56 protein-coding genes (2 of these 56 only partly in view) are annotated in these 55,364 nt (G+C 65.5%); 35 read left to right on the top strand and 21 right to left on the bottom strand.

The genetic code is table 11. The annotated features are described in order from the left end of the window. A protein-coding gene (locus tag NX782_RS05605) for a transposase (RefSeq protein WP_258844427.1) crosses the window boundary here: on the bottom strand, window positions 1–480 show its 5' portion. Its footprint begins 138 nt before the window's first position; only the first 480 of its 618 coding nucleotides appear in the window; it begins with the start codon at window positions 478–480; its stop codon lies beyond the left edge, outside the window. A 227-nt stretch (window positions 481–707) separates the two neighbouring features. Here NX782_RS05605 and NX782_RS05600 point away from each other — a divergent pair, with 227 nt between their 5' ends. From NX782_RS05600 to NX782_RS05565, 8 genes are all read left to right on the top strand, one after another. Next, the gene (locus NX782_RS05600; protein ID WP_258844426.1) at window positions 708–2,378 is read left to right on the top strand and encodes an amidohydrolase; all 1,671 of its coding nucleotides are present in this window, start codon (window positions 708–710) and stop codon (window positions 2,376–2,378) included. A gap of 75 nt (window positions 2,379–2,453) precedes the next feature. After that, window positions 2,454–4,172: a urocanate hydratase gene (hutU, locus tag NX782_RS05595; protein WP_258844425.1), complete on the top strand. Its 1,719-nt coding sequence runs from the start codon at window positions 2,454–2,456 to the stop codon at window positions 4,170–4,172. 5 nt (window positions 4,173–4,177) lie between these two features. Beyond that, window positions 4,178–5,728: a histidine ammonia-lyase gene (hutH, locus tag NX782_RS05590; RefSeq protein ID WP_258844424.1), complete on the top strand. Its 1,551-nt coding sequence runs from the start codon at window positions 4,178–4,180 to the stop codon at window positions 5,726–5,728. Between the two features lie 33 nt (window positions 5,729–5,761). After that, window positions 5,762–6,550, top strand: coding sequence for an N-formylglutamate deformylase (gene hutG / locus NX782_RS05585; RefSeq protein ID WP_258844423.1), 789 nt, complete (start codon window positions 5,762–5,764; stop codon window positions 6,548–6,550). Continuing rightward, the gene (locus NX782_RS05580) at window positions 6,547–7,920 is read left to right on the top strand and encodes a formimidoylglutamate deiminase (RefSeq protein WP_258844422.1); all 1,374 of its coding nucleotides are present in this window, start codon (window positions 6,547–6,549) and stop codon (window positions 7,918–7,920) included. Before hutG ends, NX782_RS05580 begins: the two co-directional genes overlap by 4 nt. A gap of 13 nt (window positions 7,921–7,933) precedes the next feature. After that, window positions 7,934–8,551, top strand: a complete 618-nt coding sequence (locus NX782_RS05575) for a HutD/Ves family protein (RefSeq protein WP_258844421.1) — start codon at window positions 7,934–7,936, stop codon at window positions 8,549–8,551. Further along, the gene (gene hutI, locus NX782_RS05570) at window positions 8,544–9,782 is read left to right on the top strand and encodes an imidazolonepropionase (protein ID WP_258844420.1); all 1,239 of its coding nucleotides are present in this window, start codon (window positions 8,544–8,546) and stop codon (window positions 9,780–9,782) included. The genes NX782_RS05575 and hutI overlap by 8 nt, the downstream gene beginning before the upstream one ends. A gap of 61 nt (window positions 9,783–9,843) precedes the next feature. After that, entirely contained in the window at window positions 9,844–11,319 is a 1,476-nt protein-coding gene (locus NX782_RS05565) for an ABC transporter permease/substrate-binding protein (RefSeq protein WP_258844419.1), read from the top strand. Here NX782_RS05565 and NX782_RS05560 read toward each other — a convergent pair. The 6 genes from NX782_RS05560 to NX782_RS05535 form a co-directional block, all read right to left on the bottom strand. Next, window positions 11,311–11,490: a hypothetical protein gene (locus NX782_RS05560; RefSeq protein WP_258844418.1), complete on the bottom strand. Its 180-nt coding sequence runs from the start codon at window positions 11,488–11,490 to the stop codon at window positions 11,311–11,313. The two genes, NX782_RS05565 and NX782_RS05560, sit on opposite strands and share 9 nt — an antisense overlap. A 255-nt stretch (window positions 11,491–11,745) precedes the next feature. Next, window positions 11,746–12,237 carry a GNAT family N-acetyltransferase gene (locus NX782_RS05555; protein WP_258844417.1) on the bottom strand — a complete coding sequence of 164 codons (492 nt, stop codon included), beginning with the start codon at window positions 12,235–12,237 and terminating at the stop codon, window positions 11,746–11,748. Beyond that, window positions 12,234–13,181: a DMT family transporter gene (locus NX782_RS05550; protein WP_258844416.1), complete on the bottom strand. Its 948-nt coding sequence runs from the start codon at window positions 13,179–13,181 to the stop codon at window positions 12,234–12,236. The genes NX782_RS05555 and NX782_RS05550 overlap by 4 nt, the downstream gene beginning before the upstream one ends. A 56-nt stretch (window positions 13,182–13,237) precedes the next feature. Further along, window positions 13,238–13,684 (bottom strand): outer membrane lipoprotein, encoded by a 447-nt coding sequence (locus NX782_RS05545; RefSeq protein ID WP_258844415.1) that lies wholly within the window; start codon window positions 13,682–13,684, stop codon window positions 13,238–13,240. Window positions 13,685–13,772: 88 nt separating this feature from the next. Further along, window positions 13,773–14,201 carry an Mpo1 family 2-hydroxy fatty acid dioxygenase gene (locus tag NX782_RS05540; RefSeq protein ID WP_258844414.1) on the bottom strand — a complete coding sequence of 143 codons (429 nt, stop codon included), beginning with the start codon at window positions 14,199–14,201 and terminating at the stop codon, window positions 13,773–13,775. A 17-nt stretch (window positions 14,202–14,218) separates the two neighbouring features. After that, the gene (locus tag NX782_RS05535; protein ID WP_258844413.1) at window positions 14,219–15,220 is read right to left on the bottom strand and encodes a LysR family transcriptional regulator; all 1,002 of its coding nucleotides are present in this window, start codon (window positions 15,218–15,220) and stop codon (window positions 14,219–14,221) included. A gap of 121 nt (window positions 15,221–15,341) precedes the next feature. On the opposite strand from NX782_RS05535, the gene NX782_RS05530 reads away from it, so the two are divergent. The 8 genes from NX782_RS05530 (at window position 15,342) to infA (NX782_RS05495) (ending at window position 24,415) form a co-directional block, all read left to right on the top strand. Then, window positions 15,342–15,506 carry a hypothetical protein gene (locus NX782_RS05530; RefSeq protein WP_258844412.1) on the top strand — a complete coding sequence of 55 codons (165 nt, stop codon included), beginning with the start codon at window positions 15,342–15,344 and terminating at the stop codon, window positions 15,504–15,506. Next, complete coding sequence (locus NX782_RS05525) at window positions 15,503–16,375, top strand: alpha/beta hydrolase (protein WP_258844411.1); 873 nt, start codon at window positions 15,503–15,505, stop codon at window positions 16,373–16,375. The genes NX782_RS05530 and NX782_RS05525 overlap by 4 nt, the downstream gene beginning before the upstream one ends. A gap of 193 nt (window positions 16,376–16,568) precedes the next feature. Further along, entirely contained in the window at window positions 16,569–17,795 is a 1,227-nt protein-coding gene (locus NX782_RS05520; RefSeq protein ID WP_258844410.1) for an efflux RND transporter periplasmic adaptor subunit, read from the top strand. A gap of 15 nt (window positions 17,796–17,810) precedes the next feature. Continuing rightward, the gene (locus NX782_RS05515) at window positions 17,811–21,005 is read left to right on the top strand and encodes an efflux RND transporter permease subunit (RefSeq protein WP_258844409.1); all 3,195 of its coding nucleotides are present in this window, start codon (window positions 17,811–17,813) and stop codon (window positions 21,003–21,005) included. Window positions 21,006–21,118: 113 nt separating this feature from the next. Then, window positions 21,119–22,657, top strand: a complete 1,539-nt coding sequence (locus NX782_RS05510; RefSeq protein ID WP_370661767.1) for an efflux transporter outer membrane subunit — start codon at window positions 21,119–21,121, stop codon at window positions 22,655–22,657. A 176-nt stretch (window positions 22,658–22,833) separates the two neighbouring features. Continuing rightward, window positions 22,834–23,373 (top strand): DNA-deoxyinosine glycosylase, encoded by a 540-nt coding sequence (locus NX782_RS05505; protein ID WP_258844407.1) that lies wholly within the window; start codon window positions 22,834–22,836, stop codon window positions 23,371–23,373. A gap of 318 nt (window positions 23,374–23,691) precedes the next feature. Next, complete coding sequence (infA, locus tag NX782_RS05500; protein ID WP_258844406.1) at window positions 23,692–23,958, top strand: translation initiation factor IF-1; 267 nt, start codon at window positions 23,692–23,694, stop codon at window positions 23,956–23,958. A 196-nt stretch (window positions 23,959–24,154) separates the two neighbouring features. After that, complete coding sequence (gene infA / locus NX782_RS05495) at window positions 24,155–24,415, top strand: translation initiation factor IF-1 (protein ID WP_258844405.1); 261 nt, start codon at window positions 24,155–24,157, stop codon at window positions 24,413–24,415. Between the two features lie 22 nt (window positions 24,416–24,437). Here infA (NX782_RS05495) and NX782_RS05490 read toward each other — a convergent pair whose 3' ends face one another. Both NX782_RS05490 and NX782_RS05485 read right to left on the bottom strand, forming a co-directional pair. Further along, on the bottom strand, window positions 24,438–25,595 hold the full coding sequence (locus NX782_RS05490; protein WP_258844404.1) for a tetratricopeptide repeat protein: 1,158 nt from the start codon (window positions 25,593–25,595) through the stop codon (window positions 24,438–24,440). An 83-nt stretch (window positions 25,596–25,678) separates the two neighbouring features. Beyond that, on the bottom strand, window positions 25,679–26,548 hold the full coding sequence (locus tag NX782_RS05485; protein ID WP_258844403.1) for an HDOD domain-containing protein: 870 nt from the start codon (window positions 26,546–26,548) through the stop codon (window positions 25,679–25,681). A gap of 177 nt (window positions 26,549–26,725) precedes the next feature. On the opposite strand from NX782_RS05485, the gene NX782_RS05480 reads away from it, so the two are divergent. Next, window positions 26,726–27,295: a DNA-3-methyladenine glycosylase gene (locus NX782_RS05480; protein WP_258844402.1), complete on the top strand. Its 570-nt coding sequence runs from the start codon at window positions 26,726–26,728 to the stop codon at window positions 27,293–27,295. Window positions 27,296–27,312: 17 nt separating this feature from the next. Here NX782_RS05480 and NX782_RS05475 read toward each other — a convergent pair whose 3' ends face one another. Then, on the bottom strand, window positions 27,313–27,768 hold the full coding sequence (locus NX782_RS05475) for a cache domain-containing protein (RefSeq protein ID WP_258844401.1): 456 nt from the start codon (window positions 27,766–27,768) through the stop codon (window positions 27,313–27,315). Between the two features lie 279 nt (window positions 27,769–28,047). On the opposite strand from NX782_RS05475, the gene NX782_RS05470 reads away from it, so the two are divergent. Both NX782_RS05470 and NX782_RS05465 read left to right on the top strand, forming a co-directional pair. Next, entirely contained in the window at window positions 28,048–30,069 is a 2,022-nt protein-coding gene (locus NX782_RS05470; RefSeq protein WP_258844400.1) for an FAD/NAD(P)-binding protein, read from the top strand. 4 nt (window positions 30,070–30,073) lie between these two features. Continuing rightward, a complete protein-coding gene (locus NX782_RS05465) occupies window positions 30,074–31,291 on the top strand; it encodes a YbfB/YjiJ family MFS transporter (RefSeq protein ID WP_258844399.1) in 1,218 nt (405 codons plus the stop codon). 64 nt (window positions 31,292–31,355) lie between these two features. Here NX782_RS05465 and NX782_RS05460 read toward each other — a convergent pair whose 3' ends face one another. Next, window positions 31,356–33,092, bottom strand: coding sequence for a methyl-accepting chemotaxis protein (locus tag NX782_RS05460; RefSeq protein ID WP_258844398.1), 1,737 nt, complete (start codon window positions 33,090–33,092; stop codon window positions 31,356–31,358). 26 nt (window positions 33,093–33,118) lie between these two features. After that, window positions 33,119–33,568, bottom strand: a complete 450-nt coding sequence (locus NX782_RS05455; RefSeq protein ID WP_258844397.1) for a cache domain-containing protein — start codon at window positions 33,566–33,568, stop codon at window positions 33,119–33,121. A 174-nt stretch (window positions 33,569–33,742) separates the two neighbouring features. On the opposite strand from NX782_RS05455, the gene NX782_RS05450 reads away from it, so the two are divergent. Next, a complete protein-coding gene (locus NX782_RS05450; protein ID WP_258844396.1) occupies window positions 33,743–34,591 on the top strand; it encodes a fumarylacetoacetate hydrolase family protein in 849 nt (282 codons plus the stop codon). A 56-nt stretch (window positions 34,592–34,647) separates the two neighbouring features. On the opposite strand, the gene NX782_RS05445 is transcribed toward NX782_RS05450, so the two are convergent. Further along, entirely contained in the window at window positions 34,648–35,949 is a 1,302-nt protein-coding gene (locus NX782_RS05445) for an aspartate aminotransferase family protein (protein WP_258844479.1), read from the bottom strand. A gap of 86 nt (window positions 35,950–36,035) precedes the next feature. Here NX782_RS05445 and NX782_RS05440 point away from each other — a divergent pair, with 86 nt between their 5' ends. The 5 genes from NX782_RS05440 (at window position 36,036) to NX782_RS05420 (ending at window position 39,453) form a co-directional block, all read left to right on the top strand. Further along, entirely contained in the window at window positions 36,036–36,590 is a 555-nt protein-coding gene (locus NX782_RS05440; RefSeq protein ID WP_258844395.1) for a carboxymuconolactone decarboxylase family protein, read from the top strand. 122 nt (window positions 36,591–36,712) lie between these two features. Next, the gene (locus NX782_RS05435) at window positions 36,713–37,276 is read left to right on the top strand and encodes a transcriptional regulator (protein WP_258844394.1); all 564 of its coding nucleotides are present in this window, start codon (window positions 36,713–36,715) and stop codon (window positions 37,274–37,276) included. 7 nt (window positions 37,277–37,283) lie between these two features. Further along, entirely contained in the window at window positions 37,284–37,850 is a 567-nt protein-coding gene (locus NX782_RS05430; protein WP_258844393.1) for a transcriptional regulator, read from the top strand. After that, window positions 37,847–38,725: a sensor histidine kinase gene (locus NX782_RS05425; RefSeq protein WP_258844392.1), complete on the top strand. Its 879-nt coding sequence runs from the start codon at window positions 37,847–37,849 to the stop codon at window positions 38,723–38,725. Before NX782_RS05430 ends, NX782_RS05425 begins: the two co-directional genes overlap by 4 nt. Then, the gene (locus NX782_RS05420) at window positions 38,722–39,453 is read left to right on the top strand and encodes a LytR/AlgR family response regulator transcription factor (protein ID WP_258844391.1); all 732 of its coding nucleotides are present in this window, start codon (window positions 38,722–38,724) and stop codon (window positions 39,451–39,453) included. The genes NX782_RS05425 and NX782_RS05420 overlap by 4 nt, the downstream gene beginning before the upstream one ends. On the opposite strand, the gene NX782_RS05415 is transcribed toward NX782_RS05420, so the two are convergent. The 4 genes from NX782_RS05415 to yjgA are packed head-to-tail and all read right to left on the bottom strand — an operon-like array spanning window position 39,454 to window position 41,519. Beyond that, the gene (locus tag NX782_RS05415; protein WP_258844390.1) at window positions 39,454–39,651 is read right to left on the bottom strand and encodes a hypothetical protein; all 198 of its coding nucleotides are present in this window, start codon (window positions 39,649–39,651) and stop codon (window positions 39,454–39,456) included. 3 nt (window positions 39,652–39,654) lie between these two features. Beyond that, window positions 39,655–40,323: an alpha/beta hydrolase gene (locus NX782_RS05410; RefSeq protein WP_258844389.1), complete on the bottom strand. Its 669-nt coding sequence runs from the start codon at window positions 40,321–40,323 to the stop codon at window positions 39,655–39,657. A 10-nt stretch (window positions 40,324–40,333) separates the two neighbouring features. After that, window positions 40,334–40,933 (bottom strand): molybdopterin adenylyltransferase, encoded by a 600-nt coding sequence (gene mog / locus NX782_RS05405; protein WP_258844388.1) that lies wholly within the window; start codon window positions 40,931–40,933, stop codon window positions 40,334–40,336. After that, complete coding sequence (yjgA, locus tag NX782_RS05400) at window positions 40,917–41,519, bottom strand: ribosome biogenesis factor YjgA (protein ID WP_258844387.1); 603 nt, start codon at window positions 41,517–41,519, stop codon at window positions 40,917–40,919. The genes mog and yjgA overlap by 17 nt, the downstream gene beginning before the upstream one ends. A gap of 93 nt (window positions 41,520–41,612) precedes the next feature. On the opposite strand from yjgA, the gene pmbA reads away from it, so the two are divergent. After that, window positions 41,613–42,965 (top strand): metalloprotease PmbA, encoded by a 1,353-nt coding sequence (gene pmbA / locus NX782_RS05395; protein ID WP_258844386.1) that lies wholly within the window; start codon window positions 41,613–41,615, stop codon window positions 42,963–42,965. A gap of 63 nt (window positions 42,966–43,028) precedes the next feature. Here pmbA and NX782_RS05390 read toward each other — a convergent pair whose 3' ends face one another. Both NX782_RS05390 and NX782_RS05385 read right to left on the bottom strand, forming a co-directional pair. Then, window positions 43,029–44,105, bottom strand: coding sequence for a porin (locus tag NX782_RS05390; RefSeq protein WP_258844385.1), 1,077 nt, complete (start codon window positions 44,103–44,105; stop codon window positions 43,029–43,031). 168 nt (window positions 44,106–44,273) lie between these two features. After that, window positions 44,274–45,083, bottom strand: coding sequence for a hypothetical protein (locus NX782_RS05385; RefSeq protein WP_258844384.1), 810 nt, complete (start codon window positions 45,081–45,083; stop codon window positions 44,274–44,276). Between the two features lie 149 nt (window positions 45,084–45,232). On the opposite strand from NX782_RS05385, the gene NX782_RS05380 reads away from it, so the two are divergent. Continuing rightward, window positions 45,233–46,960 (top strand): asparagine synthase-related protein, encoded by a 1,728-nt coding sequence (locus NX782_RS05380; RefSeq protein ID WP_258844383.1) that lies wholly within the window; start codon window positions 45,233–45,235, stop codon window positions 46,958–46,960. Window positions 46,961–47,018: 58 nt separating this feature from the next. Here the strand turns inward: NX782_RS05380 and NX782_RS05375 are convergent, their stop codons facing one another. Further along, on the bottom strand, window positions 47,019–48,158 hold the full coding sequence (locus tag NX782_RS05375) for a M14 family metallopeptidase (RefSeq protein ID WP_258844382.1): 1,140 nt from the start codon (window positions 48,156–48,158) through the stop codon (window positions 47,019–47,021). Between the two features lie 150 nt (window positions 48,159–48,308). Between NX782_RS05375 and NX782_RS05370 the strand changes: the two genes are divergently transcribed. Continuing rightward, window positions 48,309–48,572 carry a DUF2442 domain-containing protein gene (locus NX782_RS05370; protein WP_258844381.1) on the top strand — a complete coding sequence of 88 codons (264 nt, stop codon included), beginning with the start codon at window positions 48,309–48,311 and terminating at the stop codon, window positions 48,570–48,572. On the opposite strand, the gene paaX is transcribed toward NX782_RS05370, so the two are convergent. After that, window positions 48,545–49,471, bottom strand: a complete 927-nt coding sequence (gene paaX, locus NX782_RS05365; RefSeq protein WP_258844380.1) for a phenylacetic acid degradation operon negative regulatory protein PaaX — start codon at window positions 49,469–49,471, stop codon at window positions 48,545–48,547. The two genes, NX782_RS05370 and paaX, sit on opposite strands and share 28 nt — an antisense overlap. A 133-nt stretch (window positions 49,472–49,604) precedes the next feature. Here paaX and paaA point away from each other — a divergent pair, with 133 nt between their 5' ends. From paaA to paaH, 7 genes are all read left to right on the top strand, one after another. Next, window positions 49,605–50,594, top strand: a complete 990-nt coding sequence (gene paaA / locus NX782_RS05360; protein ID WP_258844379.1) for a 1,2-phenylacetyl-CoA epoxidase subunit PaaA — start codon at window positions 49,605–49,607, stop codon at window positions 50,592–50,594. A gap of 113 nt (window positions 50,595–50,707) precedes the next feature. Further along, on the top strand, window positions 50,708–50,992 hold the full coding sequence (paaB, locus tag NX782_RS05355; protein ID WP_047821541.1) for a 1,2-phenylacetyl-CoA epoxidase subunit PaaB: 285 nt from the start codon (window positions 50,708–50,710) through the stop codon (window positions 50,990–50,992). An 8-nt stretch (window positions 50,993–51,000) separates the two neighbouring features. Further along, window positions 51,001–51,762: a 1,2-phenylacetyl-CoA epoxidase subunit PaaC gene (gene paaC, locus NX782_RS05350; RefSeq protein ID WP_258844378.1), complete on the top strand. Its 762-nt coding sequence runs from the start codon at window positions 51,001–51,003 to the stop codon at window positions 51,760–51,762. 17 nt (window positions 51,763–51,779) lie between these two features. Then, entirely contained in the window at window positions 51,780–52,289 is a 510-nt protein-coding gene (gene paaD, locus NX782_RS05345; protein ID WP_258844377.1) for a 1,2-phenylacetyl-CoA epoxidase subunit PaaD, read from the top strand. Window positions 52,290–52,303: 14 nt separating this feature from the next. Beyond that, window positions 52,304–53,380 carry a 1,2-phenylacetyl-CoA epoxidase subunit PaaE gene (paaE, locus tag NX782_RS05340; RefSeq protein ID WP_258844376.1) on the top strand — a complete coding sequence of 359 codons (1,077 nt, stop codon included), beginning with the start codon at window positions 52,304–52,306 and terminating at the stop codon, window positions 53,378–53,380. 133 nt (window positions 53,381–53,513) lie between these two features. Then, a complete protein-coding gene (gene paaG, locus NX782_RS05335; protein WP_258844375.1) occupies window positions 53,514–54,305 on the top strand; it encodes a 2-(1,2-epoxy-1,2-dihydrophenyl)acetyl-CoA isomerase PaaG in 792 nt (263 codons plus the stop codon). A 2-nt stretch (window positions 54,306–54,307) separates the two neighbouring features. Further along, window positions 54,308–55,364, top strand: the 5' portion of a protein-coding gene (gene paaH, locus NX782_RS05330) for a 3-hydroxyacyl-CoA dehydrogenase PaaH (protein WP_258844374.1). Its footprint extends 536 nt past the window's final position; only the first 1,057 of its 1,593 coding nucleotides appear in the window; it begins with the start codon at window positions 54,308–54,310; its stop codon lies beyond the right edge, outside the window.

Raw genomic sequence — 55,364 nt, 5'->3', positions numbered from 1 at the left:
ATACACGGGATGCGGCGTGATCAGGGGGCTCTCCTGGCCGAAAGCATTCGTTCTGTAACTGGACCATGGATAGTCAGCAGGCGTATCCACCATATTTGCTCGCACGGGATTGAGTTCAATGTAGCGTTGGCAGATCAGGAAATAGCGCTCATCCAGTATCGGACTCGAGCGAAAGCGGCCTTCCCATAAGGTGCCCGTGCGGACATGCCGGCGATTGAAATATTGCACATAGCGTTGGCCCAGCCGTTGCATCATCGTGCTCGCACTGTCGGCCGTGTCCGGCGAGAGAAGGAGATGGACATGGTTGCTCATGAGTACATACGCATGTAAAGCACAACCAGCGTCGAACGCGCATTCGCGCAGCATGTCGAGGTAAATCAAGTAGTCATTCTGCACTTGGAAGCACGGCGCCCGATTATTGCCTCGTTGGATAAGGTGCAATGGGATCGAAGGGGAAATGACGCGGCGAGGACGTGGCATGGTAAAGGCGGAATTTGACCGAAGCATGATCGTAGATGTGTCTGCCGCTGGACCTCGAATCGGCATCAATCGTACGCAAGACTGTTGAGAATGCCTGTTCCTTGAGGTTCAAGGACTTCTGCTGAGTAATTGCCAAAAATCGGGCTCTGACCCCGGTTTGATGCAGATTGACCGTTGCGCAATTTTCTATACACTCTGCTTCTTTAAAGAATATTGGAGAGCCCTCGATGCGCCTGAAACCCCTGCAGTCCGCCCTGTTCGCACTTATTGCCGGCGGCGTCCTGGCCGCGGCCCATGCCGACACCGTGATCGACAACGCCAACGGCTACACGCTCAACGCCAAGGGTGACGTGGTCCAGTTCGCATCGATGGCCTTCGACGACCAGGGCAGGATCATCGCAGTGGGGGCGGCCAGGGACGTGGCGGCCAAGGCGCCGAACGCGAAGCACGTCGACCTCCAGGGGCGCACGGTGCTGCCGGGCCTGATCGACGCCCACGGCCACGTGTTCGGCCTGGGCGCGATGCTGACCCAGCTCGACCTCTCCACCTCGACCTCGCTGGAGGGCGCCCTGAAGTCCATCGCCGACTACGCGCGCCCCAATCCGCAACAGGCCTGGCTGCGCGGGCGCGGCTGGAACCAGGAGATCTGGAAGCTGGGCCGCTTCCCGACCGCGAAGGAACTCGATAGCGCCGTGGCCGATCGTCCGGTCTGGCTCGAGCGCGTCGACGGCCACGCCGGCTGGGCCAACAGCCGCGTGCTGGCGCTGGCCGGTATCACGAATGCGACCCCGGACCCGGTCGGCGGCAAGATCGTGCGCGACGAGAACGGCGTCGCCACCGGCGTGCTGGTCGATGCGGCGCAGGCCCTGGTGACGAAAGTGCTGCCGCAGCAGAGCGAGCAGGAAGGCCGCGTGATGCTGGACCAGGCGCTGCAGAACATGGCCAGCGTGGGCTTGACCGCCGTGCACGATGCCGGCATCACCGCCGGCGAGGACAAGCTGTACCGCGACTACGCCGACCACGGCAAGCTGACCGCACGCATCTACGCGATGATCGGCGGCACCGGCCCGGATTTTGACCAGTTGGCAAAAAATGGTCCGCTGAACAGCTATGGCAAGGACATGTACGCGCTGCGCGCCGTGAAGCTGTATGCCGATGGCGCCCTGGGCAGCCGCGGTGCGGCCCTGCTGGCGCCCTACAGCGACGATCCGCATTCGCACGGCCTGCTGTTCCACACGAACAAGGAGATCGACGCGATGATCACCAAGGCCATCCGCAAGGGCTACCAGGTGAACGTGCACGCGATCGGCGACGCCGGCAACAAGCAGATCCTCGACACCTTCGCCAAAGAGATCCCGGCGAATAAAGCGCTGGACAAGCGCCACCGCATCGAGCACGCCCAGGTCGTGACCCTGACCGACATCCCGCGCTTCAAGCGCATCGGCATCATCCCGTCGATGCAGCCGACCCACGCGACCTCGGACAAGAACATGGCCGAGACCCGCATCGGTGCGGAGCGCATGAAGGGCGCCTACGCCTGGCGCAGTTTCCTGGCGCAGGGCTCGCGCATCGCCTGCGGCTCCGACTTCCCGGTCGAGGCGCCGAATCCCTTCTTCGGCATCCACGCCGCCGTCACCCGCCAGGACCACACCGGCCAGCCGATCGCCGGCTGGTATCCGGAGCAGGAGATGTCGCTGAAGGAAGCCTTCCGCTGCTTCACGCTGGATGCCGCGTATGCCGGCCACCAGGAAAAGACGCTGGGCTCGCTCGAAGCCGGCAAGTACGCCGACTTCATCGTGATCGACCGCGACCTGTTCAAGATGTCGCCCTACGACATCTATAAAACCACCGTGCTGGAAACCTGGGTCGCTGGCCGCCAGGTCTACCAGAAGAAGTAACAAACCGGCGAAGCGGAGGGCTTGACGAGGTTGTATAGACAACCTAGACTTTCCTGACATTCCAAGGAGCCTGCCATGACCAACGCTTCGCCCGCACTCGATCCGCACTTCGACCAAAGGTTTGACCCTTCGCGTCACATCCGCGCCCCGCGCGGCAGCCAGCTCAGTTGCAAAAGCTGGCTGACCGAAGCGGCCTACCGCATGCTGCAGAACAACCTGGATGCCGAGGTCGCGGAAAACCCGCAGCGCCTCGTCGTCTACGGCGGCATCGGCCGCGCCGCGCGCGACTGGGCCTGTTTCGACCAGATCCTGGCCTCGCTGCGCGAACTCGAGGACGACCAGACCCTGCTGATCCAGTCCGGCAAGCCGGTGGGCGTGTTCCAGACCCACCCGGATGCGCCGCGCGTGCTGCTGGCGAACTCGAACCTGGTGCCGAAGTGGGCCAACTGGGAGCACTTCAACGAGCTCGATCGCAAGGGCCTGTTCATGTACGGCCAGATGACGGCCGGCAGCTGGATCTACATCGGCACCCAGGGCATCGTGCAGGGCACTTACGAAACCTTTGCCGAAGCAGGGCGCCAGCACTTCGGCGGCGACATGGCCGGCCGCTGGATCCTGACCGCGGGCCTGGGCGGCATGGGCGGCGCGCAGCCGCTGGCCGCGACCTTCGCCGGCGCGGTCTCGCTGACCGTCGAGTGCCAGCAAAGCAGCATCGACTTCCGCCTGCGTACCCGCTACCTGGACAAGCAGGCCTTCAGCATCGATGAAGCGCTGGCCATGATCCGCCAGCACAAGGACAACAAGGAAGCCATCTCGATCGGTCTGCTCGGCAATGCCGCCGACGTGTTGCCCGAGCTGGTGCGCCGGGCAAAGGAGGGCGGCCTGGTGCCGGACCTGGTCACCGACCAGACCTCGGCCCACGACCTGATCAACGGCTACCTGCCGCGCGGCTGGACCGTCGAGCAGTGGAAGGCCGCGCAGCAGGATCCTGCGCAGCACGCGCACCTGCAGCAGGCAGCAAGCGAATCCGCCGCCGCCCACGTCCAGGCCATCCTCGATTTCCAGGCACTGGGCGCCAAGGCCGTCGACTACGGCAACAACATCCGCCAGGCCGCGTTCGACGAAGGTGTGAAAAACGCCTTCGATTTCCCGGGCTTCGTGCCGGCTTATATCCGCCCGCAGTTCTGCGAAGGGCGCGGCCCGTTCCGCTGGGTGGCGCTGTCCGGCGACCCCGAAGACATTTATAAAACCGACGCGAAAATCAAGGAGCTGTTCCCGCAGCACGCGCGCGTGCACCGCTGGCTCGACATGGCGCGCGAGCGCATCGCCTTCCAGGGCCTGCCGGCGCGCATCTGCTGGCTGGGACTCGGCGAACGCCACATCGCCGGCCTGGCCTTCAACGAGATGGTGCGCACGGGCGAACTGAAAGCGCCGATCGTGATCGGCCGCGACCACCTCGATACCGGCTCGGTCGCCAGCCCGAACCGCGAAACGGAAGCCATGCGCGACGGCACCGACGCCGTCTCCGACTGGCCGCTGCTGAACGCCATGCTGAACACGGCCGGCGGCGCGACCTGGGTCTCGCTGCACCACGGCGGCGGGGTCGGCATGGGCTACTCGCAGCATTCCGGCGTGGTGATCGTTGCCGACGGCACCGAAGCCGCCGATAAACGCCTGGCGCGTGTGCTGGTCAACGATTGCGCCTCCGGCGTGATGCGCCACGCCGACGCCGGCTATGAACTCGCGATCGAAGCCGCCAAGCGCTTCGGTTTGAAACTCCCCATGATCAAATAAGCACCATGAACCACCTGACTCTAGAACCCGGCGCCCTTACCCTGAACGACCTGCGCGCCGTCTGGCAGTCCGCCGGCCGCATTGCGCTGGCACCCGCCGCCTACGCAGCCATCGAAGCCTCGGCCGCCACCGTGCAGGCCATCGTCGCCAAGGGCGATCCGGCGTACGGCATCAACACCGGCTTTGGCATCCTGGCCAAGCGCCACATCCCGCAGGCCCAGCTTGAGCAGCTGCAGCAGAACCTGATCCTGTCGCATGCGGTGGGCACCGGCGAGCTGCTGCCTGACCACGTCGTGCGGCTGATCCTGCTGACCAAGATCGGCAGCCTGGCGCGCGGCTTTTCTGGCGTGCGCCCGCTGATCGTGGATACGCTCATCGCCCTGTACAACGCCGGCATCATGCCGGCGATTCCGGCCCAGGGCTCGGTTGGCGCGTCCGGCGACCTGGCGCCGCTGGCCCACATGACCCTGGCGATGCTGGGCATCGGCCCGGTGCGCATGAAGGGCGAGATCATGGAGGCCCGCGCGGCGCTCGACGCGGCCGGCATCGCACCGGTGACGCTGGCGGCAAAGGAGGGACTGGCGCTGATCAACGGCACCCAGGTCTCGACCGCGCTGGCCCTGCACGGCCTGTTCATGGCCGAGCGCCTGCTGGAAGGGGCGATGGTGGCAGGCAGCATGTCGCTGGACGCCGCGCGCGGCAGCGATGCGCCTTTCGACCCGCGTGTGCACGCGGTGCGCGGCCAGCCGGGCCAGATCGCGGCGGCGAAGATCTACCGCGAGCTGGTGGCGGGCAGCGCGATCCGCGCTTCGCACCTGGTCGGCGACGAGCGCGTGCAGGACCCCTACAGCCTGCGCTGCCAGCCGCAGGTGATGGGCGCTGTGATGGACCTGATCGCCCAGGCCGGGCGCACGCTGCTGATCGAATCGAATGCCGTGACCGACAACCCCCTGATCTTTCCCGATGCGGACGCCAGCGGCGGCGCCACGATCGTCTCGGGCGGGAATTTCCATGCCGAGCCGGTCGCCTTCGCGGCCGACACCCTGGCCTTGGCCATCGCCGAGATCGGCGCGCTGGCCGAGCGCCGCATCGCGCTGCTGATCGATGCCACGCTGTCCGGGCTGCCGCCCTTCCTGGTCAAGGAGCCGGGCGTGAATTCGGGCTTCATGATCGCCCACGTGACCGCCGCCGCGCTGGCCTCGGAAAACAAGTCGCTGGCGCACCCGGCCAGCGTCGACAGCCTGCCGACCTCGGCCAACCAGGAAGACCACGTCAGCATGGCCACCTTCGCGGCGCGCCGTCTCGACCAGATGGCGCACAATACGGGTGTCATCGTCGGGATCGAACTGCTGGCGGCGGCGCAGGGGATCGAATTCCACCGTCCGCTGACCAGTTCAAGCCACCTGGAGCACGTGCACGCCCAGCTGCGCGCGCGCGTGGCGGCCTTTGACGAAGACCGCTTCTTCGCGCCCGACATCGAGGCTGCCAAGACGATGGTGATGAACGGCGAGCTGTCCGCTTCGTGCCGGGAACTGTTCGCCGTGTTGCATCCGTAATTGCATCCTTAATCTCTGCACACAGGAGACACGATGGATTTCAGGTTCAAGGCGGGCAAGCTGCCGCTGCTGATATCGATGCCCCACGCCGGCACCGACATTCCCGACGACGTGGCCGCAAATTTGATGCCCTGCGCGGCGGCACGTGCCGACACCGACTGGCACCTGCCCGAGCTGTATGGCTTCGCCGAAGAGATGGGGGCGTCGATGCTGTCGGCGCGCTGGTCGCGCTACCTGATCGACCTGAACCGTCCTCCCGAAAACACCAACCTGTACCCGGGCCAGGACACGACCGGCCTGTGCCCGGTCGACACCTTCGGCCGCGAGCGCTTGTATCGCGAGGGGATGGAGCCGGATGAGGCCGAGGTCCGGCGCCGCCTGGACCTGTATTGGCGGCCCTACCATGCGCAGTTGCGTGCGGAGCTGGACCGCCTGCTGGCCCTGCACGGCCGCGTGGTGCTGTGGGAGGCGCACTCGATTGCCTCGCAGGTGCCGCGCTTTTTCGAAGGCCGCCTGCCGGACCTGAACTTCGGCACCGCCGACGGCAAGTCCTGCTCGCTGGCCCTGGAGGGAAGCATGATCAAGCTGGCCCAGGCCCAGGACCAGTTCTCCTTCGTCTTCAATGGCCGCTTCAAGGGCGGCCACATCACGCGCTTCTACGGCAATCCGGCCGGTGGCGTGCACGCGATCCAGCTCGAAATGGTCCAATGCCTGTACATGAACGAGGCGGCGCCGTTCGACTACCGCCCGGACCTGGCAGGCCAGGTGCAGCCGCTGCTGCGCGAACTGCTTGGTGCCGCCGTGGAGTGGGTGCGCACATGAACGCTTTATTCGCACGCCACGCGCTGCTGCCGGAAGGCTGGCGCGCCGACGTGCTGCTGGAATGGGATGCACGCGGCGACCTGAGCGCCGTCCGTGCCGGCACCGACGCCCCCGCCGGCACCGAATGCGCCGACTACGTCCTGCCCGGCATGAGCAACCTGCATTCGCATGCCTTCCAGCGCGCGATGGCCGGCCTGGTGGAAAAGGCCGGCGACACCCGCGACAGCTTCTGGACCTGGCGCGAACTGATGTACCGCTTCGCCAGCCGCATCACGCCCGAGCAGATCGAAGCGGTGGCCGCGCAACTGCAGGTGGAGTGCCTGCGCCATGGCTATACCGGCATCTGCGAATTCCACTACCTGCAGCGCGACCCCGACGGCGAGCTGTATGCCAACCCGGCCGAGACCGCGCTGCGCATCGCCGCGGCGGCCAGCCAGTCCGGTATCGGCCTGACCCTGCTGCCGGTGATGTACAGCCATGCCGGCTTCAAGGAACAGCCTTTGCAGCCCACGCAAAAGCGCTTCCGCACCGATCCGGAGCTGGTGCTGCGCATCGTCGACCGGCTCGAAGGCCTGCGCGGGCCGCAGCTCGAAGTCGGCGCGGCACCGCATTCGCTGCGCGCGGCGTCCGGCAGCCAGCTGCGCGAACTGGTCGCCGGCATGCCGGCCGGGCGACCGCTGCACATCCACATCGCCGAGCAGCAGCTGGAGGTGCAGCAGTGCCTGGACGCGACCGGCATGCGTCCGGTCGACTGCCTGATGAACGCGGTCGAGGTCGGCGCGCGCTGGTGCCTGGTGCACGCAACCCACCTGTCCGAGGGCGAGACCGTTGCGCTGGCGGCCAGCGGCGCCGTGGCCGGCCTGTGCCCGACCACCGAGGCGAATCTGGGCGACGGCCTGTTCCCGCTCGCGCCGTATATCGGTGCCGGCGGCGTGTTCGGCATCGGCAGCGACAGCCACGTGTCCCAGAGCCCGGTCGAAGAGCTGCGCTGGCTGGAGTACGGCCAGCGCCTGGCGCGGCAGCAGCGCAACGTCGCCGTCGCTATCGAAGGCAACGACGCTTGCCGCGACGTCGGCACCTATCTGTGGCGGCAGGCCCTGCGCGGCGGCGCCCAGGCGTCCGGCCGCGCGGTCGGCAGCCTGGCGGCGGGACGGCGCGCCGATCTGCTGGTGCTGGACAGCGCGCACCCGAACCTCGACGGCCTCGCTGCCGACGAGGTGCTGGGCCGCTTCCTGTTCTGCGGTAACGACAACCTGGTGCGCGATGTGCTGGCCGGCGGGCGGTGGGTGGTACGCGACGGCCGCCACATTGACCAGGATGGGATCGCACGGCGATATACTCAGGCCGTCCGCGCCTTGCGCAGCATGTGATTAGGAGTAGCCCATGACGATGCTCATCCCCTATGCCGGCCTGAGTCCGGTGCCCTGGAAGAACGGCGGCGGCAGCACCACGCAGATCGCCGTGTTCCCGCCGGACGCCGGCTTCGAAGACTTCGACTGGCGCATCAGCCTGGCGACCATCGCCGAGGACGGCGCCTTCTCCGAATTCCCGGGCGTCGAGCGCACGCTGGCGCTGGTCGACGGCCACGGCATGACGCTCGAGATCGACGGTGAGGCCACGCTGCTGTCGAAGGCCGATCCGGTCGCGGTCTTCGACGGCGAATCGCGCGTGGTGGCCAAGCTCAATCGCGGCCCCAGCACCGACTTCAACGTGATGACGCGTACGGACCGCTGCTACCACCAGTTCGGCCGCCGTGTGCTGAGCGGCGAATCGCGCTTCGTCGCGCGGGCGCCGGTGACGGTACTGTTCCTGGCCGAAGGCGATGCGCTCGAAATCTGCAACGACGCGCAGCGCATCAGCATGGTCCGCTTCGACGCCGTGCTGCTCGACCAGGGCACGACCTGGACGCTGCAGGCGGGGCAGGGCACGATCTTCATCGCCGACATCCATTACTACGACAGCGAGGAAGACCTCGAAGAGGATGACGGCCTCTATGAGTGAGCATGCCGACGTTCTATTCACCAACGCCCGCCTGGCGACCATGGCCGATGGCGTCGGCGATGAAGGCTACGGCATCGTCGACGATGGCGCGGTGGCAGTGCGCGACGGCCGCATCGTCTGGGCCGGGCCCCGCCAGGAGGCGCCGGCGGCGGTGCGCGAGCACGATTGCGGCGGCCTGTGGCTCACGCCCGGCCTGGTCGACTGCCACACCCACATCGTCCATGCCGGCAACCGCAGCGACGAATGGGAAGCGCGCCTGAACGGCGCCAGCTACGAGGACATCGCGCGCCAGGGCGGCGGCATCATGTCGACCGTGCGCGCGACCCGCGCCGCCAGCGAAGAGGAACTGCTGCGCCAGAGCAGCCCGCGCATCGCGGCCCTGCTGGCCGAGGGCGTGACCACGCTGGAGATCAAGTCCGGCTACGGCCTGGACCTGGCCGCCGAAGCGAAGATGCTGCGCGTGGCGCGGCGCGTGGGCATGGTCTTCCCGGTGAACGTGGCGACCACCTTCCTCGGTGCGCATGCGCTGCCGCCGGAATTCGCCGGCCGCGCCGACGAGTACATCGTCGAACTCTGCGAGCGCATGCTGCCGGCGCTGGCACAAGAGGGATTGGTCGATGCCGTCGACGCCTTTTGCGAGCGCATCGGTTTTACGCATGCGCAGACGGCGATGGTGTTCGAAGCGGCGCGCCAGTTTGGACTGCCGGTCAAGCTGCATGCCGAGCAGCTGTCCGACCAGGGCGGGGCGGCGCTGGTGGCCGACTACGGCGGGCTGTCGGCCGACCACCTGGAATACCTGTCGCGGGAAGGCGCGGCGGCGATGGCGCGCGCCGGCACGGTGGCGGTGCTGCTGCCTGGCGCCTACTACTTCCTGCGCGAGACGACGCCGCCGCCTTTAGCGCTGCTGCGCGAGCTTGGGGTGCCGCTGGCGCTGGCCACCGACTGCAACCCCGGCACCTCGCCGATGACATCGCTGCTGCTGGCACTGAACATGGCCTGCACCCTGTGGCGCATGACGCCGCTGGAAGCGCTGCGCGGCGTCACCGTCAATGCGGCGCGCGCGCTGGGCCGCGCCGATATCGGCAGCATCGAGCCGGGCAAGCGCGCCGACCTGGCGCTGTGGGACATCGCGCGTCCGGCCGACCTGGCGTATGCGATCGGGGCCAATCCTTGCCGGCTGGTGGTCAACGGTGGCGTGCCACGTGCGCCGCGTGTCAGCCTGACCGTTTAATCCCGGCTATCATGCTCGTGGCCGGATGGACTCATCCGCCGGCATCACGACGTGGAGGCGTATGCGCAGGTTTGCCTTGCTGGTGTGGTTCTTCTGTTGCGTTGCGGGCAGCGCACGCGCGGACGAGGTATTGAAAGTCGGCTCCAAGCGCTTCACCGAATCCTATATCCTCGGCGAGATCCTCACGCAGACGGCCGCCCCGGTGGCTAGAAGCGAGCATCGCCAGGGCCTGGGCAATACCGCCATCGTGCTGAGTGCGCTGCGTTCCGGCGCGATCGACGTGTACCCGGAATACCTGGGCACCATCGACCTCGAGATCCTCAAGAATACGCAGCCGACCTCGCTGGAGGCGATGCGGGAACAACTGCGGCCGCTCGGCCTGGGCGTCGGCGTGCCGCTGGGCTTTTCGAACGGCTACGCACTGGCCACGCGCGGCGATGCCGGTTTCAAGACCCTGTCCGAGCTGGCGCGGCAGCCCGGCTTGACGCTGGGACTGTCCCACGAATTCATCGGCCGCGGCGACGGCTGGCCGGGCCTGGCCGCGCGCTATGGCTTGCCGCAGACGCCGCGCGGCATCGATCACGGCATCGCCTATGAAGCCTTGCAGCAGAAGCAGGTCGACGTCATCGACATCTATTCGACCGATGCGAAGATTCGCCAGTATGGTCTGCGCGTGCTGGACGACGACCGCCGCTACTTCCCGCGCTACGACGCCGTGCTGCTGTACCGGCTCGACCTGCCGCAGCGCTCGCCGCGGGCCTGGCGCGCGCTGCAGGGGCTGGAGGGGCGCATCACGACCGATGCGATGATTGCGATGAATGCGCAGGCGGAGCTGGAGGGCCAGCCATTCACCCGGATCGCGCATGACTGGCTCGCAGGGGGCAGCGCGCAGCCCGGCATGCAGCGCGACGGGCTGCTACAGAAAACCTTCGGCAACGGGTTTGCACAACTGGCGCGCCAGCACCTGCTGCTGGTCTTGACCGCGGTGCTGCTCGGCTGCGTGGCCGGGGTGCCGCTGGGCGTTCTGGCTGCCCTGGCGCCGCGCCTGCGCCAGCCGGTGCTGGCCGTGGCCGGCATGCTGCAGACCGTGCCGTCGCTGGCGCTGCTGGCGATCCTGATCCCGCTGCTGGGCCGCATCGGCATGGTGCCGGCGCTGGTGGCGCTGTGCGCCTATGCCTTGCTGCCCATCGTGCGCAATACCTGTACCGGCCTGCTGCAGGTGCCCGTCGGCTTGCGCAATGCCGCGCTGGCGCTGGGCTTGACGCGGCGCCAGGCGCTGCTGAAGGTCGAGCTGCCGCTGGCGGCGCCGGTGATCCTGGCCGGCGTAAAAACCGCTGCCGTGATGAGCGTGGGGACGGCGACCATCGCCGCCTTCATCGGCGCCGGCGGCTTCGGCGAACGCATCACCACCGGGCTGGCCTTGAACGACAACGACATGCTGCTGGCGGGTGCGATTCCCGCGGCGTTGCTGGCTTTGCTGACGCAGGCTGGTTTCGAGTTAGCGGAACGTGTAATAGCCCGTCGCCGCTTACAGTGACTGCAGTTTGGAACGGGTAGCGGAAATCGCGCGGTGCAGGATGCGCTCGGCGTGGAAATCGTTCTCGCGCTGCGCCGCGATGTTGTGCAGGCTGCGCGTGTAGTTGTCGAGCCGCGAGCGCAGCCAGGCCCGGTAGACCATCCTCATGATCGGTTGGAAAAGCTGTTTCATGTCCGTGTCCTCGTCTTGAGGCCACATTGTCTGGCACGCCGGTTTATTGCATTTGTGATCACTCAATCGGGCGCGACAGTGCGCTGTCAACCGCTGGAAGGGTGCTCTTAAGCCTAAGTTAAGCCGAGGTAAGCATTTGTAAAGGACAACCCTGATCGGCGGGTGGAGACGTATATTGAAACCGTTGGATTCAAGTCTCCCCTCCCATCTCATTGGGTTCACCCACGGCGCCACTGGCCCCGTGGGTTTTTTCTTTTACGAACCAGCCAGCGCCGTCAGCGGCGCGCCGGTCACGCGGCAGATACGCCAATCCGGCAGGATCTCGGCACCCATGGACTTGTAGAAATTGATCGCTGGCATATTCCAATCCAGCACCGACCACTCGAAGCGGCCGCACTGGCGCTCGACGGCGATGCGCGCCAGGTGCTTGAGCATGCGGCTGCCGTAGCCCTTGCCGCGGTGAACCTGGCGCACGTACAGGTCTTCCAAGTACAGGCCCTTCTTGGTCAGGAAGGTCGAGAAGTTATGGAAGAACAGGGCGAAGGTCACCACTTCGCCATCGGCCTCGCCGATGATCGCCTCGCAGGACGGCTTGGCGCCGAACAGGCCTTCGTGCAGCAGGTCTTCCGTCGCCACCACCATGTGTTCGAGCTTCTCGAACACGGCAAGCTCGACGATCATCGACATGATGTGCGTGACGTCGGCCGGGGTGGCGGGGCGGATGGTGAAAGTCTGTTCAGTGGTCATGGTGTTTCGAGAGGTGCGTCGAGCGCATCGGTCAGGTTGATGGTGGGTGCCTTGCGTTTAGGCGTGTACATGGCCCAGGCGACGCTGCCCAGGCAGACGGCCATCCCCAGCCATTCGATCAGGCCGGGGCGGTAGTGTTCGAGCTTGATCGACATGAGCACCGACAGCACCGGCGTGATGACGCCGATGTAGACGGCCTTGGCCGAGCCGATGCGGTTGATCAGCGTGAAATAGCAGATGAAGGCGACGACCGAGCCGAAGATGGCCAGGTGCAGCAGGCCCAATACATAAGGGGTCGTATGCGGCAGGATGAACTGCTGGCCGCTGGCCACGCACCACAGCGCGACCATGCAGGTGCCCCAGAACATCGACCAGCCGGTGGTCAAGATGAGGTTGGTCGATTGTTCGCGCACCTTGCCGACCACGATGCTGCCGGCCGCGCTGGCGATCGAGGCGCCGATGCCGAACACCAGGCCCAGCAGGAAGTGACCCTGGCCACCCTGCGAAATGTCGTGCAGCGCACCCTGGATCGAATGCCAGAACAGCAGCACCACGCCGGCGATCGCACCGACGCCGGCGGTCCAGGTCTTGCGCGGGATCGGCGTGCCGAACACGAGGCGCGACAGCAGCGGGGTCCAGAACACCATCAGCGCGAACAGCACGGCCACCAGGGCCGAGACCACGTATTGTTCGGAGTTGTAGGTACACACGTAGGAGAGGCCGAACGTGAAGAAACCTTGCAGCAAAGTCCACTTCTGTACGCGCCAGGGCAGGCGCAGTTTGTCGCCGCGCGCCAGGCACCAGATGAACAGCGCGCCGGAGGCCAGCGCGAAGCGGTAGACCACCGAGACGGCGGGCGGAATCTCGCCGAGCTGCAGGGTGATGGCCCAGAAAGTGGAACCCCAGATCAGGGACGCGATGGTGAAGAGGACGTAGGATGGCATCCGGAAAGTATACGTGCTTTCCGGGGTTCATTGGTGCAGCAGCACTGAAACTGTCGTCAGTGCGTCACGCGCGTGTTGTAGCCGTTGCTCAGCAGGCGCACGCGCTCGCCGGGGCGGAACATCTCGTCGGCCGGCTGGGTGACGGCGCGCAGTTCGCCGCTGTCGAGTTTCACGGTGATTTCGAAGCCGGCGCGGTTGCTGGCATTGCGCTCGACGCGTTGGCCGATCAGGCCGCCGGCCACGGCGCCGATCAGACCGGTGGCGATGGCACCCTTGCCGCCGCCGGCCTCGGAGCCGGCCAGCCCGCCCAGCGCCGCGCCGGACATGGTGCCGACGCCGGATTCCGGGCTGGCGATGGTGACATTGCGTACGGACTCCACGGTGCCCATGCGCACCACCTGTTCGTTCATGGTCTGGTAGCTGTTGTACACGCTGCCCGATTCGGGCGGGGTGGCACAGCCGGCCAGGATGCCGGCAAGGGCCAGGGCGGCGACTGTTCTCATGGTGGGCTCCTCATGCGGTAGGCAGGCGACGCTGCACTTGCAGCGACCTGTTTAGCCTACTCTTTTCATGAAAAGCTGGGCGGACCGCTCAATAAGCCAGGTGGAAGCGGCGGTACAGGAAGCCCAGCACGAACAGCGGGCCGATCAGCAGGAAGCGCAGGTCGTCGAAGAAAGACGGCTTCTTGCCTTCGATCTTGTGGCCGATGAACTGGCCGATCCAGGCCACCACGAAGATCGCGATCGACAGCGGCAGCACCGTCATCGGTGGCATCAGGGCCAATATCGCCAGCATCAGGGCGCTCATCAGGAGCATGCCGAAGGCGAAAGGGCGCGACAGCTTGAAGTAATAGACCAGCGCCGCCAGGCAGGCGACGACGGCGATGGCGGGATGGATGCTCCACAGGATGCCCAGCAGCGTGAACACGATCACCGGCACGCACACGAAATGGATCAGCTCATTGGTCGGGTTGCGATGGCTTTCGCTGTACTGTTCCAGCAGGGTGTCGATGGTGCGCATCTCTGGTCTCCTTGGTCTTATGGTGACATGGTAGCAGCCGCCGCGGCTGCCGTGATGGTTTCCATTGCCGCCAGCGGCAGCGCATTGGCCAGCACCGGTGGCGTCGCGCGCACATGCATGTAAGGGTGTTTCGCGAAGACCTCGGACACCCATTCGACGAACACGCGCACCTTGGCCGACAGGTGCCGGTTCTGCGGATACACCACGTGCACCGGCAGCGGATCGCTGGTCCAGTCGGGCAGCAGCTGCACCATGCGGCCGGCCGCCACGTGCTCGGTCAGCAGGTAGTCGGTCATCTGGATCACACCCAGGCCGGCCAGGCCCGCGTGCACGTAGGCGTTCGAATCGTTCAGCGCGATCACGCCGCGCATGGCGATGTCGATGCGCTCCTCGCCGCGGCGGAAATCCCAGTCGTAGATCTTGCCGGTCTTGGCCGAAAAATAGTTCACGCAGCGGTGGCGTTCGAGATCGCGCGGGTGCTTGGGCACGCCGTACTTGTCGAGGTAGGCGGGCGACGCCGCGGTCAGGAAGTTGACCACGCCGACCCGGCGCGCGATCAGGTTGCCGTCCACCAGGTCGCCGCCGCGGATCGCGCAGTCGACGCCTTCCTCGACCAGGTCGACCGGACGGTCGGTGCTACCCAGTTCCATCATGATGTCCGGATAGCGCTCGAAGAAGTCGGGCAGCGCCGGGATCAACACTTCGCTGGCCAGGCCGGTCGGCATGTCCACGCGCAGGCGTCCGCTCGGCGACAGGCGCGTGCGCGACAGCGATTCCTCGGCGTCGCGCACGTCCGACAGGATACGCACGCAGCGTTCGTAATAGGCGGCGCCGTCGGTGGTGACCGTCACCAGGCGCGTGGTCCGGTGCAGCAGCTTGGTCGACAGCGCCGTCTCCAGCGACTGCACCAGGGTCGATACCGTGGCCTTCGGCATCTGCAGGGTTTCGGCCGCGCGCGTGAAGCTGCCGGCGTCGACCACTTGCACAAAGACTTCCATGGCTTGCAGCTTATTGTTCATTTGGATTGTTCAGGGATCTGAATAATGGATTCGCGATTGCGGTATTTATCAGATTCTAGTTCATGTCTATAGTGTCGGCACGGTCACTGATAAAAGTGCCATCCGAGAAGGGGAACAGGTCATGAAACGAATCGATGAAATCTTTGCCAGCCTGGCGTTCGCACTGAGTGTAACGTTGATGGCCGGCGTGCTCGGCACCGGCGTCTACGCCAATGCCGCCGCCAGCGAAGCCGTCGGCTACTCGGCCCTGTTGCACGCGATGGCCAGCAAAGGAGCGCAGCAATGAATGCCGCTGTTCTGAACAATGAGCAGGTAGCGGAAGACCAGCACGAGCTGGTGGTGAAGGATATCGAGGTCGGCGGCTTCGAAGGCCCGCTGGCGGGTCGCCTGTATCGCGCGGCCGTGGACGGCAAGCGCGACATCCTGATCGTGTTCTTCCACGGCGGCGGCTTCGACGAGGGCGACCTCGACGAGTCCGACAGCTTCCTGCGCCGCCTCGCCGACGCGAGCGGCTACCCGGTGGTGCTGTCTTCGACCTACACACTGGCCCCTGTCAAACCCTTCCCGGCGGCGGCCGAGGATGCGCACGCGGTGGTCAACTGGGCCAAGAAGAACAAGACCAAGCTCGGCTGGACCGGCAAGCGCCTGATCGTGGCTGGCATCGAGGCTGGCGGCAACCTGGCGGCGGTGGCGGCGATGATGTCGCGCGACCGCAGCGGCCCGGCATTGACCGGCCAGATCCTGATCATGCCGATGCTCGACACCGGCCTGTCGAGCTGCTCGATGCGCGAAATGCCGACCTGCCCGGACAAGGCCAGGGTGTTCGACGAATGCGCGGCCGCCTACCGCGGCTATCTGCCGCACGCCGCCGATCGTAGCCACCCATATGCCTCGCCGCTGCAGTCGAGCCGATTGAAGAACCTGCCGCCGGCATTGATTTTGTCGGCCGACGACGACCCGCTGCGCGACGAGGCCGAAGCCTACGGCGCGAAGCTGATCAACGCGGGGGTGAAGACCACGGTGCGGCGGATGGCACCCGCGCGCATCGAGGAACCGAACGCCCGTAACGAATGTGCCTGTACCGGGCATGCCTTGCACGAAATTGCCAATTTCATCGCTGGGCTCGAATCCGACAACGCCCCGCCCGGCAGCTGATCCGTCACGGATCATCCGGCTGGAACGTCTGGCCGGTAGCGCTTAGAAGTACCTGAAACCAGAACAACGTGTCCGTTTTCGGACACGCAGGCCCCGTTTTTTCCTGTGTTTCCGTCTGCATCCCGCATGCATGACCGGAAGAGACCGCTTTCGCCTAATTATTAATAAGTTTTCAAGATCGGAGGGCTCATCCATGAAATCCATTCATCAATTACGTACTGCCGTGCGACCGCTTGTGCTGGCGCTCGGTGCTGCCGGCGTCGCGCTCGCCATCGCCGGCTGTTCGGATGCCACCGGCAAGGCCGCCGAAGCCCAGACCCAGACCCAGGCGCAGGCCGGGCCGCCGGTGTCGGCCGCCGTCGTGGTCGAGAAGCCGATTGCCGACACCCAGGAATTCTCGGGTCGTCTGGAAGCCGTCGAACATGTCGAGATCCGCCCGCGCGTATCCGGCTTCATCACCGCCGTCAACTTCAAGCCCGGCGCCACGGTCAGGAAGGGCGATGTGCTGTTCGTGATCGATCCGCGCCCCTTCCAGGCCGAGGCCGAACGCGCCGACGCTGCCGCCAAGGCCGCCCGTGCGAAAGCCGAGCTGGCGAAGCTGGAACTGGGCCGCGCCGAGCGCCTGCTGGGCGACAAGGCCATCGCCCAGCGCGAATACGATGCCAGCGCCTCCGCGCAGAAGGAACTGGAAGCGAACGCACGCGCCGCCCAGGCCCAGTACGAAACCGCGAAGCTGAACCTGGCCTATACCCGCGTCGTCTCGCCGATCGACGGCCGCGTCTCGAAAGCCGAGATCACGCTGGGCAACCTGGTCGACGCTTCCAGCCTGCTGACTTCCGTGGTCTCGACGGACCGCATCTACGCCAGCTTCGACGGCGACGAAGAAACCTATCTGCGCGTGCGCTCGCAAGCCCACAGCGGCCAGCCGGTCATGGTGAAGGTCGGCCTGGCCAACGAGGAGGGCTTCCCGCACGAGGGCAAGCTGGAATTCGTCGACAACCAGCTCGACACCCGCGCCGGCAGCGTGCGCATGCGCGCCACCTTCGCCAACAAGGATGACGTGATGGCGCCGGGCCTGTTCGCCCGCGTGCAGATCGGCGGCGGCGTCGAGAAGCCGGCGCTGCTGATCAGCGACCGCGCGGTCGGCACCGACCAGAGCCACAAGTTCGTGTTCGTGGTCGGCAAGGATGGCAAGGCCGAATACCGCGAAGTGAAGCTGGGTCCGGTGGTGGACGGCCTGCGCGTGGTGAAGAACGGCCTGAAGCCGGGCGAAAAGATCGTCGTCAATGGCCTGCAGCGCGTGCGTCCGGGTTCGCCGATCACCGCGCAGACCGTGCCGATGGTGGCGAACCTCGGTGGGGCCAACGGCGCCGGCAAGGCTGCGAAGGACGGGCAGCTGGCCATGGCAGACGCAAAATAAGAAGGAACCAATCACATGAACATCTCACGCTTTTTTGTCGACAAGCCGATCTTCGCGGCGGTGTTGTCGGTCATCGTCTTCGTGGCCGGCCTCATCTCGATCTTCCAGCTGCCGATTTCCGAGTACCCGGAAGTGGTGCCGCCGTCCGTGGTGGTGCGCGCCCAGTATCCTGGCGCGAACCCGAAGGTGATCGCGGAAACCGTCGCCACCCCGATCGAACAGGAGATCAACGGCGTCGAGGACATGCTCTACATGACCTCGCAGAACACCTCGGATGGCGCGCTGCAGCTGACCGTGACCTTCAAGATCGGCACCAACGTCGAGCAGGCCGAGACGGCCGTGCAGAACCGCGTCCAGCGCGCGCTGCCGCGCCTGCCGGAAGAGGTGCGCCAGATCGGTGTCACCACGGTCAAGAGCTCGCCCAACATCACGATGGTGGTGCACCTGAATTCGCCGGACGGCCGCTATGACGACCTGTACCTGCGCAACTACGCGACCCTGAACGTCAAGGACCAGCTGGCGCGCATCACCGGCATGGGCGACGTCCAGCTGTTCGGTTCGGGCGACTACGCGATGCGCGTCTGGCTCGATCCGCAGAAGGTCGCCGCGCGCAACCTGACCGCGAGCGACATCGTGAACGCGATCCGCGAGCAGAACGTGCAGGTCGCGGCCGGCGTGGTCGGCCAGGGTCCGACCAAGGGCGCCGACTTCCAGCTGACCGTGAATACCCAGGGCCGCCTGCAGTCGGAAGAGGAGTTCGGCAACATCGTCGTGAAGACCAGCCCGGATGGCGCCACCACCTTGCTGAAAGATGTGGCGCGCCTGGAGATGGGCTCGAACTCGTATGCCCTGCGTTCGCTGCTCGACAATAAGTCTGCCGTGGCGATCCCGATCTTCCAGTCGCCGACCGCCAACGCGCTGCAGCTGTCGCTAGATGTGCGCAACAAGATGGAAGAGCTGTCGAAGGACTTCCCGCAGGGGATGAGCTACAGCATCGTGTACGACCCGACCCAGTTCGTGCGCGAATCGATCGACTCCGTGGTCCACACCCTGATCGAAGCGGTGGTGCTGGTGGCGCTGGTCGTGATCGTGTTCCTGCAGACCTGGCGCGCCTCCGTCATTCCGCTGCTGGCGGTGCCGGTGTCGGTGGTCGGTACCTTTGCCGTGATGCTGGCCTTCGGCTTCTCGATCAATACGCTCTCGCTGTTCGGCCTGGTGCTGGCGATCGGTATCGTGGTCGACGATGCCATCGTGGTGGTGGAAAACGTCGAGCGCAATATCGAGAACGGCCTGAGCCCGCACGACGCCACCGTGCAGGCCATGAAAGAGGTGTCCGGTCCGATCATCGCGATCGCCCTGGTGCTGTGCGCCGTGTTCGTGCCGATCGCCTTCGTGTCGGGCCTGACCGGCCAGTTCTACCGCCAGTTCGCGCTGACAATCGCGATTTCGACCGTGATCTCGGCCTTCCTGTCGCTGACCCTGGCCCCGGCCCTGTCGGCGGTGCTGCTGCAGCCGCATGGCGCCAAGAAGGATGTGCTGACGCGCGGCATGGATGCCGTGTTCGGCCGCTTCTTCAAAGGCTTCAACCGCTTCTTCCACCGTTCCTCGCATGCCTATGAAGGCGGCGTGAAGGCCGTCCTGAAGCGCAAGAGCGCCTCGCTGGGTGTGTATGCGCTGCTCGCGATCGCCGGTATCTTCATGTTCAAGGCGGTGCCGCCGGGCTTCGTGCCGGCACAGGACAAGGCTTACCTGATCGGCTTTGCGCAGCTGCCCGACGCCGCCTCGCTGGACCGCACCGATGAGGTGATCCGCAAGATGTCGGACGTGGCCAGGCAGATCCCGGGTGTGGAATCCTCGGTCGCCTTCCCGGGCCTGTCGATCAACGGCTTCACCAATGCGCCGAACGCCGGCATCGTGTTCGTCACCCTGAAACCCTTCGACGAGCGCAAGGGCAAGACCCAGAGCGCCGACGCCATCGCCGCGGAGGTCAACAAGCGCATGGGCGTCATCGAAGATGCCTTCGTGATGGTGCTGCCGCCGCCGCCGGTGAACGGCCTGGGCACCACGGGCGGCTTCAAGATGATGATCGAAGACCGCGGCAACCTCGGTTACGATGAGCTGAACAAGGCGGTGCAGGCCTTCATGGCGAAGGCGGCCACCGACAAGCGCCTGGCCGGCGTGTTCTCGGGCTACCAGATCAACGTGCCGCAGCTGTTCGCCGACGTCGACCGCGTGAAGGCCAAGCAGCTGGGCGTGTCGCTGGCCGAGATCAACCAGACCTTGCAGATCAACCTCGGCTCGCTGTACGTGAACGACTTCAACCAGTTCGGCCGTACCTACCAGGTGCGGGTGCAGGCCGACGCGCCGTTCCGTTCGCAGCGCGAGCAGATCGCCCAGCTGAAGGTCCGCTCCGGCACCGGCGAGATGATTCCGCTGTCCTCGATCATGCAGGTCAAGGACACCTACGGCCCGGACCGCGTGCAGCGCTACAACAACTACGTCGCCGCCGAGATGAACGGCGGCCCGGCACCGGGCGTGTCTTCGGGCCAGGCCCAGGCCGCGATGGAGGAGATCGCCCGCGAAGTGCTGCCGAAGGGGATCGCCTACGAATGGACCGATCTGACCTACCAGGACATCCTGGCCGGTAACACCATGATCTACGTGTTCCCGCTGTGCGTGCTGCTGGTGTTCCTGGTGCTGGCCGCGCAGTACGAAAGCTGGACGCTGCCGCTGGCCGTGATCCTGATCGTGCCGATGTCGATCCTGTGCGCGCTGACCGGCGTGAAGCTGACCGGCGGCGACAACAACGTGTTCACCCAGATCGCCCTGTTCGTGCTGGTCGGCCTGGCCTCGAAGAACGCGATCCTGATCGTGGAGTTCGCGGTGGAGCTGGAACAGCATGGCCGCAGCGTCGTCGCCGCCGCGCTGGAAGCTTGCCGCCTGCGTCTGCGTCCGATCCTGATGACCTCGATCGCTTTCATCATGGGCGTGCTGCCGCTGGTGTTCTCGCACGGCGCCGGCGCCGAGATGCGCCACGCGATGGGTGTGGCGGTGTTTGCCGGCATGCTGGGCGTGACTTTCTTCGGCTTGTTCCTGACGCCGGTGTTCTACGTCCTGCTGCGGTCCCTGGCACTGCGCCTCGGCAAACCGGTCATCCATGGCGTACCGGTCACGGGCCTCGGTGGCGAATTCGAAGGAGCTAGAAAATGAGTGTAACGATGATCGATCCGGTTCACCCGACGCCGCAGGCCGAGCAGGCCTGGGATCGGGCTCTCGATGAAGCGCTGGCGCGGCCGAAGCGCCGCACGGTGGCGCAGCCGCTGGTGAAGACCGTGGCGAAGTTCGCGCCGCGCTTCGCCACCGTGCTGGCGGCCCTGTTGCTGAGCGCCTGCGCGGCGCCTGCCTTCCACCAGCCTTCGGTAGCGACGCCGGCGGCGTTCAAGGAGGCTTTGGTGGCCCCCGCTGCATCGCCTGAAGCGGTGCGCAGCGCTGCCGACGGCAGTACCTGGAAGATCGCGCAGCCGGCCGAAGCCCAGCCGCGTGGCGAATGGTGGAAGGCGTTCAAGGACTCCCGACTCGACAGCCTGATTGCCCAGGCCACGGCCAGCAACCAGAACCTGTCGGTGGCGGCGGCGCGCGTGAAGCAGGCGCGGGCCATTGCCGGCATCGCCGAAGCGGACCGCGTCCCGCAGGTCGGGGTCGGTGTCGGCGCCCAGCGGGCACGCCTGTCGCCGTTGGAAGCCAACGTGGCGCCGGGCACGGCGATCGCGCCGGCCACCAGCTACCGCGCATCCCTGAGCGCCAGTTATGAACTGGATCTGTTTGGCCGCGTGTCGAGCAATGTGGCAGCGGCGCGCGGCGATGCGCTTGCTACCGAGGCGACCTTCCGTTCGGTACTGCTGTCGCTGCAGGCCGACGTCGCCCAGACCTATTTCCGGCTGCGCGCGCTGGACGCCGAAATCGCGACCGTGAACCAGACCGTGCGTCTGCGCGAGGAGAGCGTGCGCGTCACCGGCCGCCGCTTCGAGCTGGGCGACATCGGCGAGTTCGATCTGTCGCGGGCGAAAACGGAACTGTCGACCGCGCGCGCCGAGGCCATCGGCCTGCAGCGCCAGCGCGCCACCGCGGAACATGCGCTGGCGGTGCTGCTCGGCCAGCCGGCCTCGAACTTCGGCACCGTCAGCGATCCGCTGGAAGCCACTGTCAGCCTGCCGCTGATCCCGGCCGGGCTGCCATCGAGTCTGCTGGAGCGCCGCCCCGACATCGCCGGCGCCCAGCGCGCGATGGAAGCGGCCAATGCGCGCATCGGCGTGGCCCGTAGCGCGATGTTCCCGGCATTGAGCATCGGTGCCGACGGCGGCGGCGTGGCCGGCACCTTCGGCGACGTGTTCAAGTGGAGCAGCCGTTCCTGGCTGCTGGGCGCGACGCTGGCGATGCCGCTGATCGACGGCGGCCGTAATCGCAGCAACGTGGTGCGCAGCGAGGCCGCGCTGGAAGAGGCAGTGGGCAGCTACCGCCAGAGTGTGCTGGTGGCGTTTGCCGAAGTCGAGGACAAGCTGGCCGGCCTGCGCGTGCTGGCGGGGCAGGGGGCGGAGATCGAGCAGGCCCTGGCTGCCGCGCGGCGCTCGGCCGACCTGGCCCAGAAGCTGTACGATGCCGGCCGCTCCGGCTACCTGGAGCTGCTGGACGCGCAGCGCAACCTGGAGGCGGTGGAGCGCAGCGCGGTCCAGCTGCGCGGCGACCGTGCGATCACGACCGTGGCCCTGATTCGTGCGCTGGGTGGCGGTTGGGATGCGGCGCCTGGTGCGGCTCCGGCTCCGGCTCCTACGGCTGCGGTGGCGCTGGCGCTGGCGAGCAAGTGAATGAGGTAAGTAGGTAGTTTCGGTGTAAGCCCTTTGCGGCGGCATGTGCGAGCGTGCCGCCGTTTTTTTCGTTGACGTTGATACGTCATTCCCGCGTAGGCGGGAATCCAAGCTGAAGCACCGAAGTCGTTAAGTCGAGAGCGTCGCTACATATCGGATATGGCTATAATCGGCACATGCCCAGTTCCACTCCCGAGTCGACTTCTCTTCTCACCGGCCTCGCGCCAGTCATCGCGCCTGATACACGCATCCTGATCCTGGGCAGCTTCCCCGGTGCGCAATCGCTGGCTGCGCAGCAGTACTATGCGCACCCACGGAATCAATTCTGGAAGCTGGTCGGCGCGCTGGTCGAGGAAGACCTCTACGGCATGCCTTACAACGAACGGCTGCCGCGCCTGCTCGCGCACCGCTTCGGCCTGTGGGACGTGCTCGCCGCCTGCGAGCGCGAGGGCAGCCTCGATTCCGCGATCCGCAAGCCGGCCGCCAACGATTTCGACCGCCTGCGTCACCTGTGTCCGGAACTGGAAACGGTTGGCTTCAACGGCCAGGCGTCCGGCAAGTTTGCGCCGCAGTTCGCGCAGGCTGGTTATCGCACGGTGGTGCTGCCTTCATCTTCGCCGGCGCACATGGCGATGAGTTTCGAGCAGAAGCTGGCCGTGTGGCGCAAGCTGGTCGACGCCAGCTTGGACACCGGCAGCACGGCCCAGTTATTCTGAGGTAATTGTGCAGCGCAAAAAGAACCGTGCTACACTGCGTGATCGGTCAGGTCTCGATGGTCCTGCCGTTCCCCGCCAAAGGCACGCGACGCACCAGGTGTAAATGCTGCGCGCGAGTATGCCGGATGGGGATGTCATTCCACATACGTTGGTCGGTTTACACGATGGAGGCACCTGGCAGATAGCCTGGGCGTCCGGGCTCCGCACCTTGCAGATAGCAGGGGCTGGAGCGGCGATTAAGGCATTGGCGTCACATTGAAACGAAGCCCGCAGTGAGCGGGCTTTTTTTTCACCATCCTACCGAACTGGAGTATGCAGATGGCAAAAGAAGAACTGATCGAAATGAATGGCATTGTTTCCGAGGTCCTGCCGGACTCGCGTTTTCGCGTGGATTGCGAAAACGGCCACAAGCTGATCGCTTACACCGCGGGCAAGATGAAGAAGAACCACATCCGTATCCTGGCCGGCGACCAGGTCAGCCTGGAACTGTCGCCCTACGACCTGAGCAAGGGCCGCATCATCTTCCGTCACATCGAAAAGCGCGGCGCACCTGCGCCCCGTTCGAACTTCCGCGGCCGCCGCTGACAGTCTCCGTCGCGCCAGCCCTTTTTTTCTGGCGCAACGTCCCCATATTGCTTCTATCCCCCAATCTCCACACGGCTCGACACTGCAGCCGGAGCCGTTTTTCCCGACTTCGACCCTGTCAACCGCCCCAGGCGCTGCGTCAGCATTGCCTGGGTTTTGGACATTGGCGTTAACGAATGAATGAAAAGGACACGAGATGAAAGAAGAGCTGATTGAAATGCATGGCAAGGTTACCGAAGTGCTGCCGGAAATGCGCTTCCGCGTGGACCTCGAGAACGGTCACCAGCTGGTCGCCTACACCTCCGGCCGCATGAAGCGGAACCATATCCGCATCATCGCCGGCGACCGCGTCACGCTGGAGATGTCGCCGTACGACCTGAACAAGGGGCGGATCACTTTCCGCCACCTGGACAAGCACGGCATGCCGAAGCCGGCGCCGCGTCCGCGCCGCCACTAAGAGCGCCTGAAGCGCTGCGCGTTCAGCGCATGCCGAGCTGGCGCAGGTGGGCCAGCTTGGCTTTATACAGGCTGCGCGTGTCCTGGCGCGTGCTGGTGTCGGCAGCCAGCGCCAGCTGCTCGCGTGCCTCGTCGGTCTCGCCGAGGCGCAGCAGGGTGGCCGCCAGCCAGAAATGGAATTCGTCGTAGTAGGGCGCGCGCTTCACTTCGCGCTCGAACAGCTTGCGCGCTTCCTGATAATCCCCGTTACGGTAGGCCGTCACGCCCTTGTCGAAGTAGTGGAAGGGCGGGATCGGCTCGATCCGGGCGACGCGCTGCGCGACCTCCTTCGCCTCCTCGGTTTTACCCAGCGTCAGCAGGACCGGCTGGAGATTGCGCAGCGCTGCGGCGTTCTCCGGTTCGCGCGTCAGCGCGGTGCGAAAGGCCCGCTCGGCCATGGCCAGATTGCCATGGCGTTCATAGATTACCCCCAAGGTGTTATACGCCAGCGCCGTGCGCGGATTGCTGCGCGTGGCTGCGCGCGCCCACCAGTAGGCATCGTCGAGCTTGCCCTGCACCAGGGCTTCGGCGGCGCGGTTGTTCTGGTACATCATGACGATGTCTTCTTCTTCCAGCGGCTGCGTATAACGCCTGTCGGCGCGCTGGTCGGGCAGGAAGTCGACCACCAGCGCGCGTTCCGGATCCGAACCGGACAAGAGATCGGGCAGGCGATACGCCAGCACCAGGTTGACGTGGCCGCTGAGCAGGTACAGGTCGCCGCTGCGGCTCCAGCTTTCGTCCAGCAGGACGTTCTGGTAGCGCACCGTCATGCCGAGTTCCTTGGCGAAGGCCGCCGTCATGATCACCAGCGACATGCAGTTGCCGGCACGGTCGCGGTAGGTCTCGGCGGCGTTGCGGGTGTAGGTGGCGTCGTAGTCGAGTTTCAGGCCGTTCCTGCTGCCGTTGTACAGGGCCTCGAGCAGGCCATGTTCCTTGCCGCGCGTGCGCAGCGTGCTCTGGAAGGCCGGGCTGTGCAGGTATTCGCGCATCGCCGGACTGAGGGTGAACACATCGCTGGTATCGACCGGCTTCGATGGTGGGCCGAAGGCGGCGTCGCTGTACAGGTCGGGGGTGGCGGGCAGTTGCGGTGTGCCGGCGCAGCCGCCCAGCAGTACCAGCAGGATCGCTACGAGGTGTCTCATCTGCTCCTCCGTCAGCCGCTCGACTTTTTTCTTTCAGTATCGGCCTGTGCGGGGGAGATGTAAAGACACGTTCGCGGGGAGGTTCAGTCCTCGTCGTGGAAGGCTTCGTGCAGTTCGTCGAGCAGTTCGGCGGTTTCTTCGTCCGACAGGCCGAGGTAGGCGCAGGCGCGCGCGCCGCCCTTGTTCCATTCGAGGGATTCGCCGTGGCCCTGGTATTTGCAGATCGCGCTTTCGGCCAGCAGCGACAGCGCCACCAGCGAGCGCAGCGGCCCCGCGGTATTGGCGTCGTCCAGCACGGCGTAGTCGTGGTGGTGCAGGATGGCCCAGGCGACGTGGTCGGACAGGCCCCAGTTACGCGCCAGCAGGCAGCCGATCGCCGCGTGCGAGGTCGCGTGGCGTTCTTCTTCCAGCGCCGTGAACGGCCGCTCGGCGTCGAGCGAGGCGGCGGCATGGGTGGCGGCGTAATCGGCGAAGCGCTCCATCAGCAGCGGTACGCCGGTGTCGCAGAACAGGCCGAAAGTGTGGGCCACGTCGGCCTCGCCGATGCGCATGCGGCGCGACAGGAAGACCATCGCCTGCGCGCGGCGCGTCGAGATGTCCCAGAAGCTGGCCAGGGCCGCGCTGTTGGCCGGAATCGCCTGGCGCGCCAGCAGGCCGGTCATCAGGGATGCCACCTGGTTAATGCCGAGGAAGAGGATCGCCTGTTCGATCGACTTGGCCTTGCGGCGTCCACCGTAGACCACCGAGTTGGCGAGTTTCAGCAGCGCGCCCGACATGCCGACGTCGCTGGCGACGATGCGGCCGATGGCGTCAAGGCTCGGATCGGGCGACGACAGTTCGCGCTGCAGGTCCGCCAGCAGGCTGGGACGGGGCGGGATGCGGATCGACTTGATCAGGGTGTCGACAGGATCCTCGGCGGCGCTCGGACGCGCCAGGGCGGATGCAGTACTCATGGCAGGGGAGGGGGAAACAATGCTGCACGGAAAGATGTGCAAAGCTCGTCACTATAAACGAGTGCAGCCCAAGTTGCACCAAAGTATTGATTTTGTGTAGTAAATCGGACAGTTGTCCTTGTCACATGTACCGCTGTCCGTGCGACTCGCCGGACGCAACCGTTATAAGATTGTTACATGTCTTCTACCATTCTTGCCGGTATCGATTTCCTTGCTCCTTCGCACCTGGTGGCGCGCCAGCTGATCGGCGTGACCGTGCTGTTCGACGGCGTCGGCGGCCGCATCGTCGAAACCGAAGCCTATGACGGCGAGGATCCGGCCTCGCACAGTTATTCCGGGCCCACCGAGCGCAATTTCGCCATGTTCGGCCCGCCCGCCCATGCCTATGTCTACCGTTCCTACGGCATCCACTGGTGCCTGAACTTCGTCTGCCGGGAAGAGGGACATGGCGCCGGGGTGCTGATCCGCGCGCTCGAACCGGTGACCGGGCTGGCGCAGATGCGCGAACGGCGCGGCACCACCGATGAATGGCTGCTGTGTTCCGGGCCGGGCAAGCTGACCCAGGCACTGGGGGTGACGCGGGCGCAGAACGGCACTTCGCTGGCGCAGCCGCCGTTCGAGCTGGCCGCTGCGCCGGCGGGCATCGAGGTGGTGAGCGGCCCCCGTATCGGTATCTCGAAGGCGATCGACGTACCGTGGCGCTTCGGCCTGAAGGGTTCGCGTTACGTCAGCAAACCCTTCCGCTGAGCGCCAGGCACCAGGGTTTACTTCTTGTAGATGCCGGCTTCGAGGGTGACGTCGCCGACCTTGTAGATATATGAGGTCTTGGCCTCGACCTTGCCGCTGGCCGGGTTCTTGAACTTGTAGTCGACCCAGCCCTTGCCCTTGGTCTTGGCGACATCGAGGATCTCGCGGCGGAACAGCTTGCCGTCGACGTCCGGCACGTCCAGCAGATCCTTGCCGACCATGGCCGGGTTGACCGGATTGGCCAGCACGACGCCCTTGTTGTCGCGCATGACCAGGTAGAGCGGGCCTTGCACGTATTCCGGATCCTTGGCATTGATCTGCTTGATCATTTCTTCCTTGCCCTTCGCCTTCATGAAGGCGGCGCCTTTTTCGACCAGGGCGATCGCATCTTTCTCGCTGGGTTCATTGGCAAAGGCAAAGCTGCAGACACTGGCCGCGGCGATCAGCAGGACGGTATGCCGGAAGCGATTCATAGTTTCCTCCAAAAAATTATTGACCAGAGGAACTGTACCGTCGTGTTGACGTGAGCTCTTGTGCGAACGCAAAGCCGCGCTGGTCTGCGACCGCGCAAGCAACAATTCGTGAGTATTGCTTTTCGGCCTCTAAAGTTGCGTGGTCGCAATTTTGGGCTTCTTCGTGGTCTTACCATGCTTTTTGTTTCCCAGCGGGAAGGACTTCCGTGCGAAACAAGTCTTCGCCTCTCTCTTGCGGGCATTCCCCCGCGCTTCCACTCACGTGAACATGAGGTAACCATGTATAAGATTGCAATAATCGGATTGGGCCCGCGCGGCCTGTCCGTGTTCGATCGCATCATTGCTTATGCCAGGAATGATGCGAGCGCCACCCCGCTCGCGCTGTACGTCTTCGATGGCAAGGAGTTCGGCCCGGGCTGCCACACCACCGACCAGGGTTCGCACCTGCTGGTGAATACGGTGGCGTGTCAGATGACCCAGTTTTCCGACGATACGGTGCGCGGCGGCGGCCCGCTGTTGTATGGACCTTCGTTCGCCGACTGGTTGAGCAGCAAGAGCGGCAGTGCGCCCGGCGCGCAGGCCGGCCATGTCGACATCGACCGCAACGGCTACTACTCGCGCGCCCTGTTCGGCGACTATCTGCGCTGGTGCTTCGAGTACGTGAAAAAGCTGGCGCCGCCGCACGTGACGATCTACCTGCACAACTTCTCCACAGTCGAAGACCTGGAGTACAAGGACGACGGCTGGCAGGTGTCCTATGACGGCCAGGCCTATCCGGCCGACTTCGTGTTCCTGACAACCGGCCACGCGCGCAAGATCCCGACCGAGTCCGAACGCGAGCTGACGCGCAAGGTGGACGCCGGGCGCGAACGCAATCCGCGCCTGCAACTGGTGCTGGAGCCTTACCCGATCCGCAATGCGGTGTCGGGCGTGACCGAGCGCGACACGGTCGCGATCGAAGGCATGGGCCTGACCACCTGCGATCTGGTGGCCCAGCTGACCACCGCGCGCGGCGGCGTGTTCGAATCCTGCGGCAAGATGGAGCCGGCCGGGCGCCTGCGCTACCGGCCCTCCGGCAAGGAGCCGCGCATCCTGCTGTATGCGCGTTCCGGGCTGCCGCTCACGGCGCGCGCAGTCAACCAGAAGGGCGTGTTCGGCCAGTACAAGGCGAAGTTCCTGACCCTCGCCAAGGTCGAAGAGCTGCGCGCCACCACTCCCGGCGGCCAGCTCGATTTCCAGCAGCAGATCATGCCGCTGCTGTGGTGCGACATGCAGTTCTCGTATTACTTCTCCTACCTGCACCAGCGCCACGACAGGCTCACCGCCCTGGTCTTCAGCAACGAGTTCCTGGCGGCGGAAAGCTTTGATGCGCGTCAGGCCCTGATCGACAAGTACGTGCCGCGCCGCGACCAGCTGTCCTGGGACGCCATGGTCCATCCGATCCCGGCGCGCGCGCTGCAGAGCCGGCGCCAGTACGACGACTGGCTGCGCGGCTTCATGTGGCGCGACTTCGAGCAGGCCCTGCTCGGCAACCTGAACAGCCCGGTGAAGTCGGCCTGCGACGTCCTGCGCGACGTGCGCGACGTGATCCGCAGCGCGATCGACTTTGCCGGCCTGACCGAGCAGTCGCACCGCTGGGTGCTGTCCGAATTCCTGCCGATCATGAACCGGCTCGCGGTCGGTCCGCCGAAGGAGCGTATCGCCCAGTGGCTGGCGCTGATCGACGCCGGCGTGGTGCGCGCCGACTTCGGCCCCGGTGCGCGCGCGGTGTACGACAAACAGGCCGCCAGCTTCGTGGTGCAAAGCCACTGGAGCGGCGAGAGCGAGCAGGCCAATGTGCTGGTGCGCGCCCGCGCGTCGCTGCCCGGCCCGCTGGAAGACAAGTCGCCGCTGATGCGCAAGATGGTCAAGCGCGGCATCGTCAAGCCCTTCATGAACGGCAGCTTCCATCCGGGCGGAATCGCGGTCGACCGCAGCATGAACGTGGTGGGTGCGGACGGCGCCGTGCAGGAATCGCTGTGGGCGCTCGGCACCCTGGTCGAAGGCTGCAAGTTCTACACCTTCGTGCTGCCGCGGCCGGGTGCGAATTCGACCAGCATGGTCGATGCCGGCCGCGCCGTCGGACGCATGATGGACGTGATCGCCCGGCGCAACGCGCACCGCGATGCGGCGCCGATCGTGGATGAGCCGCCCGGTGCCGTCGAAGCGCTCAGTGCCGTCGAACCGGTGGCGGCCTGCGCGATCGACACCTGGCCGCAGCAGGGCATCGCCCGCTTGCCGGCGAACGACCTCGCGGCCTGAGTCGATGAAAGCCTGGTGCAATTCTGCCGCCGGGTCCATTCCGGGCCTGTGCGGCATGGCGGCGACGCTGACCGGCGTCGGCATCGCACGCTTTGCCTACGTGGCGATCCTGCCGGTGCTGGTGCAGCAGGGCTGGTTCGGCCGCGAGGCTGCCGGCCACCTGGGCGCCGCCAACCTCGGCGGCTACCTGCTCGGCATCGGTCTGGCCGCGCTGCTGGCCCGCCGCTATGCGCCGGGCTGGCTGGTGCGCTGGGCCATGCTGCTGTGCGCGCTCAGCCTGTTCGCCTGCGCCTGGCGCGGCGGCGGCATGCCCTGGTTCCTGTTCTGGCGCGTGGTGGCCGGTGCCTGCGGCGCGATCCTGATGGTGCAGGCGCCGGTGCTGATCCTGCCGCGCGTGGCGGCGGAACGGCGCGGCCGCGTGGCGGGCCTGATCTTCTCCGGGGTCGGGCTGGGCATCGTCGCCGCCGCTACCGTGGTGCCCAGCCTGGCGACTTTCGGTCTGGTGCCGGCCTGGCTGGGACTGGGCGGGATCTGCGCGCTGTTGACGATCCTGTCCTGGAACCAATGGCCGGGTACGCCGGCGGGAACCCCGGCCTCGGCCGCCGCGCCGCAAGCCGGCCGGCGCGGCTGTTCGGGGCCGATCATGCTGCTGTGCCTGGCCTACACGCTGAACGCCATCGGCTACCTGCCGCATACGCTGTTCTGGGCCGACTACATCACGCGCGAGCTGCACCGGCCCCTGGCCGCCGCCGGCTTCTTCTGGGGCTGCTTCGGCCTGGGGGCGGCTTGCGGCCCCTACCTGACCGGGGTGCTGGCCGACCGCTACGGCCTGACCCGCACCCTGGGCCTGGGCTTTGCGCTGAAAGCGGTCGGCGTCGCCCTGCCGCTGGTGGCGACCGGCACCCCGGCCTTGCTGGTGTCGTCGGTGCTGGTCGGGTTCTTCTCGCCCGGGATCGTCGGCGCCGCGTCCAGCTACGCCCTCGAGATCGGCGGGGCGGCGCAGCATCGGCGCAACTGGACTGCGATGAACCTGTGCTTCTCGCTGGCCCAGGCCGGCGGCGCCAGCGCGATGGTCTCGCTGATGGCCGGCCGCAGCTCGTATGCGGTGCTGTTCTGGATCAGCGGCGCGGCGCTGGCGGTGTCCGCGCTGTGCGTGCCGGCCATCGCGCTGCTGCGCCGGCAGCAGGCGGCGCGCGGCGAGCTGGATGCGGTGACGGCCTGAATCCCGCTGCCCACGTGAAAACGGCGCCGATGGCGCCGTTTTTTTTTCGTCCCTGCCCGAGAACTCAGCCGCGGGCACTGCGCTGCCGTGCCGGACGCTCCTGCGTTTTGGCGGGCTGCGCACGCCGCGCGCCGCGCATCGGGCTGCCGGCGGCGCGCCGTTCGACGGGTTCGGCGAATTCCGGCTCCTCCTCGTCGACGGGCGCGGCGAGGGCAGGGAAGGCCGTGGTGTCGCTGTCCTCTTCCCGGGTATCCATTCCCTCGATCTTGAAGATCGATACCGCACGCGCCAGGTTGACGGTCTGCTCGTGCAGGCTGGCCGCCGCCGCTGCCGCTTCCTCGACCAGGGCCGCGTTCTGCTGGGTCATGTCGTCCATCTGGCCGACCGCGCGATTGACTTCGCCGATGCCTTCGGCCTGCTCGTCGCTGGCGGTGCTGATGCGGTTGATGATGTCGTTTACCTGCTGCACCGAGGTCACCACGCTGCCCATGCTGGATCCGGCCTCGTTGACCGAAGCGCTGCCGTTGTCGATGATCGCCACCGAATCGGCAATCAGGGCCTTGATCTCCTTGGCCGCCGAGGCCGAGCGCTGGGCCAGCGTGCGCACCTCGGCCGCGACCACCGCGAAGCCGCGTCCCTGCTCGCCGGCGCGCGCGGCTTCCACCGCCGCGTTCAGCGCCAGCAGGTTGGTCTGGAAGGAGATGCCGTCGATGACGCCGATGATCTCGACGATCTTGCGCGAGCTGGCCCGGATCGATTCCATCGTGGTGACCGCGCGGTCCACCGCCTGGCCGCCGCTGGACGCCAGCTTGCTGGCCTCGGCGGCAAGACCGGTCGCCAGGCGCGCGTTCTCGGCGTTCTTCTTGACCGCCTGGGTCAGGGCTTCCATCGCACTGGCCGTTTCTTCGAGCGAGCTGGCCTGCATTTCGGTGCGCGCCGACAGATCCAGGTTGCCGCTGGCGATTTCCTTGGATGCGGTGTCGATCGAGCGTACCGAATCCAGGACGCTGCGCAGGGTGACGTTCAGGGTGGCGATCGTGTGGTCGAGCGCGCGCGAGGTCTCGGCGATCTCGTCGCGGCCATCGTTGGTGGTGCCGCCGGTCAGGCGTCCGTCGGCGAGGTCGCCGACCACCGTCGAGATGTCGTGGATGTCCTTCAGCATGGCGCGCCGCACCAGCATCGTCACCACCAGCGACAGCACGATCGACAGCACCACCAGCGCCGCCATGCTCAGGCCGAGGTTATGGAACTCGGACTTGGCGGCGGCATAGGCATGCCCGCTCAGGTCGCGCTCCAGCGTCGCCAGCTCGGCCAGGTTGGCATTCAGGACCAGGAAGCGCTTCTCCGCGGTCTGCATCGCGCCGATGGCCGTCGACTGGTCGAGTTGGGCCAGGTCGATGCATTCGTTGACGCTCTTGTGATAAGCCGCCAGCGCCGCGATCGAGGCCTCGATCAGTTTGCGCTCCGCGGGCTCGGTCACCTTGGACAGCTCGGCGAGCCGGGTCTGGATCGCCTCGTGCTTCTTGCCGATGTCGGCGATCATGGCCTTGATGCGGTCCTGGGCGAAGTTGCCCGCCATCGATGCCAGCAGCTGGTAGATGCCGGCATGCGCGTACTTGGCATCGCCGGCGATGTCGGCGGCGGCCTGCAGGCGCGCGGTCCGCACCTGCACCATGTTCTCCAGCGAGGCGTTCTGGCGCACCATGCCATAGTAGGCCGCACCCGACAGCAGCAGCAACAGCAGCAGCACCAGCGATGGCGCCAGCAGCAGTTTGGGACCGATCCTCAATTTTTTCAGCATGGGACTTCTCCTGGAAATGAAATGACTTACCTGGTGCCGATACCCGATTCCAGCACCACGTTGCCGACCCTGGCGATGTAATCGCGCCTGGGTTCGGGGTGGCCGTCGGCCGGGTTCTTGTACGTGTAAGCGACCCAGCCCTTGCCTTCGGTCGCCGCCAGTTCGATGATGTCGCGCCGGTACTTCCTGCCGTTCGCATCGGGCACCTCGAGCAGGTCCTGGCCGACCAGCCAGCGGTGCACCGGATGCGCAAGGACGATGCCGGTCCGGGCATCGCGCATATGGAGGTACAACTGGCCGCGGTAGAACTTCGGATCCCTGGCATTGATGCGCCGGATGAGTTCAGCCTTGCCGTGCAGGCGCAGGAAAGCGGCGCCTTGTTCGACCAGGGCCACCGCATCCTGCGCGGCCGGCTCGGCGGCAGGGCTGGCGGCGGCGACAAGGGCGAGACCGAGGGCGGCAAACTGCGGTTTCACGGTACTTCTTCCTCCACAGGCGACGCAGCGCAAAAGTTTCTTAGATGCATTGATTACAGTACGCCGGGCCCGGCGGTACGAATTTGCGTTGCCGCAAGAAGTGGCGCCGGCGACCCGCCTGGGCAGGGTCCGGTAAAATGGACGGTTCCCAAGCACATCCAGAGGTAGAAGACTATGAGGTTAGTTCGTTACGGCCGCCCCGGTAAGGAAAAGCCAGGCATGTTCGACGAGGAAGGGCGCCTGCGTTCGCTGGCCGGCGTGATCGACGACATCGACGCCTCGGTGCTGTCCGAAAAAGCGCTGCGCAAGCTCGCCAAGATCGACTGGAAGAGCCTGCCCATCGTGCGCGGCGAGCCGCGTTTCGGCGTGCCGCTCAAGGGCGTCGGCAAGTTCATCGGCATCGGCATGAACTACTCGGACCACGCGGCCGAAGTAGGCGCGCCGATCCCGAAAGAACCGATCATGTTCATGAAGGCGACCAGCTGCCTGTCCGGCCCGGACGACCCGATCCAGCTGCCGCAAGGCTCGAAGAAGACCGACTGGGAAGTCGAGCTGGGCGTCGTGATCGGCACCCGCGCGCAGTACGTCAGCGAAGAAGACGCGCTGAAGTACGTGGCCGGCTACTGCGTGGTCAACGACGTTTCCGAACGCGCCTTCCAGTTCGAGATGGGTTCGCAGTGGGATAAAGGCAAAGGCTGCGACACCTTCGGTCCGGTCGGCCCCTTCCTGGTGACCAAGGACGAGATCTTCGACGTGCAGGACCTCGACCTCTACCTGGAGCTGAACGGCAAGCGGATGCAGACCGGGAATACCTCGAACATGATCTTCACGGTGGCGCAGATCGTCAGCTACCTGTCGCGCTTCATGACCCTGGAACCGGGCGACATCATCAGCACCGGCACGCCGCCGGGCGTGGGCCTGGGCCGCACGCCGCAGCGTTTCCTGAAGAAGGGGGACAAACTGCGTCTGGGGATTGCGGGGCTGGGCGAGCAGCAGTCCGAGGTGGTGGCGTTTCCGAAGTAAGGCACTTGGGTTCCCGCCTCCGCGGGAAGTCGTTTCCGGCAGTGCCGGGAACGACGTCAGGTAACTTCCCGGATCGCGGCCCTGAGGGCATCGTCGAGCCGGGTCACGATCTCCGACAACTCCATCGCGCTGACGATGAAGGGCGGCGCCAGCAGCACGTGATCGCCGCGGCAGCCGTCGATGGTGCCGCCCGCCGCATACACCATCAGTCCGCGCTCCATCGCCTTGGCCTTGACCAGCGCGTGCAGCTTCAGCTCTGGCGCGAAGGGCTCGCGGCTGGCGCGGTCGCGCACCAGTTCCAGCCCGAGGAACAGGCCGCGTCCGCGGATGTCGCCGACGTGCGGGTGCGCGCAGAACACATCGCCCAGCATGCGGCGCAGGGTGGCGCCGCGCTTTTTGACCTGCTCCAGCAGATCGTCCCGTTCCATCACCTGCAGTACCGCCAGCGCGGCCGCTGCCGCCACCGGGTGGCTGGTATAGGTGTGGCGCTGCAGGAGGGCGCCGCCGCCGCGTTGCAGGCGCTCGACCACCGCGCCGTTGACCAGCACCGCGCCGATCGGCTGGTAACCCGCGCCCAGCCCCTTGCCGACCGCGATCAGGTCCGGCGCCACGCCGTCGTGCTCGATCGCGAACAGGGTGCCGGTGCGCCCCATGCCGCACATGACTTCGTCGGCGATGAACAGGATGCCGTACTTGTCGCACAGCGTACGCACGCCGCGGAAGTAACCGGGCGTCGGCGGGATCGCGCCGCCGGTCGCACCCACCACGGGTTCGGCGCAAAAGCCCAGCACGCGTTCCGGCCCCGCACGCAGGATTTCCGCTTCCAGTTCGTCCAGCAGCATGGCGGTGTACTGTTCGATACTCTGGCCTTCCTCGCGGTAGCGGTACTCGTAACAGGGCGAGATGCGGTGCCCGGCATTGTCGCCCACCGCCAGCGCACCGAACGTGTGGCCGTGGCAGCTCTGGCGGCGCGTGATGAACAGCGTGCGCTGCGCCTCGTCGCCCTCGACGAAGTACTGGCGCGCCAGCTTGAGCGCAGTCTCCATCGCCTCCGATCCGCCCGCCACCAGACAGACCCCGCCGATGCCGGCCGGCGCCTGCGCCACCAGCCGCTGCGCCAGCTCCTCGGCCGCGGCGGTGGTGAAGAAGCCGGTGTGGGCATAGGCGCAGGCATCGACCTGGGCATGCATGGCGGCGATCACGTCCGGATGGCCATGGCCGAGCGAAGACACGGCCGCGCCGCTGCTGGCGTCGATATAGGTTTTGCCCTGGCTGTCGTGGAGGTAGATGCCTTCGCCCCCGATCGCCACGGGCGGCGTCTGGCGCAGGCTGCGGTGAAGGATGCGGCTCATGGGAATCCCCTTCAAAAGTTGTCGCTCGACAATAATCGGACTCCACCGGGATTCTTTTGATTTTTGCCGGGAGGCATGCGAATATTTCTCGCATGACAGATCGACTACCTTCCCTCTCGCCCGACCAATGGACCGATGCCCAGCGCGAGGCGGCTGCGGCGATCGTCAATGGTCCGCGCGGCGCCCTCTACGGCCCCTTCGTGCCGCTGCTGCATAGTCCCGAATTGATGGGCCACGCCCAGCGCCTCGGCGAATACCTGCGCTACCGCAGCGCCATCGGCACGCGCCTGACGGAACTGGCGATCCTGGTCACCGCACGCGCATGGAACCAGCAGGTCGAGTGGGCGATCCACGCGCCGATCGCGCAGCAGGCGGGCATCGCGCCGGCGGTGATCGAGGCGATCGCGCAGCGCCGGCAGCCGCAGGGAATGCCGGCCGACGAAGCAGCGGTGCATGACTTCTGTATCGAGCTGCAGCGCGACAAACGGGTGTCCGATCGCGTGTACGGCGCGGCGCTGGCGCTGTTCGGCGAGCAGGGCGTGGTCGATTTGATGGGCGTGAACGGCTACTACACCTTCCTGGCGATGGTGATGAACGCGGCGCAGACGGCGGTACCGGCGTCGAGCGCCGCGCCGCTGCCGGAATAGTTCATCGGCGCGGGGCCGCGCTCGTCGGCGTTGGAGCGGCCTTCGTCGCGTGCCTTCCCACGGTACACCGGCAGTCGGCAAAGTAGAGGTGCCTCACAGCCCTCAACCAACGGAGACAACAGATGAAGCCTCATTACGTACTCGCCGCCGCCATCGCCGCCACCTCGGTCCTGGCCCTGGCCGCCGCGCCCGAACCGCTGCCGGCGCCGTGGCAGCTGGCCGGCAAGGACCCGAAAAAATTCACGGCCGGCGTCGACCAGGCGGATGGCGTCAAGGGCGCCAAGTTCATCGACAATACCAGCGGCGACGACAAAGCCTGGGGCGCACTCACGCAGGCGATCTCCGCCCAGAATTACGTCGGCCAGCGGGTCCGCTTCCGTGCCCGCGTGCGCACCCAGGACGTGAGCGGCTGGGCCGGCTTGTGGATGCGCGTCGACACCCATTCGCGCCAGCAGGCCGCCTTCTATAACAGCCAGGACAAGCCGATCAAGGGCACAAGCGACTGGCAGGAACGCAGCGTGGTGCTGGATGTGCCGCAGGATGCAGCCATGATCGTGTTCGGCGTGATCGATAGCGGCAAGGGCCGCGTATGGATCGACCAGCTTGCGCTCGAAACCGTCGGCCAGGACGTGCCGGTCGACAGCCTGCAGGCGCGCCCGCCGCTGGCGACCGCACCGACCCTGTGAGGCGCCGATGAAACCACAACATGTGCTTGCCGCCGTGGCCATCGCCGCTGCGCCGGTGCTGGCGCTGGCGGCCGCACCGGAACCGCTGCCGGCCGCGTGGATGCTGACCGGCCAGAGCCCGCAGAAATTCGTCGCCGGCATCGACCAGGACCCGGGCGCCAGGGGCGCCAAGTTCCTGCGCAACCAGGCCGGGGATGCGAATGCCTGGGCGGCCCTGGCGCAGCAGTTCTCGGCGCAGAACTACCTCGGCCTGCGGGTGCGCTTCCGCGCCGCCCTGAAGACCCAGGACGTGAGCGGCTGGGCCGGGCTGTGGATGCGGGCCGATAACCGGGCCGGCCGCACCATCGCCTTCTACAACAGCGCCGACAAGCCGATCCGCGGCAGCACCGACTGGCAGGAGCGCAGCGTGGTGCTGGACATCCCGGCGGACGCCGCGACCATTACCATTGGCGTGATCTGCAACGGCAAAGGCCAGGTCTGGATCGACCGCCTGGGCTTCGAGCCGGTCGGCCAGGACGTGCCGGTCGACGTTCTGCCGCCCGACCGGGTGCTGCTGGCGGTGCCCGTCCTGTGAGCGGGCGCGACCATGTCGCCGCTGCCAGCGTGCGGCGCCTGTACGGCTGCAGCGCGCGCCAGGGCTTGTGCAGCCTGGCCGTGCTGTGCGTGTTCGTGGCCGGCGCCGCCTGGCTGCGGCGCTACGCCCTGATCGGCCTGTTCGCGGCGGTCCTCGCGCCGATGCTGCTGGCCTGCGCGGTCCTGCTGCTGGGCGCACGCGTCCGGGGCATCCGCTTCGGTTGGATCGCCGCGTGGAGTGCGCTGCAACTGGCCGAACTGCGCCACGCGGTGCTGGCGGCCGAGTTGAAGGCCCTGCAGGCCCAGATCGAACCGCATTTTTTGTATAACACCCTCGCCAATACCCGCTACCTCGCGCGCCAGGATCCGGAGCGCGCCGCGCAGATGCTGGAGCACCTGATCGCCTACCTGCACAGCGCCCTGCCGGACATGCGCAGCCGCGATTCCACGCTCGGGCGCGAATTCGACCTGGCCGGCCATTATCTGGCGCTGATGGCGATCCGTTTCGGCCCGCGGCTCCAGTACAGTCTCGATTGCCCGCCGGCGCTGGCCGGCATGCCGGTGCCGCCGCTGCTGCTCATGACGCTGGTGGAAAACGCGGTCAAGCACGGCGTCGAACGCAAGCCGGGGCCAGTCCGGGTGACGCTCGATGCCCAGCATGCCGGCGCAGCGGTGACGGTCACCGTCGGCGACGATGGGGCAGGGCTCGACGCGGCAGTGCCGGGCAGCGGCGTCGGCCTGCACAACCTGCGCCAGCGCCTGGCGGCGCTGTACGGCGGCCGCGCGGGATTCAGCCTGGCCCGCACGGCAGCCGGCGTGACCAAGGCCGTGCTGACCTTGCCGCTGGTGGAGACGAGCGTGGAGATGACGGCATGAGCGCGCCCTGCATCCTGGTCGCGGACGACGAACCGCTGCTGCGCGCGGAACTGTGCGAAGCGCTGGCGCGGCTGTGGCCGGAGGCCCGCATCGTCGAGGCGGAAGACGGCATCGAGGCGCTGCGCCTGGCGCGCGAGATGGCGCCCCAGGTGGCCTTTCTCGACATCCGCATGCCCGGCCTGGATGGCCTGGAACTGGCGCGCGTGTTCCAGGCCCGCACCCATGTCGTGTTCGTGACGGCCTTCGGCGAGCATGCGCTGCAGGCCTTCGATGAAGGGGCGGTGGATTACGTGATGAAGCCCGTGAGCATGGAGCGCCGGGCGCGGGCGGTGGAGCGGGCCCGCGCGCGCATCGCCGGGATGCCGGCGCCGGCTGCCGGGCCGGTATCGCAGGCCAGGGCGCAGCCGCCGGCCTGGCTGCAGGCCACGGTCGGCAACACGATCCACTTCATCGACCTGGCCGACGTGGTGTACTTCTGCGCCGACGCCAAGTACACGCGGGTAGTGACGGATGCGATGGAAGCGCATATCCGCCTGAGCCTGAAGGAGCTGACGGAATCGCTGGATGGCGCGGCGTTCTGGCAGATCCACCGCGGCTACATGGTGGCCGTCAAGCGTATCGCCGCGGCGGCGCGCGCCGAGGATGGGACTTTATGGGTGCAGTTGCGCGGGCACGGTGCCAGGCTGCCGGTCAGCCAGCGTTTCCAGCACCTGTTCCGCGGGATTTGATCAGGCCAGCGCTTCTTTCGCCGCCTGCTCGGGCGTCAACTCATCGTAGAACATATCGGTGAACCACTCGACGTTCTCTTCGATGTGTTCCTGCGCCTGCTTCTGGGTGGCGCCGCCGGCCACCAGATGCCCTTCAACCTCGATGCACCAGTTAATCAGTGCCATGGTCTCTTCGTCGAGTTCTTCCTTCTTCGCCATCGCTTACCCCAGTACTTTCTTGAAGAAGGCCGACATCGCCTGGACCTCTTCGAGGCACACCGAGTGCTGCATCGCGTACTCGTGCCACTCGACCTGGTAGCCCAGCGAGACCAGCAGGTCGCGCGATTGCTCGGCGCGGTTGAACGGCACCACGTTGTCGTGGCGGCCGTGGGCCATGAAGATCGGCGTCTGCAGGCTTTCCTGGGTGCGCTCCATGCCCAGCTTGGCCGACAGCGGCACGTAGCCCGACAGGCAGATCATGCCCGCCAGCGGCTCCGGATGGCGCAGGCCGGCCTGGATGGTCATCGCGCAGCCCTGCGAGAAGCCGGCCAGGACGATGCGCGAGGCCGGGATGCCGCGCGCCTTTTCGCGTGCGATGAAGGCTTCGACTTCGAGCTGCGAAGCGCGCAGGCCGTTCTCGTCTTCGCGGCGCGTCAGTTCGGCGCCGGTGATGTCGTACCAGGCGCGCATCACGTAGCCGCCGTTGACGGTGACCGGAATGCGGCGCGCGTGCGGGAAGATGAAGCGGATGCCGGGCAGGCCGGCCAGGTCCAGCTCGCGCACGATGGGCACGAAGTCGTTGCCGTCGGCGCCCAGGCCGTGCAGCCAGATGACGGAGATTTCCGGATTATCGCCGGTGTCGATCGTGACGTGTTCGAGCAGCTCGCTCATGCGTGCATCCTTATTTTTTCTTGGGTCGCCAGGCGACGCAAGTATCCGGGTTGGTGTCGCTGAACGGGCCGCCGATCAGGTCGATGCAGTAGGGGACCGCGGCAAAGATGCCATTCACGATGGTCTTGCCGTCGCCATCCTTCAGGCCCTCGAGGGTTTCCTTGATCGACTTCGGCTGGCCCGGCAGGTTCATGACCAGGGCAGCGTGGTCCGGCGTCTCGCGGATCACCGCGACCTGGCGCGACAGGATCGCGGTCGGCACGAAGTGCAGGCTGACCTGGCGCATCTGCTCACCGAAGCCCGGCATCTCCTTGGTGCCGATGGCGAGCGTCGCCTCGGGGGTGACGTCGCGTCGCGCCGGGCCGGTGCCGCCGGTGGTCAGCACCAGGTGGCAGCGGACTTCGTCGACCAGCTCGATCAGCGTGCTTTCGATCTCGTCGCGGTCATCGGGAATCAGGCGGGTCTCGATGCGGAACGGGGTGGTCAGCGTCTTCTGCAGCCACTCCTGCAGGGCCGGAATGCCCTTGTCCTCATAGATGCCGCCGCTGGCACGGTCCGAGACCGAGACCAGGCCAATCACCAGTTCGTGTACCTTATTCTCCAGACTCATCGTCGGTGTCCTCGCCTTCTTCCTGGTCGGGGGCGGCGGCTTTCGCCGGCTTGGCCAGATCCTTCAGGATCTGGAAGATCTCGCGGTAGGCCTTGGGCGGCTTGTTTTCAGCCTGCTCCTTGCGGGCATTGCGGATCAGGGTGCGCAGGTGCTGCACGTCCAGCTGCGGATGCTCTTCCAGCAGCTGGGTGAGCGCCTTGTCGTCGGCCAGCAGCTTCTCGCGGCGGCGCTCCAGCGCGTGCAGCGCGGCCGCTTCGGCCTTCGAAGTGCCCTTCCAGCTTTCGATGGTGCGGCGGATGACGTCGACTTCCTCTTCGTCCAGCGTGCGCATCAGTTTACCGACGAACTGCAGCTGGCGGCGCCGGCCTTCGTGGTTGGTGATGGTCTGGCAGGTGAGGATGGCGTCCTTGACTTCGTCCGGCATCGGCACGCGCTTGACACGGTCGCGCGGCGCCTCGATGAGCGTTTCGCCGAGCTTCTGCAACTCGTTACTCTGCCGTTTCAGTTCGGACTTGGAGGGGCGTTCGTATTCCTGGTCGAACTCGTCGGAGCGGAAGCCGACAGCGCCGCGGTTTGCATTTGGCATGATGATCTAGATTCGCCAAGCGCACGGCTTGACGGTAAAAACAGTAAACGGCTGCTATGATAACTGTTTTAGGGCTCGCTACGAAAAACGCACATGAACGACTCCGTCTTCACCCATACCCAGGATCAGCTCAAGCAGCTTGCACAGGACGTGCTGGCGATTGCAAAGGAAACCGGCGCCAGCGATGCATCGGTCGAGATCAGCGAGGGTAGCGGGCTGGCGGTCACGGTGCGCAAAGGCCAGGTCGAGACCATCGAGCAGAACAAGGACAAGGGCATCGGCGTGACCGTCTACTGCGGCCAGCGCCGCGGCCATGCCAATACCTCCGATTTTTCCAGCGCCTCGCTGCGCGCCACCGTGGAAGCGGCCTACAACATCGCCCGCTTCACCGCCGAAGACCCGGCCGCCGGCCTGCCGGACGCCGATCTGCTGGAAATGAACCCGCGCGACCTGCGCCTGTGCTATCCCTGGGAGATCAGCGCCGAGGAAGCCGTGCAGATCGCCCAGCGCTGCGAAGCGGCCGCCTTCGGCGTCGACAGGCGCATCACCAACAGCGAAGGCGCCAGCGTCTACGTGCAGCAGTCGCACTTCGTGGCCGCCAACAGCCTCGGTTTCTGCGCCGGCTATCCGTTCTCGCGCCACACGCTGTCGGTGGCGCCGATCGCCGGCAAGGGCAACAAGATGCAGCGCGACGACTGGTACACCTCGGCGCGCGACCCGAAAAAGCTGGCCGACGCCGAAAAGGTCGGCCGCTACGCCGCCGAGCGCGCGCTGGCCCGCCTGAACGCGCGCAAGCTCGACACCCGCACCTGCCCGGTGCTGTTCGAAGCGCCGCTGGCCGCCGGCCTGCTCGGCTCTTTTGTGCAGGCCACCTCGGGCGGCGCCCTGTACCGCAAGTCGACTTTCCTGCTGGATTCGCTGGGCAAGTCGATCTTCCCGTCGCACATCCAGATCGTCGAAGACCCGCACGTGGTCGGCGCGGTCGGTTCCTCGCCCTTCGACGAAGAAGGCGTGCGCACCCAGACCCGCAAGGTCGTCAGCGACGGCGTGCTGCAGGGCTACTTCCTGTCCTCGTACACGGCGCGCAAGCTGGGCATGCAAACCACCGGCAATGCCGGCGGTTCGCACAACCTGGAAATGACCTCGAAGGAAACGAAGATTGCCGACAACTTCGAAGGCATGCTGCGCAAGATGGGCACCGGCCTGCTGGTCACGGAGCTGATGGGGCAGGGCACCAACTACGTCACCGGCGACTATTCGCGCGGCGCCTCCGGCTACTGGGTCGAGAATGGCGTGATCCAGTACCCGGTCGAGGAAATCACCATCGCCGGCAACATGAAGGACATGTTCCAGTCCATCGTCGGCATCGGCAATGACGTGCTGACGCGCGGCAACAAGTCGACCGGCTCGATCCTGATCGAGAAGATGGTGGTGGCCGGTAGTTAAGGCTGGCGCAGGCAAAAGAAAAAAGGCAGCGTACGCGCTGCCTTTTTTATTGGCGGCGCTGGTTCAGAAGCGGTGGTTGATACCGACCTGCAGGCTACGCATGTCGCTGTCGAAGCCGCCCTCGTCCCGCGACAGGCTGACCAGCTGGTTGTGCCTGGTCTTGGCATAACCGCCGACCGTGTACAGGGCGGTGCGCTTGCTGAGCGCATAGCTGACACGGGCCACGTACATGATCGGGTCGGCCTGGGTGACGACTGGCACGTTGCGCACGTCCTGGTAATACACGGCACCGGTCACCGACACCGGTGACGCGAACTGGTAATTGACACCCAGCCAGTACAGGCGGGCGCGCACGTCCGGCGTCAGCGGCTTGGCCGCCTGCAGCCGGTAATCGCGCGCACCGCTCTGCAGCTTCAGCTTGCCGCTGCTGTACATCGCGCCCAGGTGCCAGGCCGTGGTCTCGTCGCGCACGCCGGTTGCCAGCTTGTTGCCGTTGATGCGCTCGTAGGTGCCCACCACCGACACCGGTCCCATCGCATAGTTCAGCGCCACCGCGCCCTTGGCGCTGTCACCGATGGTGGCCGACTGCTCGCCGGCGCCATAGCTCAGGCCCAGCGACAGGGGACCGAACTTGCCCGAGTATTTGATCAGGTTGTCGAAGCCGGTGGTCATGCCGTATTTGCTGATGCCACTGGCATTGCCGGTCGGGACCCAGGAATAGAAGGGCGCATAGCCCATCGGGTCGTAGGGCAGCATGAAGTCATACACCGAGGTGAAGGAACGGCCCAGGATCACGCGCCCGTAGCTGCCCTCGAGGCCGACGTTGGCCTGGCGCTTGAACAGCGGGTTGTCGGTGCTGCCGGTATCGATGCCCAGGCCCATTTCGAGCTGGTAGACCGCTTTCAGGCCGCCGCCCAGGTCTTCCGCGCCCTTGAAGCCCAGTCGCGAGACGTTCATGCCGCTCGAGCTGACGCGCCAGGTCGTGCCTTTGTCTTTCGTGAGGTTGGTGGTCGGGCCGACCAGCACGTCGATGATGCCGTAGACATCGACATTCGACTGCTGTGCAAAGGCGCTGCTGCAAGCGAGCATGCCGGCGATCAAGGCGGTGTTCCGAATGGCTGCGGTCCCAATCAGTTTCATCATCCCATCCTTTGTAAATGATATCGATAGAAAATGCCCAGAAGCATTTTTATGAATATCATTTTGTGCTCTACGGAAATTTGCGCTGACGCATTGCATAGCGGAAGGAAGTCCACGCGCGGCAGGGAACTGTGGCGCGCGCGCTACCAGCATGGGCATTCGGGACTGTTAATTCACGATCCTGAATGGCGCGAGCATGGGAAACCATGCCCGCTCGAGGATCTTGGTGAATCCTTCGCGGGTTGGATAACCCTCGTTTTCCCAGTCGTCGGTGTAATGCGGCGCATCGCGCGCCAGCACGCCGCGGCTGTCGACGTGGAATACGCGCTCCAGCGGCGAGTGGAATTCGGCCAGCACCTCGTCGTTGACGAAGTCGATCATGCGCTTGACGACCTCCATGCGGAAGGCCGGGTCGGGGTCGACGTTGGCGTCGTCCATCACCGCCGTGATCCAGCCGCCATGGCTGTCGACGAAGCCGCGGCCGTCGGGGACCGGATAATCGTAGCCGTTCAGGAAGATCGGCTGCAGCCAGGGCGTCTTGCGATAGGCCCAGCGGATGGTGCGGATGATGCCGTTCAGGCCTTCGCTGATGTGGTACAGCATGAGGTCGAGCCGCGCCGCGGAAAAGCAGGCGGCGGGATCGGAGGCGGAGGCGCAGTCGTTGCGCAGCGCCAGCCGGTGTTCGAGGGCGTCGTTGGCGAAGCCGCCGAGATAGAACTCGCTGAAGTGAAAATCCGGCACCAGGTGCATGTGGATCACGTCGGCATAGGCGCCGTCGCCGATGTACTGGTTCAGCCGGGCGCCGTTGAAGCCGAGCAGGCGGATCGCCGCATGTTCGGGCGCGACCCGCGGATGCTCGACCAGCGCCTGCAGCAGCGTCTGATCGGCATGCCAGAACCAGGAATCGCCCAGCGCGAGTCCGGCGGGAGACGGTGCTCCCGGTTCCGGACTTTCACCTGGCCGATACACGATGCCCATTGCACGCTCCGCTCCTGTTTGCCGCTCATGCTTTGACCGGACACGTGGGCTCTGGTTCCAGATTAACAATTTAGAATTAATTTTTCTGTATTAAAATATGTCCAAATAACAATAATTATTGCCAAGTTTTGGATAACATCGAGGATGTCTTGACTGCTTCTACCGATCTCACCTTTAGCGGGCAGCGCCAAGCCGTCCTGATCGATCCGAACAGGACGTTTGCTTTCCACCCTGGAGGGGCGCCCCATGTGCACACTTATCTAGCTGGTTCCTTTGCCGATGCCGATTCGCCAGCCGCCCTGGCCATCGAGGCGATACCGCAGCTTTTCGGCCAGTTCGCTTTGCTGCGTCACGATACGGCAGCCCGCACGCTGACGATCGTTACCGACCGGTTCGGGCTTTATCCACTTTATTTGGCATGTGAGCGGGACGTAATTTATCTGTCCGGCGATTTTCATGCACTGGCTCGTCGTTGTCAGGGTTCTGCCAGTCCCGACCAAGGGGCGATGAGCGACATTCTTGCTCTGAACGTGCCTCTCGATCGACGCACGACATCATCCTGTATTTCGACCGTCGCTGGCGGCATTGCGATGACCGTGGATCTCGACACACTGCAGATCAGTAGCCGCACCCTGTGGGACCCGGTGCGGCTACTGGCAAATGCTGACCTGGCCTTCGATAATGTGAAGGACGAACTGGTCGACCTTTTTCTCGAAGGTGTGGAAATGGCGACCAGGGGAATCGACAGTGTCAGTGTCACGCTATCGGGCGGCGCTGATTCCCGATGCTTGTTGGCGGCATGTCAATTTCTGGGGAAAAGCGTCCGAACTTACAGTACAGGCGTGCCAGGCAGTCGTGCTTTGTCCTACGCGAAAGGTATGGCCAAGGCCTGCGAGGTGCCGCACGCCGAGTATCCACTTAATGAAGAGTTCGCCGCGAATTTGCCTTTTCTGATGGCACAGGCCTCAGAAGCGATGCATGGGATGAGTTTTTCGTCCGAAGTCGAAGCAATGTGGTTACGGCAGCATGTAAAGCCTGACGGAATCATGCTGCATGGCGCGTTTGGAGAGCTTTACAAGATCGGGGAAATGCACCAGTACCCGTGCGACAGTTCCCTGTCGCGAATAGAAGGTAAAAGCCTGGCCGAACAGTTGTGGAAACGTTTTGAACCGACGTACGCAGAGCGAAAACAATGCTTTGTTGAGCCGTACCAGCAGCTACTGGGGGAGCAGGCGCGTATTCACTTGACCGATAAAGTCGCACGCCATCAGCGTGAGCTGGATACAGCCGGTACCCTGCAGATGCTTTATATAGAAGAATTCCTAGGCAAGGTATCCAAGTCGAGCGCGCAGATGTGGCGACAGCACATCGGGGTCGCTTTTCCGTTCGGATATCCCCCACTTGTTGATTTGATTCTGCGGGTACGGCCGGAAGAAAAGCGCGACAATCGTTTCGTCATCCATTTATTGAAACGTACCAGTAAAATTCTTGGCAGCTACCCGGATGCAAACACCGGCGTGCGGATTGGCGCCTCACGAATTCACCGTGAGTTAATGCATGTGTTCGACTATGCAAGCAAGCGCCTGGTGCGACATCGGCGCCGATTCGATCATCAAGACTTCGCGAGCTGGCTGTCTCAGGCACCCGCTGGTCCGGCACGAATGTTTGATGGCTTTCACGAGGAAACAGGCGCCTTCAATATGCCGCATGTACAGGGCCTAATACGTCGTTGCGATGCCGGCGATGGCACTGCAGGGCGAACGCTGAGCTTTCTCTGGGCATGGTATTTGTGGAACAACGGCAATGTTTACTCGCGCAGCAGCCAGGTGACAAACGAGCACCCTTGGCAGGATTCTGAAGCGTTCGCTTTTGCCTGAAGCTCTGGTCAAGCAAAGCCAGGGCGCGATGACCCTGGCATGAGCCCACACGAACGAATTACACCTTTTTGATCGCGCGGACCGCCTGCAGCACCGGCTGCAGCACCGCGGCGCCGAGGCGTGCGCTGCGCGCGCCGTCCCAGCCGACCAGCGGATCCGGATCGTTGGCGTTGTCCTTGAACGGCAGTTCCAGCGTCAGCGACAGGCAGCCGAAGGCGTGGGTGATGTGCGGCGAACCCATGGTCAGCGTTTCTTCGCTGTAGGGCGTCTCGCCGTAGCCGTGCACGTCCTGGAAGTCCGGGCTGGCGATCATGAAGGCATCCGAGAATGCCTTCTGGGCCGCGGCTTGTTCGGCGGTGAAGTTCGGCAGGGATTCGCTGCCGGCCACGAACACGTAGGGCAGGCCTTCGTCGCCGTGCACGTCGAGGCACATGTCGACGCCGACTTCATGCATCTTCTGCTTGACCAGGAAGACTTCCGGGCTGCGCTCCATGGTCGGGTTCAGCCACTCGCGGTTCAGGTTGGCGCCGGCGGCATTGGTGCGCAGGTTGCCGCGCACCGAACCGTCCGGGTTCATGTTCGGCACCACGTAGAACACCGTTTCTTTCAGCAGTTGCCGTCCGAACGGATGGGCCGGATCGAGCAGGGCGTCGAGCATGCCCTCGACGAACCACTCGGCCATCGTCTCGCCCGGGTGCTGGCGTGCGATGACCCAGACCTTTTTCTTTTCCGGCGACGGTTCACCGATGATCAGCATGTTCAGGTCGCGGCCGTCGACGGTCGAACCCAGGTCGACCATGCGCACGTGCTCGGACAGCTGGGCGCGGTCCAGCAGCTCCAGGTGGCGCTCCCACGAGTAAGGCTCGAAGTAGGCGTAGTAGACGCTGTCCATGGCCGGAGTGTGCTCGATGGTCAGGACCTGGCCGTCGAAGCTGGTCGGCACGCGGAACCAGTTGACGCGGTCGTAGCTCGCCATCGCGTTGTAGTCTTCCCAGCCCTGCGGATAGGCCGACTGGCCGGCGTTGAGCAGGCGGATCGTGCAGGGTTGCGCTTGCGCGCCCTGCAGGCGGAAGTAGAACCACTGGGTGATGTCGGCGTGCGAATCCTTGCGGATGTTCAGGTCGATGGCGTTGGCGCTTGTGGCGTTGACGATATCGATGGCGCCAGCGTCGAACTGGCTGCTGATCTTGATAGACATGGCGGGTAGGACCTCGGTCCTGTTATTTGAGTGGTAAGGCGTGCATGATACCCATGACTCGTTTGGACGCGCAAATCTGGTCATCTGCTGCCGCTCAAATGCGGCACATCTGGCCTTTGCTAAGGTGCTCGTTTGGGAGGAAAACCAGCAATGAAAAACGAAATCCGCGTGGCACGTGCCGAGATCACCAGCATCGATGCGCAAGGCTTCTGGCTGCGCTGCCACCGTGAAGAGCTCTACCTGCCGTTCGCCCTGTTCCCCTGGTTCGAGCACGCCACCGTCGCGCAGCTGTGCCGGGTGCAATGTTTTGGGGATACCTGCCTGTACTGGCCGGGGCTCGACCTGGAGCTGGGTCTCGAGAGCATCCGGCTGTCGATGGCCACGCCTCAGCGCAATCCGCCGAACCTCTCGTAAAAACCGCCGTCCGCATCGGGCGCATCCGCATCCTCGCGCCGCAGCACGACCATCAGGTGCGCCTCGGCCGCTTCCCAGGTCAGGCGGTAGATCGCCTGCGCCAGCGCATACGCTTCCGAGCCCGGCCAGGGTTGCGGCAGCAGCGCGAGCGGCAGCATCGGATCGTGCAGCTGGACCCGGCGGTAGGCGTGGATCAGCAGGCTGCGCACCACGAAGGCATCCTGGTTCGCCAGCTGGGGCTCGGCGCGCAGCAGGTCCAGCAGCGGCGTGAATTCGGCGATGAAGCGGCGGTAGTTGGCCACCACGCCGGACAGATCCCAGGCCTCCTGCACCAGCTCGCCCAGCGGACGCGAGCCGGCGCCCGGCAGTTCGGCGGCGCTGCAGACGAAGATCCTGCCGCTGCCCTTCACGCGCTCCAGGATCTCGGCCAGGGTCGCGGCATCGGCGGCCGGGTGCGTCAGCAGACCGGGCGCCAGCATCGCATAGCCCTCCCACTCGAGCTCCTTGCGCACGGCCGCGCGCAGGGCAGCGTCGATGCTGCCGTTGGGCGCCATCACGACGGTCCAGCGGCCATCCCAGTCGAGGCCGGGCGGCGCGTAGATGCGGCGATTGGCGCGCTCGAAACGCGGCCGCGCTTCGGGCAGCAGCGCATAGCTGCTGCGGCGGCCTTCGCGGTTGGCGACCAGCCAGCCTTCCTGCGCCAGACGGAACACGCTGGTGCGCACCAGGCGGTCGGTGACGCCCATCGGCGCCACCAGTTCGATCAGGCTGCCCAGCCACAGGCGTGCGCCGTGCGGGGCGATGGCGTCGCCGAAGATCGTCATGACCAGCGACTTCGAGCGCGGCGGGTCGGTGGCAAGGAAACGGGTAATCCAGTCGTTGCTGCTGAGCATTTTCATATGATTACTTTACCGCAATCAGGATGCATACGACAGAAACTTGCATCTCGATATGATTCAAAATTCTGGTGTACATCTGATTTTTTGTATCGTATTATGGATTCAGTGAGAACACAAACGGAGACGCCTCACCATGTACGCCCAACTGGTAGAAACCGGCCTCAAGAAGGTCCAGACCCGCGACGACATGAGCGCGGAAGAGCAGGCCTTCCAGGCCCGCATCGATGCCGGGGTCAAGATCGAGCCGAAGGACTGGATGCCCGAGGCTTACCGCAAGACCCTGATCCGCCAGATTTCCCAGCACGCCCACTCCGAGATCGTCGGCCAGCTGCCGGAAGGTAACTGGGTCACGCGTGCGCCCACGCTCAAGCGCAAATCGATCCTGCTGGCCAAGATCCAGGACGAGGCCGGCCACGGCCTGTACCTGTACAGTGCCGCCGAGACCCTCGGCGTGTCGCGCGACGAGCTGCTCGAAGCCCTGCATTCCGGCAAAGCCAAGTACTCGAGCATCTTCAACTACCCGACCCTGAGCTGGGCCGACATCGGCGCCATCGGCTGGCTGGTCGACGGCTCGGCGATCATCAACCAGATCCCGCTCTGCCGCTGCTCCTACGGCCCGTATGCGCGCGCCATGATCCGCGTCTGCAAGGAAGAGTCCTTCCACGCGCGCCAGGGCTACGACATCATGATGAAGCTGGCCCAGGGCTCGCCCGAGCAAAAGGCGATGGCCCAGGATGCGCTGAACCGCTGGTGGTGGCCCTCGCTGATGATGTTCGGCCCGTCCGATGCCGAGTCGGTCAACAGCGCGCAGTCGAGCCAGTGGCGGATCAAGCTGTTCTCGAACGACGAGCTGCGCCAGCGCATGGTCGACCAGACCGTGCCGCAGGCCGAATTCCTCGGCCTCACCATCCCCGACCCGGACCTGAAGTGGAACGAGGAACGCGGCAGCTACGACTTCGGCGAGATCGACTGGAGCGAATTCCAGAACGTCCTGAAGGGCAACGGTCCCTGCAACAAGGAGCGCCTGCGCACCCGCGTCAAGGCATGGGAAGACGGCGAATGGTTCCGCGATGCGCTGGTGGCGTATGCGGACAAGCAGGCGGACAAAAAGGCCGCCGCCTAATCATTACCGTCGTTCCCGCGCAGGCGGGAACCCAAGTTTGTCGAGCAGTCGAGATGCGAGCAAAACTTGGGCCCCCGCCTGCGCGGGGGCGACGACTGACACGGAGACAAAAAATGAGCAAAGAATGGCCGCTGTGGGAAGTCTTCATCCGCAGCCAGCATGGCCTGGCCCACAAACACGTCGGCAGCCTGCACGCACCGGACGCCGAGATGGCGATCAACAACGCACGCGACGTCTACACGCGCCGTAACGAAGGCGTCTCGATCTGGGTCGTGAAGGCGGCCGACATCGTCGCCTCCAGCCCGAGCGACAAGGACGCGCTGTTCGAACCCTCGAACAGCAAGGTCTACCGCCACCCGACCTTCTTCCCGATGCCGGAAGAAGTCAAGAACCTGTGAGGTTGGCCGTGGACGCGAAGCTGGCAAAAATCGAATACCTGCTGCGCCAGGGCGACAACGCCCTGATCCTGTCCCAGCAGCTCTCCCAGCTGTGCGGCAAGGGCCCGGCGCTGGAAGAGGACATGGCGCTCACCAACGTCGCGCTCGACCTGCTGGGCCAGACCCGCATGTGGCTGACCTATGCCGGCGAACTCGAAGGCAAGGGCCGCGACGAAGACCGCCTGGCCTACCTGCGCGACAACCGCGAGTTCCGCAGCCTGCTGCTGGTCGAGCAGCCGAACGGCGACTATGCGCAAGTCATGGTGCGCCAGTTCTTCTTCGATACCTGGCACTACTTCCTGATGCAGGGCCTGCTGGCCTCGACCGACAAGCGCATCGCCGAGATCGCGGAAAAGTCGATCAAGGAAGTCACTTACCACCTGCGCCGCAGCGGCGACCTGGTGGTGCGCCTGGGCGACGGCACCGACATCAGCCACGCCAGGATGCAGGCCGCCGTCGACGAGCTGTGGACCTATACCGGCGAAGCCTTCCTCTACGACGAGCTCGATCAGGCGATGGTGGAGCAGGGCGTGGCCCCGGCCGCCGACACCCTGCGCGCCGCCTTCCTGCAGCACGTATCGGAAGTCTTCGCCGAAGCCACCTTGACGATGCCGTCGCCCGACGCCTACATGCAGCGCGGCGGCAAGCAGGGCCGCCACAGCGAGCGCCTCGGCTACATCCTGGCCGAGATGCAGTTCCTGCAGCGCGCCTATCCCGGCGTCGAGTGGTAACAGGCATGGGGGCGGCGATGCTTACCGATACCGCGCAAGTCTGGGCCTGGCTCGGCGAAGTGCCCGATCCGGAGATCCCGGTGATCTCGGTGGTGGACCTCGGCATCGTGCGCGACGTCGCGCTCGACGGCGACGAGGTCGTGGTGACCATCACCCCGACCTATTCCGGCTGCCCGGCCATGCAGGTGATCGCCGAAGACGTCGAGAACGCGCTGCGCGCGCGCGGTGTCGAACGCGTGCGGATCGCGTCGCGCCTGTCGCCGGCCTGGACCACCGACTGGATGAGCGAAGCCGGCAAGGCCGCCCTGAAAAGCTACGGCATCGCGCCCCCTAGCCAGCAGGTAATCGACATCAGCGGTTTGAAGCACGGTGTGAAACGCCATGCGATCCAGCAGCCCGACGTCGCCTGCCCGCACTGCGGATCCAGCCACACGCGCCTGACCAGCCAGTTCGGCTCGACGCCATGCAAGGCCCTGTACCAGTGCCTCGACTGCCGCGAGCCTTTCGACTACTTCAAGTGTCATTAAGTGTCATACACACGATGAGCAAATTCCATCCCCTGACCGTCGCCAAGGTCAAGCATGAGACGCGCGACGCGATCGCCGTCACCTTCGACGTGCCGCCGCACCTGCAGGACGCCTTCCGGTACCAGCAGGGCCAGCACCTGACGCTGCGCGCGATGATCGACGGCGAAGACGTGCGCCGCTCCTATTCGATCTGCTCGGCGGTGCAGGACAATCGCCTGCGCGTGGCCATCAAGCGCGTGAACGGCGGCCTGTTCTCGACCTGGGCCAACGAAGCCATCCGCCCCGGCGTCACCATCGACGTGATGCCGCCCGAAGGCCGCTTCAATCTGCCGCTGGAGCCGGAAAGCCGCCGCCACTACCTGGCCTTCGCGGCCGGCAGCGGCATCACACCGATCCTGTCGATCATCAAGACCACCTTGATGGCCGAACCGCACAGCCGTTTTACGCTCCTGTACGGGAACCGCGCTTCGTCCTCGGTGATCTTCCGCGACGAGCTGACCGACCTGAAAGACCAGTACCTCGAGCGCCTGAACCTGGTCTACATCATGAGCCGCGAGCCGCAGGACGTCGAGCTGTTCCACGGCCGCATCACCGAAGACAAATGCCGCCAGCTGTTCCAGCACTGGCTGCGCGTGGAAGACGTCGACTACGCCTTCATCTGCGGGCCGGAAGACATGATGCATGGCGTCTCCAATGCATTGCAGGAAGCGGGGATGCCGAAGGAGCGCATCCGCATCGAGCTGTTCGCCGCCGGCGCCGCCCAGACCCCGCGCAAGCCGCGCCCCGTGTCGGCCGAGCCGCTGCACCAGACCGAAGTCACGGTGGTGATGGACGGTGTGCACGCCAGCTTCACGATGGACAAGGACAAGGAGTCCCTGCTGGATGCCGGTCTGCGCGCGGGCATCGACATGCGCTATTCCTGCAAGGGCGGCGTGTGCTCGACCTGCCGCTGCAAGGTGCTGGAAGGGCAGGTGGAAATGGACGTCAACTATGCGCTGGAAGACTACGAAGTGGCACGCGGCTTCGTGCTGAGCTGCCAGAGCTTCCCGGTGACGGACAAGATCGTCGTCGATTTCGACGTGCAGGAATAAATACCACCAGCTCGTCGTTCCCGGCATTGCCGGAAACGACTCCCCGCGAAGGCGGGGATCCAAGTTCGTGGCGGTTCGAAAAACCTGGATTCCCGCCTGCGCGGGAATGACGGCATAAAAGAGGAGACACTTCATGAGCTACGAATCCATCCAATTCAAACTGGAAAACGGCATCGCCGTCCTCACCCTCAACCGCCCCGACCGCCTGAACAGCTTCACCCAGGCCATGCACCGCGAAGTGCGCGACGCGCTGGACAAGCTGCAAGCCGACAAGACGGCGCGCGTGCTGGTGCTGACCGGCGCCGGCCGTGGCTTCTGCGCCGGCCAGGATCTGAACGACCGCGCCGTCGAGCCGGGCGGAAAAGGCGTGAACCTCGGCGAGTCGGTCGAAAAATTCTACGCGCCGCTGGTGACCACGCTGCGCACCCTGCCGATGCCGGTGATCTGCGCCGTGAACGGCGTGGCTGCCGGCGCCGGCGCCAACCTGGCGCTGGCCTGCGACATCGTGCTGGCCGCGAAATCCGCCAGTTTCATCGAAGCCTTCTGCAAGCTGGGCCTGATCCCGGACACCGGCGGCACCTGGGTGCTGCCGCGCCTGATCGGCCCGGCCCGCGCCATGGGCCTGGCCCTGCTGGGCGACAAGCTGCCGGCCGAGAAGGCCGAGGAATGGGGCCTGATCTGGCGCTGCGTGCCGGATGAAGCCCTGATGGATGAAGCGATGGCGATGGCCGAGCACTTCGCCAAGGCACCGACCAAGGGCCTGGCCTTCACCAAGAAGGCGATGCTGGCCAGCTCGACCAACACCCTGGAGCAGCAGCTGCAAATGGAAGCCGGCATGATGCGCGAGCTGGGTTACAGCCATGACTACCGCGAGGGCGTGGCCGCCTTCATCGAAAAGCGCCAGCCGCACTTCAAGGGAGAATAAGGATGGCACACGCATTGGATAGAGGCAGTGTCATCGCCGTGGTCGGCAGCGGCGCCATGGGTTCTGGCATCGCCCAGGTGGCGGCAAGCAGCGGCCATCGGGTGCTGGTCTACGACACGCGGCCGGAAGCGGTCGGCAAAGCCATTGCCGGCATCGGCAAGGCCTACGACAAGCTGGTGGAAAAGGGCCGCATGGGCGCGCTCGAGGCGGACCTCGCGCGCGAGCGCCTGCAGCCGGCGGCCTCGCTGGCAGAGCTGAAAGAAGCCGCGCTGGTGGTCGAAGCCATCGTCGAAGACCTGGAGGTCAAGCGCAAGCTGTTCGCCGAACTCGAAGACCTCGTCGCACCCGGCTGCATCCTGGCCACCAATACCTCGTCGATCTCGGTCACCGCCATCGCCGCCCAGCTCAAGCGCCCGGAGCGCCTGGTCGGCATGCACTTCTTCAACCCGGTGCCGCTGATGGCACTGGTTGAAGTTGTCGAAGGCGTCGCCACCGACAAAGGCATCGCCGATACCGTCTATGCCACCGCCGAAGCCTGGGGCAAGAACCCGGTGCACGCCAAGTCGACGCCGGGCTTCATCGTCAACCGCGTGGCGCGCCCCTACTATGCGGAAGGTCTGCGCCTGCTGCAGGAACAGGCGGCCGATGCCGCCACGCTGGACGCCGTGATGCGCGATTGCGGGGGCTTCCGCATGGGCCCCTTCGAACTGATGGATCTGATCGGCCACGACGTCAACTTCTCGGTCACGCAATCGGTGTTCAAGGCCTACTTCAACGACCCGCGCTTCACGCCTTCGGTCGTGCAGCAGGAGCTGGTGAATGCCGGTTTCCTGGGCCGCAAATCGGGCCGCGGCTTCTACCGCTACGGCGAAGGCATCGCCATGCCGGCAGCGCAGGCCGAGCCGGAAGCCGAGCGCCCGCACACGGTGCGCATCACCCGCAAGCGCGACCTGCAGGACCCGGTCTTCGATGCGCTGCAGGCCGTGGTCAGCGAGCGCCTGGCCGCCGCCGGCGTCGCCTTCAGCCACCCGGCCATGTTCGACGGCACCGACACCCGCG

Source organism: Massilia norwichensis (assembly GCF_024753245.1).
GTDB classification, from domain to species: domain Bacteria; phylum Pseudomonadota; class Gammaproteobacteria; order Burkholderiales; family Burkholderiaceae_D; genus Telluria; species Telluria norwichensis.
The sequence above is the reverse complement of the archived record's forward strand: the minus strand, read 5'-3'. Positions and strand labels throughout refer to the sequence as shown.

What these genes read in the sequence shown, in the direction of transcription:
- NX782_RS05465 (WP_258844399.1), top strand. Translation starts at nt 30,074, where the DNA reads ATGAAAGCCTGGTGCAATTCTGCCGCCGGGTCCATTCCGGGCCTGTGC.
- NX782_RS05470 (WP_258844400.1), top strand. Translation starts at nt 28,048, where the DNA reads ATGTATAAGATTGCAATAATCGGATTGGGCCCGCGCGGCCTGTCCGTG.
- NX782_RS05560 (WP_258844418.1), bottom strand. Translation starts at nt 11,490, where the DNA reads ATGAAACAGCTTTTCCAACCGATCATGAGGATGGTCTACCGGGCCTGG.
- paaE (WP_258844376.1), top strand. Translation starts at nt 52,304, where the DNA reads ATGAGCAAATTCCATCCCCTGACCGTCGCCAAGGTCAAGCATGAGACG.
- NX782_RS05535 (WP_258844413.1), bottom strand. Translation starts at nt 15,220, where the DNA reads ATGAACAATAAGCTGCAAGCCATGGAAGTCTTTGTGCAAGTGGTCGAC.
- pmbA (WP_258844386.1), top strand. Translation starts at nt 41,613, where the DNA reads ATGAACGACTCCGTCTTCACCCATACCCAGGATCAGCTCAAGCAGCTT.
- NX782_RS05580 (WP_258844422.1), top strand. Translation starts at nt 6,547, where the DNA reads ATGAACGCTTTATTCGCACGCCACGCGCTGCTGCCGGAAGGCTGGCGC.
- NX782_RS05545 (WP_258844415.1), bottom strand. Translation starts at nt 13,684, where the DNA reads ATGAGAACAGTCGCCGCCCTGGCCCTTGCCGGCATCCTGGCCGGCTGT.
- NX782_RS05490 (WP_258844404.1), bottom strand. Translation starts at nt 25,595, where the DNA reads ATGAGACACCTCGTAGCGATCCTGCTGGTACTGCTGGGCGGCTGCGCC.
- NX782_RS05485 (WP_258844403.1), bottom strand. Translation starts at nt 26,548, where the DNA reads ATGAGTACTGCATCCGCCCTGGCGCGTCCGAGCGCCGCCGAGGATCCT.
- hutU (WP_258844425.1), top strand. Translation starts at nt 2,454, where the DNA reads ATGACCAACGCTTCGCCCGCACTCGATCCGCACTTCGACCAAAGGTTT.
- paaX (WP_258844380.1), bottom strand. Translation starts at nt 49,471, where the DNA reads ATGAAAATGCTCAGCAGCAACGACTGGATTACCCGTTTCCTTGCCACC.
- hutI (WP_258844420.1), top strand. Translation starts at nt 8,544, where the DNA reads ATGAGTGAGCATGCCGACGTTCTATTCACCAACGCCCGCCTGGCGACC.
- paaG (WP_258844375.1), top strand. Translation starts at nt 53,514, where the DNA reads ATGAGCTACGAATCCATCCAATTCAAACTGGAAAACGGCATCGCCGTC.
- NX782_RS05520 (WP_258844410.1), top strand. Translation starts at nt 16,569, where the DNA reads ATGAAATCCATTCATCAATTACGTACTGCCGTGCGACCGCTTGTGCTG.
- NX782_RS05375 (WP_258844382.1), bottom strand. Translation starts at nt 48,158, where the DNA reads ATGTCTATCAAGATCAGCAGCCAGTTCGACGCTGGCGCCATCGATATC.
- NX782_RS05530 (WP_258844412.1), top strand. Translation starts at nt 15,342, where the DNA reads ATGAAACGAATCGATGAAATCTTTGCCAGCCTGGCGTTCGCACTGAGT.
- NX782_RS05575 (WP_258844421.1), top strand. Translation starts at nt 7,934, where the DNA reads ATGACGATGCTCATCCCCTATGCCGGCCTGAGTCCGGTGCCCTGGAAG.
- NX782_RS05540 (WP_258844414.1), bottom strand. Translation starts at nt 14,201, where the DNA reads ATGCGCACCATCGACACCCTGCTGGAACAGTACAGCGAAAGCCATCGC.
- NX782_RS05475 (WP_258844401.1), bottom strand. Translation starts at nt 27,768, where the DNA reads ATGAATCGCTTCCGGCATACCGTCCTGCTGATCGCCGCGGCCAGTGTC.
- NX782_RS05555 (WP_258844417.1), bottom strand. Translation starts at nt 12,237, where the DNA reads ATGACCACTGAACAGACTTTCACCATCCGCCCCGCCACCCCGGCCGAC.
- paaA (WP_258844379.1), top strand. Translation starts at nt 49,605, where the DNA reads ATGTACGCCCAACTGGTAGAAACCGGCCTCAAGAAGGTCCAGACCCGC.
- NX782_RS05420 (WP_258844391.1), top strand. Translation starts at nt 38,722, where the DNA reads ATGAGCGCGCCCTGCATCCTGGTCGCGGACGACGAACCGCTGCTGCGC.
- NX782_RS05600 (WP_258844426.1), top strand. Translation starts at nt 708, where the DNA reads ATGCGCCTGAAACCCCTGCAGTCCGCCCTGTTCGCACTTATTGCCGGC.
- NX782_RS05460 (WP_258844398.1), bottom strand. Translation starts at nt 33,092, where the DNA reads ATGCTGAAAAAATTGAGGATCGGTCCCAAACTGCTGCTGGCGCCATCG.
- NX782_RS05385 (WP_258844384.1), bottom strand. Translation starts at nt 45,083, where the DNA reads ATGGGCATCGTGTATCGGCCAGGTGAAAGTCCGGAACCGGGAGCACCG.
- NX782_RS05565 (WP_258844419.1), top strand. Translation starts at nt 9,844, where the DNA reads ATGCGCAGGTTTGCCTTGCTGGTGTGGTTCTTCTGTTGCGTTGCGGGC.
- NX782_RS05550 (WP_258844416.1), bottom strand. Translation starts at nt 13,181, where the DNA reads ATGCCATCCTACGTCCTCTTCACCATCGCGTCCCTGATCTGGGGTTCC.
- NX782_RS05525 (WP_258844411.1), top strand. Translation starts at nt 15,503, where the DNA reads ATGAATGCCGCTGTTCTGAACAATGAGCAGGTAGCGGAAGACCAGCAC.
- NX782_RS05410 (WP_258844389.1), bottom strand. Translation starts at nt 40,323, where the DNA reads ATGAGCGAGCTGCTCGAACACGTCACGATCGACACCGGCGATAATCCG.
- hutG (WP_258844423.1), top strand. Translation starts at nt 5,762, where the DNA reads ATGGATTTCAGGTTCAAGGCGGGCAAGCTGCCGCTGCTGATATCGATG.
- NX782_RS05435 (WP_258844394.1), top strand. Translation starts at nt 36,713, where the DNA reads ATGAAGCCTCATTACGTACTCGCCGCCGCCATCGCCGCCACCTCGGTC.
- paaB (WP_047821541.1), top strand. Translation starts at nt 50,708, where the DNA reads ATGAGCAAAGAATGGCCGCTGTGGGAAGTCTTCATCCGCAGCCAGCAT.
- NX782_RS05415 (WP_258844390.1), bottom strand. Translation starts at nt 39,651, where the DNA reads ATGGCGAAGAAGGAAGAACTCGACGAAGAGACCATGGCACTGATTAAC.
- NX782_RS05370 (WP_258844381.1), top strand. Translation starts at nt 48,309, where the DNA reads ATGAAAAACGAAATCCGCGTGGCACGTGCCGAGATCACCAGCATCGAT.
- NX782_RS05430 (WP_258844393.1), top strand. Translation starts at nt 37,284, where the DNA reads ATGAAACCACAACATGTGCTTGCCGCCGTGGCCATCGCCGCTGCGCCG.
- NX782_RS05515 (WP_258844409.1), top strand. Translation starts at nt 17,811, where the DNA reads ATGAACATCTCACGCTTTTTTGTCGACAAGCCGATCTTCGCGGCGGTG.
- paaD (WP_258844377.1), top strand. Translation starts at nt 51,780, where the DNA reads ATGCTTACCGATACCGCGCAAGTCTGGGCCTGGCTCGGCGAAGTGCCC.
- hutH (WP_258844424.1), top strand. Translation starts at nt 4,178, where the DNA reads ATGAACCACCTGACTCTAGAACCCGGCGCCCTTACCCTGAACGACCTG.
- NX782_RS05440 (WP_258844395.1), top strand. Translation starts at nt 36,036, where the DNA reads ATGACAGATCGACTACCTTCCCTCTCGCCCGACCAATGGACCGATGCC.
- NX782_RS05450 (WP_258844396.1), top strand. Translation starts at nt 33,743, where the DNA reads ATGAGGTTAGTTCGTTACGGCCGCCCCGGTAAGGAAAAGCCAGGCATG.
- mog (WP_258844388.1), bottom strand. Translation starts at nt 40,933, where the DNA reads ATGAGTCTGGAGAATAAGGTACACGAACTGGTGATTGGCCTGGTCTCG.
- infA (WP_258844405.1), top strand. Translation starts at nt 24,155, where the DNA reads ATGAAAGAAGAGCTGATTGAAATGCATGGCAAGGTTACCGAAGTGCTG.
- yjgA (WP_258844387.1), bottom strand. Translation starts at nt 41,519, where the DNA reads ATGCCAAATGCAAACCGCGGCGCTGTCGGCTTCCGCTCCGACGAGTTC.
- infA (WP_258844406.1), top strand. Translation starts at nt 23,692, where the DNA reads ATGGCAAAAGAAGAACTGATCGAAATGAATGGCATTGTTTCCGAGGTC.
- NX782_RS05505 (WP_258844407.1), top strand. Translation starts at nt 22,834, where the DNA reads ATGCCCAGTTCCACTCCCGAGTCGACTTCTCTTCTCACCGGCCTCGCG.
- NX782_RS05390 (WP_258844385.1), bottom strand. Translation starts at nt 44,105, where the DNA reads ATGAAACTGATTGGGACCGCAGCCATTCGGAACACCGCCTTGATCGCC.
- NX782_RS05480 (WP_258844402.1), top strand. Translation starts at nt 26,726, where the DNA reads ATGTCTTCTACCATTCTTGCCGGTATCGATTTCCTTGCTCCTTCGCAC.